Genomic DNA, 56,908 nt, shown 5'->3' with positions numbered 1-56,908 from the left:
CGGATTCGTTGCTGGAGCAGGCAAGAGTCCGAATTGGCCGAAATGTGCAGTTGTTAACAAACCAATGGTTCGGTAGAAACGAGTTGCATCTCCCAAACACGAAAGGAACAACATGCTCGAGCACAATGCGGCGCGCGCAGTTGTCACGATTGCGTTCGGAGCAGCACTAGCCACCGCCTCGGCCGCTCCTGCACTCGCAGCCGGCCCCACTTCGCAGGCTTCGGAGTCTGCCGAATCGGTTCTCCAGACAGCGAAGGTCGGGCCCAGCGATCTGCTTGTCAGCGCCACCGGGTACACCCTCACCGCCGACGGGTTGGGCGGAGCAACTGCGACCAACACCTCCACTGGCGTAACCGAGACCCTCCCGTCAACGGCCACGGCGTCCGACGGTAAGCCCGTCACACTGCAGTACTCGGTCGACGGTTCAGCGCTTCGCGTCCGCGCGGTCGCGCAACCCGGAACCGCCGACCCACTCGCACAGTCCGCGTTCTCCTTCGGGTGCGTCGCGGGAACTGTCGGCGGAGGACTCATCGGCGGCTTGACCGGAGCGGGTGAGGGAGGGACTGTCGGATCAGTCTTTCCTGGTATCGGAACCGCCGCAGGAACTATCGGCGGTGGAATCATCGGAGCGGTTGGCGGCGCACTCGGTGGGGGAGCGGCAACATGCTGAAATGGGGCGCGAAGCCGATCGAAATCCGTGGGTGGGTTCCAGTGGTGATGGTCGTGGCGACAGTGCTGAATTTCGCACTCTACTTGTCGCTGGGTCGGAGCCTTGCGCAGGTGCTCATATCACCGCTGACTTGGCTCTGTTTCGCCAGCATCTTCACGACATTCGCCGCGTGGCAGCGCAACCGCCAACGCAATACCGGTGGCACCGCGAGCTGAGTCAGACCCAACTCGAGAGGAGCGACCGTGGACACGCACACCAACTCGGACGACAGTTCAGCGCTTCGCGTCCGCGCGGTCGCGCAAGCCGGAACCGCGGACCCACTCTCACAGTCGACCTTCACCAGCGGGTGCGTCGCGGGAACCGTCGGTGGCGCAGTCGGAGTGGGAGCGGCGACATGCTGAAGTGGTGGCAGAAGCCAGTCGAGATCCGGGGCTGGATGCCGATCGTATTGGCTGTGAACACCCTGTTCTGCGTCGCGCTTCTCCTCGCGCTCGGCCAGGGTGTGGCTCAGACGCTGGTCTCCCCGCTAACGCTGTTGAGTCTGACGGGCACGTTCGGCCTCTTCGCCGTATGGCAGCGCAACCGCCAACGCAATACCGGTGGCACCGCGAGCTGAATCAGAGGGAATTCACCCGCGCAGCCGCTCACCCGATTCGGCGTCGAAGAAGTACACCTCGCTCAGATCGGGGGTGAGCGATAGCTTCTCCCCCGCCTGCACCGGATGCCGACGGTCCACGCGTACAACCAGTTTCTCTGTGCGCGTGGACCAGTCGGCCTCACCGGCCGCAAGCGCGTAGACGAACGACTCCGATCCCAACTCCTCCACCAGATCGGCGGTCACCTTGAGAGCACCGTCGGTGCCGTCGGAGACCACCACCCAGGACTCCGGCCGCACACCCACCGTCACCCGGGGACCCGCCACCACGCCGCGGGGAAGGGGCACCGACACCGCGCCGATCACGGCGTGCCCGTCGCGCACCGGGGCGTCGACGAGATTCATGGCGGGTGAGCCGATGAACGACGCGACGAAGGCGTTGTTCGGGTCGTCGTAGAGTTCGCGCGGCGCGGCGACCTGCTGCAACGTCCCGTCCAGCATCACCGCAACGCGGTCGCCCATCGTCATCGCCTCCACCTGGTCGTGGGTGACGTACACGGTGGTGGTGCCCAGACGACGCTGCAATCCGGCGATCTGGGACCGCGTACTCACGCGCAGTTTGGCGTCGAGGTTGCTCAGCGGCTCGTCCATGCAGAACACCTTGGGCCGCCGAACGATGGCGCGGCCCATGGCAACTCGCTGGCGCTGCCCACCGGAGAGCTTCGCGGGCTTGCGATCGAGCAGCGCCTCGAGCTCGAGGATCTTCGCCGCCTCGAGCACCCGCTCGCGCGTCGCGGCCTTGTCGACACCGGCGTTGCGCAGCGCGAAGCCCATGTTGTCCGCGACGGTCATGTTCGGGTACAGCGCGTAGTTCTGGAACACCATCGCCACGTCGCGTGCTTTAGGCGCAACCGCGGTCACGTCCGTCCCGTCGATCTCGATGCGTCCGGTCTCCACGGCCTCGAGTCCGGCCAACATGCGTAGCGACGTGGACTTACCGCAGCCCGAGGGACCGACCAGGACCAGGAACTCGCCGTCGGCGATCTCGAGGTCGAGCCCGGTCACCGAGGTCGTGGGCGCGCCCGGGTAGCGATGCGTGGCCCCGACGAAGGTCACTGCCGCCATTACTTTGGCAACTTCGGGGTGATCTGGCGATCGATGATCTGCTGGAGCTGACTGTCGATGCTGGCGAACGTCGACGTGACGTCGGCATTCTGCAGGGCAATCTGCTCGAGACCCGTGCCGATGATCTTGTCACCACCGGGTACGAACACGCGGGCGTAGTCCTGCGAGCGGGTGCGGGGTAGCTGGTCGACGGCGGTGCGCGAGTTCGGGTTCTGCGCCAGGAAGGCCACCTGCGAGGGATCGGTGAGTGCCGACTTGCGCACCGGCATGTAGCCGACCTTCTGGGAGAAGTACGCGGTGTTGGCAGCGTTGGTATAGAAGTCGATGAACTTGAGGGCATTGAGCTTGCGCTCGTCGGAGATGTTGGCCGGAATGGCAAGGCCCGCGCCGCCGGTGGGGCATCCGGGCACACCGTCGACGGCGGGGAGGAACGCGGTTCCGATCTCGAACTTGGCGTTCTTGGTGATCCCGGAGAGATCGCCGGTGGAGGCGATGGTGGAACCGAGGATGCCGGCGGAGAAGTCGTTGGCAATGTCGTTGGACACGGCGGCGTACTTCTTGGTGTGGATCATCTCGCGCAGAAAGTTGCCCGCTGTGATGGTTCGCGGATCGGAGAAGGTGGGTGTGAACTGGTTCGAGTACGAACCACCGAACGTCCAGACCGGTCCCTCGAACGTCCACCCGAGATAGTCGGTGGCGTTGCCCCAACCGTGGGCGAGCTTGCCGTCGCCGACCACCTTCTGCAGCTCCGGTCCCCACTGGTCGAACTCGGCCCAGGTGGCGGGCCCGCGATCGGGAAGACCGGCGGCCGACCACACCGCCTTGTTGTAGTAGAACAGCGGCGTCGAGCGGGCGTACGGCAGTGCCCATGTCTTGTCGTTCCACTTGTAGTCGCCGATCAGGGTGTCCACGTAGTCGGTCGCCACGACACCGGCCTGCGAGAACAGCTCGCTCACCGGCGTGATGGCGCCGAGCAGCGCGAAGTTGAACCACCACACGTCCGAGAGCACCACCACGTCGGGGAGCGATCCGCCGGAGAGCGCGGCGTTGAACTTCTGGGCGATCTCCTCGTAGTTCTTGCCACCGTCCACGAGGTTGATCTTCTTGCCGGGATTCGCCTTCTCGAATCGGGAGATCAGTTCCTTCTCCACGTCGATGGACGATCCCGGGTGGCTCGACCAGAAGGTCAGCGTGTTCGGGTCGCCCGACGCCCCTCCACCCGACGACGAGCCGGTTCCGGCGCACGCCGCGAGAGTGGCTGCGGCAACGCCGGTTCCGGCGATGGTGAGAAAACTACGGCGATTCAGGGGGGACATGATTCTCCTGGGGCGATGGCGGGTGGGTACGTGGTCAGCCTTTGACCGCACCGGAGGTGAGGCCCTTGATCATTTGCTTCTGCAGGACGAGGAACACCACGAGGATCGGGAGCATGGCCAGGATCGTCCCCGCCATCACCGGTCCCCAGTTGGTGACACCGTCGTTGTTCTGCAGTTGGGTCAGTCCGACGGGAAGTGTTGCAACGGTGGAGTCGTCGGCCATCAGGAACGGCCACAGGTACTCGTTCCACTCGTTCACCACGGTGATGGTCGCGAACGCCACCATCGTCGGCCCCGAGACAGGCAGCACCACGCGGGTGAGCAGACGCCAGTGGCCGGCACCGTCCATCCGTGCCGCCTCGATGATCTCGCTCGGAATCGACAGGAAGTGATTGCGCATGAGGAACGTGCCGAAAGCGACGCCCGCGAGCGGGATGATGATGCCCTGGAACGTGTTCCGCCATCCGAGTTCCGCCACGAGCGCATAGTTGGAGATCACGGTGATCTGATTGGGCACCATCAGCGCCGAGATGATCACCACGAACACCAGGTTCTTGAACGGGAAGCGCAGGAACACCAGTCCGTAGGCACTGAGCACACCCAGCGCGAACTTCACCACGGCGAGAACACTGGTGACGATGATCGAGTTGGTCAGGAACGTCCCGAACGGAACCGAGGACGTGGCGTCACCGTAGTTCTGCGGGCGGAAGCGTGCGGGGAACCAGTCCGCGGGTTGAACGTAGATGTCGCCGCGCTCCTTGAGCGAGGTGAGCACGATCCAGATCAAGGGCAGGCCGATCAGCACCACCACCACCGCCATCGCGAGGTAGCCGAACACCGTTCTGCGCGTCGAGATCATCGGCTCTGGTCCCGGTCCATGATGCGCACCTGCACCACCGTCACGATCAGAAGAACCAGGAACATGATGGTGGCCACCGTCGCGCCGTATCCGGCGCGGAAGTTGCGGAAGCTCTCTTCGTACACCTGGTACACCATGGTGGTGGTCCCGTTCCCCAGCGGCCCGCCGCGGGTCATGACGTTGATGATGTCGAACACCTGGAGCGAGTTCAGCAGCACCGTGATGGAGAGGAAGAACGTGGTGGGTCGCAGCTGCGGAAGCACCACACGGGAGAAGGTGGTCCACCGACTCGCGCCGTCGATCTGCGCGGCTTCGGACAGGTCGGCCCGAAGGCCCTGCAGTGCAGCGAGATAGATCACGAAGGCGTAGCCGAGGTTCTTCCAGATGTAGGTGACCGTCACCATGAACAGCGCCCAGCGAGGCTGCTGATAGAAATCCGGCACCGTCAGCCCGACACGGCTCGCCAGGTCGCGGATCAGCCCGAAGTTGGGATCGAACACGAACTGGAATGCGACGCCGACAGCGGCGCCGGAGATCACGAACGGTGCGAACACTGCCGAGCGAACCAGGTTGCGGCCCTTGAGTTTGCTGTCGAGGAGCAAAGCCAGCGCCAAACCCAGGGCCATGCTGCCGACCACCGCGAACACCGTGAAGATCACGGTGTTCGACACGATCTGCCACGTGTCGCTGCGGCCCCACCATTCGCGGTAGTTCGCAGTGCCGATGAAGGTCGCGACGGGCGAGGAGATGTTCCAGTCGAAGAAGGACAGCCGCACATTGTCGATCAGCGGCCGGTAGGTGAAGACCGCCAGCAGCGCGAGGTTGGGTCCGACCAGCGCGAGGAACAGCGCGTAATCACGCCACGGTCGCGACAGAAATGTGCGCCGCTCCGGCGGCAGCTCCGGGAGCGTCCGCTGGGGGCTCGGTCTCACGAGCGTGAGGGTGCAGAGCCCGCACCAACGATCGGTGAACACCGGGTTCCGTCGACCTGAACACTGAGGGGAACCTCGGCGTCGAAGTACCGAAGGTAACCCTGGCGTCGATCGGGGTCACGGGCCCGACCGCGCGCACTACGATCGTGACCATGCCGCACAGTCTCCCGCCCGGTCGCCTTGCGCTCGGTACCGCCTCAGCCTCCTTCCAGATCGAGGGTTCCAGCACCGCCGACGGCAAGGGCGAGTCGATCTGGGACACCTTCTGCCGCGTCCCCGGAGCAATCCGCGACGGCAGCGACGGGACCCGCGCGTGCGAGTCCTACCAGCGGCTCGACGAGGACCTCGAGCTGGTCGCCGGGCTCGGCGTGCAGTGGTACCGGTTCTCGATCGCGTGGCCGCGCGTGCAGCCCACCGGCACCGGTCCGGCGCTCACCGCAGGCCTGGACTACTACGAGCGCCTCGTCGACGGCCTCCTCGCCCGCGGGATCAATCCGGCTGCGACGCTGTATCACTGGGATCTGCCGCAGACCCTCGAGGATCGCGGCGGATGGATGGTGCGCGAGACCGCGGAGGCCTTCGCCGAGTACGGCGCACTCGTCCACGCCCGGCTCGGCGACCGCGTCGCGCTGTGGGCCTCGCACAACGAGCCGTGGGTCGCGGCGTACCTGGGGTACGCCGCGGGTGTTCACGCGCCGGGTCGACGCGAAGGTGGCGACGCTCATCGCACCGCCCACCACCTGAACCTCGGTCACGGACTGCTCCGCCAGGCCCTCGGTGACATCGACGGGTTGGGCATGGTGTGCAACCTCGTCCCCGTCCGACCCGAGGGCCCGAATGCGGGAGAATTGGCCGACCGTGTCGACGCCGTGCGCAATCGGATATGGCTCGGTCCGTTGACCGACGGCGCCTACGACGACGTCCTACTCGACATCGCGCCTGTTCTCGCCGATCCGTCGGTGGTCCGTGACGGTGATCTGGACCTGATTCGCGGTTCCGCCGACTGGCTGGGCGTGAACTACTACACCCCTGTCCGCCCGGCCCTGCCCGCCGGCCACACCCGGCACACCGAGGCCGACGCATACCCGGGTGTCGGCGACCTCGATCTCGTTGTGCGCGAACCGCGCACGGACATCGGGTGGGAGATCGACGCGACCGGCCTCGAGGACCTTCTCGTGGACACCCATCGCCGCACGGGTCTGCCGCTCGTGGTCACCGAGAACGGCGCCGCCTGTGCCGACGCGGTGGTCGGAGACGACGGGACCATCGACGACACGGATCGGATCGAGTACATACGCGATCATCTCGCCGCGACGCACCGGGCCATCGAGGCGGGCGCCGACGTGCGCGGCTACTTCGTCTGGACGCTCATGGACAACTTCGAGTGGGCCGAGGGCTACACCAAGAAGTTCGGTCTGGTGGCCGTCGACCGCTCGCACCCGGACCTGCCGCGCACTCCCAAGGCGTCCTACCACTGGGTGGCCGCGCGGGCACGCGAGGCCGGGTCGAGCACCCTCTAGCCCTCTACGCCGGACGCCCGGCCCTGGCGCCGACCGCTAACCCTTGACGCTGCCCGCCAGCAGACCGCGGACGAAGAACCGCTGCAAGCTCAGGAACACGATCAACGGCACGATCAGCGACACGAAGGCACCCGCGGACAGCAGGTACCAGTCCTCTCCGCGTTGGCCGGCCAGCGAGCCCAGCCAGTAGGTCAGAGGTGAGACATCGGCGCGACCACCGGCGAACACCAGGGCCACGAGCAGGTCGTTCCACACCCAGAGGAACTGGAAGATGCCGAACGCGGCGATGGCGGGCGTCATGAGCGGGAGCATGATTCGCGTGAAGATCTGCACGTGCCCGGCGCCGTCGACACGCGCCGACTCCACCAGCTCGCCCGGGATCTCCCGCATGAAGTTGTGCAGGAGGAAGATCGCGAGGGGGAGCGCGAAGATGGTGTGCGAGAGCCACACCGTGTAGAAGCCGCCACCGATCGCGTCACGACCGGCGAGCGCCGGCAGCCCGAACGGCGGGTTCACGTACAGCCGCAGCAGCGGGATCATGGTGACCTGAATGGGCACGATCTGCAGTGCGAAGACCGCGATGAACAGAACGTTCCTGCCGCGGAAGTCGATCCACGCGAACGCGTACGCCGCGAGCACCGCGAGGGTGATCGGGATGACCACCGACGGAACGGTGATCACGACGGTGTTGATCAGATACTGCCCGATGTCCGCGTCCGGATCGGTGAAGACCGTGCGGTAGTTCTCGAGCGAGAAGCTCGGGTTGGTGAAGACGTTCCACCACCCGTTCTCCTTGATGTCTGCCTCGGGGCGGAAGCTGGTGATCAGCAGACCCGCCGTCGGAAGGGTCCACAGAACGGCGATGAGAATGGCGGCGAACGACGCCCAGCGTGAGCTGAGCCCGTCCTTGGCAACCTTCGCCGTGGTGGGTCCGGGTGGCTTGCCCGATCCGGCTGCGCCCTCGGGCTCGGGCAGCTCGGCGAGCGGGCTGACGGCGGGGGTGCTGGTGCTCATCGTGCCTCCAGGCGGCGCATCTGGCGAATGTTGTAGATCACGATCGGGCTCACCAACACGAAGATCAGGACGGCCAGCGCGGCGCCGAGTCCAATGTCGTTGGAGCGGAAGGACTGTACGTAGAACTCGAACGCCAGCACACGAGTGCCGAACTGGCCACCGGTGGTACTGCGCACGATGTCGAACACCTTGAGTGTGCTGATGCTGATGGTCGTGAGCACCACGATGAGCGCGGGGCGGATACTCGGCACGGTGATGTAGCGGAACTGCTGCAACCCGTTCACCCCGTCCAGACGTGCCGCCTCCACCACGTCCTCCGGGATGGCCTTGATGGACGCCGACAGGATGGTCATCGCGAAGCCGGCCTGGACCCAGATCATGATCACGATGAGGAACAGGGTGTTCCACGGTTGCTCGAACGTGAACCGATAGGTGTCGATGCCGATGGCCTTGAGCAGGCCGTTCAGGACACCGATCTGCTCCTGGTCCTTGTCGCGGTAGGCGTAGACGAATTTCCAGATGATCGACGCACCCACCAGGGAAATGGCCATCGGGAGGAAGATCAGCGTCTTGGCGAATCGCTCGAATCGCGTGCGGTCCACCAGAACTGCGTAGATCAGGCCGACCGATGTCGCGACCAGTGGCACCAGCACCACCCACAGGAAGGTGTTGCGGAGCATCTCGAGCTGGTCGGGGTTGGTGAAGATGGTGATGTAGTTGTCGAGACCGACGAAGTTCCCACCCGAGCGACCCATGAACGAGAGGTAGATCGTCTTGATGGCCGGGTAGAGCAACCCGATGCCGATCAGGATGAGGCTGGGCGCCAGGAACGCCACCGTTTGCACGCGCTCGCCGGTTCGCGACCGCATCCTCTGCGTGATCAGCAGAATTGCGGCGACGACGCCGAAGAACAGAGCGACGGCGATGCTCATCTGGACGAGTTTGTCGGTGGTGGTCATGAGTTACCTGTCAGCGTCCGTGACGACAGTGGGGGGATGATCGGCGGGCGTGCCAGCCGGGCCACGAGGGCCCGACCGGCACGCAACGCGCGGGTGGAGATGTCGATCAGGAGGGCCAGGACTCGTCGATCTTCTTGAGTGCGTCGGCCGTGGACTCACCGGAGATCCAGTTCGTCATCTCGCTCCAGAACGTACCAGCGCCAACAGCACTGGGCATCTGATCCGAGCCGTCGAAACGGAACACGGCGTTCGGGCTCTGCAGCGTCTCGGCCGAGAGCTTGTCGATGGGGCTCGCCAGGTTGGCCACGTTCAGGCCCTTGTTGGCACTGACCCAGCCGCCGTCCGGAGTGGCCTTGGCTTTCTCGTTGGCCCACACGTCCGAGGACAGGTAGGTCTGGAACGCCGCAACCTCGGGACGGTCGGAGAACGCGGCGACGAACTCGCCACCGCCGAGCACCGGCTGGCCGAACTTGTCGTTGGTGGTGGGCAGGTAGAAGGCGTAGACGTCGCCGTCCGGTCCGACCTTCACCGGTGTGCCGTCGGCCTTCTTGCCCCACTGGGCGGCGTAGAAGGACGCCTGGCGGTGCATCGCGCACTCGTTCTTCAGGATCGGCAGACCGGCTTCCTGGAACGAGGTGGTGGCGATGGACTTGACGTCACCGAGTCCACCGTTGACGTACTTCGAGTCCTTGAGGATCGCGCCGACGCGGTTGAGGGCCTCGGCGATCTGCGGGTCGTCGAACTTGATCGTGTGGGCGACCCACTGGTTGTAGACGTCCGGGCCGGCGTCGCGCAGGACCGTGTCCTCGAGCCAGTCCGTGAGCGGCCAGCCGGTGGACTCACCGGATTCGATTCCCGCGCACCAGGGCTTCTCGCCGGACGCTTCGATGGTGTTGCTCAGGGCGACCATCTCGTCCCAGGTCTTGGGCACGGCCCAACCCTTGGCGGCGAACTCCGACGGGGAGTACCAGACGAAGGACTTGACGTTCGCGCCGAGCGGAGCGGCGTAGAACTTGCCGTCGACGGTGCCGTAGGACTTCCAGTCGGTGCTGAAGAACTTGTCGACGTTCGCGGTGGTCGACGCGGGCGCTTCCTTGACGTACCCACCCTGGACGAGGGTCTTGAGCAGACCGGGCTGCGGGATGTACGCGATGTCGGGGAGGTTGCCGGCCTGGGCACGAACCTGGAGCTGTGCCTCGAACTCCTGGGAGCCCTCGTAGTTGATCTTGGCGCCGGTGCAGTTCTCGAACAGCTTGTACGAGTCCTTCTGCGAGGCGTCCTCGGGGGAGACGATGGAGGTGTAGACGCTGACGGACTTACCGCTGAGGTTGCCGTACTGCGCGAGGGCGGCGCACTCGGCCTTGCCGGCGCCCGGTGCGGGACCGGTGGCAGCAGCGTCGTCGTTGCTACTGGAACAGCCCGCCAGGGTCAGACCCGCTACGGCGACTACCGCAGCGACTCGGCGGGACGTGAGCATGGTCATGCACGATCCTCTCTAAATTTTCTGCCGTACCGCGGTGACGGTACTCGCGGCCGACTCATCGTGGGCCCGGTCACAGGAAAGTCGTTCACAGAGGACTCCGTCAAGTCGGCGAGAGCGCCTCGATGGATTCCGCCGACTTCGGGCGAGCGCCTCGGTCGGGCTCCGGTGAAACCGGTTCAGGTTCCGGGACCGTTGACGAGTTCGCAGCGGCGAGCCTAGGGTTCCCAGTGGAGGGGAATTCAATCATGTGAACCCTCACGAATATCCGTCGATGTGGCTGGACCCAACGGTTCTCGGCGGCTTCCCCTCACTCGTTTCCAGTCCATTCACACACGGATCGTCGGCACGTTCCTGCCGGTGAAGGAGAATCATGGTCAACATTTCGTTCCAGAAGGCTCAGCGGTGGTACCCCGGAGCCGACACCCCCGCCGTCCCCGGTATCGATCTCGAGGTGCACGACGGCGAATTCATGGTCCTGGTCGGGCCGTCGGGCTGCGGTAAGTCGACGACCCTCCGGATGCTCGCCGGTCTCGAGGAGGTCAACAGCGGGCACATCTTCCTCGGCGACCGCGATATCACCACGCTTCCCCCGCGGGATCGCGACATCGCGATGGTGTTCCAGAACTACGCGCTGTACCCGCACATGAGTGTCGCCGAGAACATGGGTTTCGCGCTCAAGATCGCCAAGGTGCCCACGGCCGAACGAACCGAGCGAGTCGGACGCGCCGCCAAGATCCTCGGACTCACCGAGTTCCTCGAACGCAAGCCCAAGGCCCTCTCCGGTGGTCAACGCCAGCGCGTGGCCATGGGCCGTGCGATCGTGCGCGAACCGCAGGTGTTCTGCATGGACGAGCCTCTGAGCAACCTCGACGCCAAGATGCGCGTACAAACTCGCACCGACATCGCCAAGATCCAATCCGATCTCGGCATCACCACCGTCTACGTCACCCACGACCAGGTGGAGGCCATGACCATGGGCGACCGCGTCGCGGTGATGAAGCTCGGCGAACTCCAGCAGGTCGATACGCCACTTCGCCTCTACGACAAGCCCGCCAACGTCTTCGTCGCCGGCTTCATCGGCTCACCGCAGATGAACCTGCTGCAGGCGGAGATCGTCGACGGCCTCCCGCGCGTCGGCGGGTACCACGTGCCGGTCGACCTCGCGCGCACCCGCCCGTCCACCGGGCGCATCACCATCGGTGTGCGCCCGGAGGCCTGGCGTGCGGTCCCGCCCGGCCAGGGACTGCCGATCTCGGTCACTGTCGTCGAGGAACTCGGTGCCGACGGATTCGTCTACGGCACATGCGATGTCGAGGGAACGCCGTCCAACGTGGTGGTGCGGGTCAACACGCGTGACTCGGTACGCAAGGGGGACGTGCTCCACGTGACCACCGATCCCCAGAACGTCCACGTCTTCGACACCGAGACCGGCCTGCGGCTCTCGGACTGACTCGTCCACCCTGCTCGGGCGACCACCTCCGGTCGCCCGAGCGGGGCGAACACAGCCGACCTCGGTGGCGCGAAGCGACTGCACGCACTCGCCTCGAGGATCGCTGATCGACCGGGTACCCGATTCGTCGACGGACATGGAATCTTCACTACTTCCGTGTCATGATCTTTCGGTAAGGACTTCTGTCAAGCACGCGGCGGTCGTCGGTGCATCGCGCAGCACTCATCAGAGGTGTCCTGCGCGCGTGGATCGGGCCTGACGTTCAGCCGATCCTCGACAGGAGGTGTCACGTGAAAGAGTCCCCGGAACACGCAGCTCACGCGTGGCCGGTCCGCCCGAGCGATATCGACGCGTCCACTGCCGACATCTTCGGGCACCACGAGGGCGACGGCCTCGCCGATCTCCTCGGTCCGGACAGCCTGCGCACCACCTTCGCCCGCATCGTCGATCTCGACACCGATGCAGTGGTCGGGTTCGACTCCGTCGTGCGCGGGCCCGAGGGCACGTCCTTCGCCGAGCCGACCGTGCTCGCCTCGGCGGCGCGGTCGATGGACATGACCGCCGATCTCGACTCGGAGCGCTGGCGCGGTGCCCTGGCCGCGGCCGCGGAAGTCGGTCTGCCACGCGAGCTTCCACTGTTCATCACCGTGGATCCGGATTCGATCATCTCCTTGCCCGCTCTCGCCGATCACGACAACCGCGGGGCGGTGTTGCAGTTCGACGAGACGGCGCTGATCCGGCGTCCGGCTCACCTGATGAACGTCGTCGCCGAGGTGCGGCGCCTCGGGTGGGCCATCGCCGTCGATCATGTCGGCGTGCGACCGGAATCCTTGACACTGCTTCCTCTGCTCGAGCCCGACGTCATCAAGCTCGATCGCACCCTGCTCACCCGCCGACCCGGTCGACTCGCCGCCCGCGTGGTCAATGCTGTTGCCGCACAGGTGGAGCGGACAGGGGCGATCGTCATGGCCGAGGGTGTCGACACCGAGGAACTTCGCGCCGTCGCCCGCGGGATGGGCGCGCGCGTCGGTCAGGGCGAGCTGTTCGGATCGATCGATCACCTCGGTGACGAGACCCGGCCGACAGGTTCTCCTCTCGAGTTCCGGGCCTCGCGAGACCGCGGCGTCATCCCGGTCTCGTCGCCCTTCCAACTCGCCTCCGCCGGACGCGACGTGCGCCAGTCACGCAAGCGGCTGCTCATCGAGATCAGCAAGAGCCTCGAGAGCATGGCCACCGACTCCCACCAGACCGCCGTGATGATCGGGACCTTCCAGGACGTTCAGCACTTCACGGCCATGACGGCGCGCCGGTGGGAAATGCTGGCGTCGGGAGCCGCACTGGTCGGTGCGCTCGCCGACGGGATGGGCACCGAGCCGGCGCCCCGTGTGCGCGGGAGCGGTCTCGACCACAGCGATCCGGTGCGCGCCGAGTGGGATGTGGTGGTGCTGTCGCCGCACTTCGCGGCAGTACTCGCCGCACGAGACGTCGGCGACACCGGGCCCGACATGGAGCGACGATTCGACTACGTGCTCTCGCACGATCCCCGGCTGGCCATCGAATGCGCACGGTCGCTGCTCTCGCGTCTGCCCCCCGAGCGAACCGGGGCCTGAACCACTCCCGGTGACCGATCTGCGGCGTCAGTCCTGCAGGTCGGTCACCACCTGGTGGACGAAGCGCATCTTGTCGAGCACGCGATCGTGCAGCACGAACGGATACAGATCCGCGTGGCCCATCGATCGGTTGATCTGGTTGAGGGCCCACGTCAGCGGCAACCACCACCCGATGAGGTGGGTGAAGCCCGCATCACCGGGAAGCACGCTGTCGACGGTGGACCCGGCCGGCGCCATCGAGAACGCCGCGGCCGTGTCCATGGTGTCGCGAATGTGGAGGTAGTGCGCGAACGTCTCCGCCCAGTCCTCGGCCGGGTGCATCGTTGCGTACGACGAGACGAAGGTGCTCTCCCAACCGTCCGGCGCGCCCTGCTGATAGTGCCGGTCCAGGCTGGCCTGGTAATCCTGATCCGGGTCGCCGAACAGTTCCTCGAACTCCGCGCGAAGAGGACCTGTCCCGATGAGCACCATCTGGTAGTAGTGGCCGACCTCGTGACGGAAATGCCCGACCAGCGTCCGATAGGGCTCGCGCATTGCCCGGCGAAGCTGCTCGCGATGAAGATCGTCGCTCTCGGCGAGGTCGAGGGTGATCAGGCCGTTGTCGTGACCGGTCATCACCTGACGCTGCGCACTCGAAAGCAGATCGAACGTCAGCCCCGACACCGAATCCTGCTCACGACTGGTGATCGGCAGCCGCAACTCGTCCAGCTCGAGCACCAACCGGCGCTTGGCCGCCTCGGCCACGGCGTACTCGGCCATCGCGGACGCGTCGGAGTCGGCGGGCCGCACCCTGGTCAGTTCGCACGATCGACACAACCGGTCACCATCGGACGTATTGACCAGCCAATTGCACTGGGCAACATCGAGATTCGCACAGATGGCCCACGTCGAACCGTTGATCTGGACGGTGGACGAGGCATCGAGCACCCTCATCGACCGCGACGGCAGATGGAACCCCAGCGAACTGTTGCACTGCAGACACACCGAGTTCTCGAACGACAACTGCTGCCCGCACTGTCGACACAGGAAGTCCCGCACCGCCACACCACCTCTCCTCCGCCCCAACCCGGGCGCCGAACCCCCGCCCGAATGTACCCAATGTGACATTTGGTCATCCCTGGTGACCAAATGTCACATTGGGTACAGACCGGACGGGGTACAGACCGGACGGGGTACAGACCTGGTCGGCTGGTTCACGACGGCCTGCGGGCGCGGCTGGGCTGGACCCGCGGCGGCTCGCCGGGCATCTTGGGGTAGTTGGGTGGGTAGGGCAGGTCGCCGAGGTTCTGTTCGTCAGCGAGGGCGAGGGCGGGCGTCAGGGAGTAGGCGGTCTCGTCCAGGGAGGCCATGGGATCACCCACTGTCCGCAGACGCTCGGGAACGGTTGCGATGGTGAACTGCTCGGGGGTGACGGAGGGCAGCTCGTCCCAGGTCAACGGGGTGGACACCGTGGCCGACGGGGTCCGTCGCACCGAGTACGCCGACGCGATGGTGCGGTCGAGGGCGTTCTGGTTGTAGTCGATGAACACACGCTCGCCGCGCTCCTCCTTCCACCAGTTGGTAGTCGCCCGGTCGGGGTTGCGCGCGGCGACGTCGCGGGCGATCGCGATGGCGGCCCGACGCACCTGTGTAGCGGTCCACCGCGGCTCGATTCGCACGTAGATGTGCAGCCCACGCCCGCCGGAAGTCTTGGGGTGGCCACGCATTCCGAGGTCGGCCAGCACCGGGACCACGGTGTCGAGGGCCAGGGCGGCTGCGTCGGCGAAATCGGTGCCCGGTTGAGGGTCGAGGTCGATGCGTAGTTCGTCGGGGTTGTCCCCGCTCGCCACGCGTCGGGGCAGCGGATGGAAGGTGATGCAGCCGAGGTTGGCGGCCCAGACGACGTCGGCGGCGCTACGTACGTGCAGCGCGTCGGCCGTACGACCCGACGGGAAGGTGACCGTGGTGGTGGCGACGTGCTCGGGATGCTTTGCAGGAATACGCTTCTGGTAGATCTCCTCGCCCTCGATTCCCTCGGGGAACCGCTGCAGATAGGTGGGGCGGTCGGCGAGTGCGGTCAGCAGTGACCTGCCGAGCGCCACCGTGCGGTAGTACTCCACGAGGTGCGCCTTGGTGCCGCCGTCGACTCCGAGCGCGGGGAAGTAGATCTTGTCCGGACTCGACAGTCGCACCGCGACACCGTCGACGTCGAGCTCCCGTGCGGCGGCCATCAGAGCGTCTCGAGAACGTCGGCCAGATCGTACCGACCGGGGGTGTCCATCTGAGAGTATGTGCAGGACAGAGGTTCCCGATCCGGTCTCCAGCGCAGAAACCTCGCCGCGTGGCGCAGACGGGCCTTCTCCATCTGATCGTAGGCAACCTCGACGACGAGTTCGGGTCGCACGGGGATCCAGGTTCGGTCGATTCCGTTGCGCCACCGACTCTGCTCACCGTCGGCCACGGTGTCCTCGCCCACGCGGTAGGGCTCGAGTCGGGTGAGGTGTTCGAGGCGCTTGGCTGCGGTGAACGCCGACGCGCCTCCGATCATCCGGAGCTGGTCGCCGTCGTACAGCCCCAGCAGCATCGACCCGATTCCACTGCCGGACTTGTGGATTCGATAGCCGATCACCACCGCGTCGGCCGTGCGGGCATGCTTGACCTTGACCATCTCCCGCTTGCCCGGCAGGTACGGCGAATCCAGCCGCTTGGCCATCACCCCGTCCAGACCGGCTCCTTCGAACGTCTCGAACCACTGGGCCGCGACGGCCGCGTCGTCGGTGGTGCGCGTGACGTGACACGAACCGCCGACGTCGGTGATCCCGGTCAACCGGCGTCTACGCTCGGAGAAGGGGTGGGCGGTCAGATCGTCGTCCCCGATCGCCAGCAGATCGAAGCCGACGAACGCGGCCGGAGTCCGCTCGGCGAGCATGCGCACGCGGCTCTCGGCGGGGTGGATGCGCTCTGAGAGCGCGTCCCAGTCCAAGCGCGTGGAACCGTCGCGTTCGATGGCGACGATGGTCTCACCGTCCACCACGCACCGCTCCGGCAGTTCCGAGCGCACTGCCTCGACCAGCTCGGGGAAGTACCGCGCGAGGTCCTTCTGCCCGCGCGAGCCGAGAACGATGCTGTCGCCGTCCCGAAAGATGACGGTGCGAAAGCCGTCCCATTTCGGTTCGTAGGACCACACGGGAGCGCCGTCGTCGGGCTGAGTGGGGATGCCCTTCGAGGCCACAGCGAGCATCGGAGCGAGCGGGGGCCCGACGGGGAGATCCATGGTTCGATACTCGCATGCAGGGTGGACGCCCGGGTGCGAGTGCCGGGTCGCAAAGTCCTCGGAACGCGAAGCAACGACGAACACTTCACACCGACGAGGTTCTTGCCCCATAATTTCCGTGGACAACGACAGCAAAGGGACAACGATGGCGATGGGTTCGCGGGCGTTCAACGGATTCGTCCTGGTTGCTGCAGGCGTGCTGGCTCTGTCGGCCTGCTCGTCCACGGTGGAGGGCACGGCGATCTCGTCCTCCGACGGGACGGTCCCGGCCACGCGGGCTACACCGGCACCCGACCGGACCACCGAGTCGACTCCGAGCACCGAGGCCGCTCCCCCGACCAAGCCGCGCGCCGGCGGGGACGAGGGCGGCAACGTCGACATCTCGGTCGAGATCGGCCAGTGCGTCAAGCTCGGCGGAACGGTCGACGATGCCACCATCGACAACGCGCAGTGCGGGTCGCCGTCCGCGAACTACGTGGTGGTGGGCAAGGAACCCACTCGCGACCAGTGCCCCTCGGACGCCGATCAGACCTACTACGAAACCCTCCGAGGGGTCGAGCAGGGCGCACTGTGCCTGGACATCGACTGGCGAATCAACGACTGTTTCGATCTCGGTGGCGATGATCCGCAGCGCAAGGATTGCGCGGCCACGATGACCAAGGGCGTCAAGGTGCGGGAGATCGTCTCGAACGCCGACAGTGTGGACTCGTGCACCCTCACCACCACCGGGTACGTCTACGACGACCGCCGGTTCGTGGTGTGCGTCGACGACCTGGGCACCGGCGGCTAATCCGCCAGGCATCCGATCGTCGGATCCGCACGGAGGTTGGCCAGCGCGCTGCGAATCCTGGACTTCATCGTCGATACGGGTATCCCCACTCGATTGGCCGCCTCGGCGTAGGTCAGTCCTTCGAAGTAGGTCATGAACAGGCACTCGCGCTGGCGGAGCGGAAGTCCGCTGAGAGCGGTCCTCACGGGGCGCTTGTCGGCGAAGCCGGCTGCGACGTCGGCAGGGGACCCGAGTGCATCCTCGAGCATGGCGTACTTGGACTCGCGGTCGGACCGCGACTGCTCGGATCGCACGCGGTCGATGGCGCGGCGGTGAGCCATGGTGATGAGCCAGGCGGCCGGCGATCCCGACGCTCGCGAGAACGTGGGCGCCTTCTGCCACACCTCGAGGTATACGTCCTGCACGCACTCCTCGCTGAAGCCTCGGTCGCGCAGCACTCGCAGCACAGCGCCGAATACGCGAGACGACGTGGCGTCGTAGAGCGCCGCGAACGCGGCGCGGTCGCCCCGTCCGGTCGCCTCCAGGAGGTCGGCCAGGTCCGGGGTCCGAGTCGAGTTCAGCATTGCAGCCGAATCGGGTTGTGTGATCGAAGATTTCATGTCACGTGCCCTCTGTTGACGTTCGGTACATAACTGCGCCGTGAGGTCAACCGTGCCACTGCGAGTATTCGATCCGGCCTAGCGATGGTAGCGATCAGATCACCAAGACATAACGGAACAATAACAGAACTCGGATCCGTTTGCTCTAGCAACAGTTTATCGGTCCGTAATCATTTCGAGCTTTGATCGTGACGCGGTCGCACGTTGTTCGTGTCGGATCGGGACAACCCTCGGGACAGAGGCCAGGCCGGACGATCGGCCGTGCCCGCTCCATGAGCGTCACTCTCGAAAGGTGTTCACATGTCCATTTCCACGAAGATCATCGGCGGGCTCGGCATTGCCGGAGCAGCCGCTGCCCTGGCAGTAGTCGTTCCCGGCACGGCATCCGCCGAGGGTGCGGTATGTCAGACGCCGTTCGGGGCACCCCCGGTTTCCGTCACCGCGCCGGGATCGACCTGCCAGAGCACCGGCGGGCCCACCGGCGCGGCAGCGGCGTACGGCCTCGGCGGCAACGCGAACGCGACGGCCGGCGTCAACGCCCTCGCTCTGGCGATCGCGCAGATCGGCAGCATCGCCACCTCGAACGGCACCGGTGGAGCCGCCCCGGCCGCCATCGCCCTCGGCCCCGGCGCGAACGCTTCCGCCAGCAGCACCGTCCCCGGCCTGTCCATCGCCATCGCCGCCCCCGGCGCCACGGTGTCGATCGACTCCACCAAGGGCGCGGTGTGCAACGGCATCGGCTTCGCCGGCAACCTCGTTACCGGCGCGTACTGCCTGCGCTTGAGCTGACACGAACCCCGAGCTGACACAAAGACTTCGGGCCCGGCCATCCTCGTCAGGAAGGCCGGGCCCGAAGTCTTTGCCTCGCGTCTGTCACCGAATGGGCGCGAAACCCGCTCCCGGACCCCCACTGCGGTTGATGTCGTCGAAGATCGCACCGATGTTGGTGGTCACCTCCGGCCCGAGGCACGCGAACGGACCCAGGTACGCGTTGACCATGCCCACCAGCGTGGAACCGGCCACCACGGGACCACCCGAGTCCCCCTGAACGACGCAGATCTGCGTATACGTCTTGTTGTTGGGGAAGAACTGACCGTAGGTCACCCCGCACGTGGTGCCGGTGGTTCGGCCGCCCTTGCACATCACTCCGGGGAAGGACAACGGGGCGCCCACTCCCGTGATGGTCAGACCCCCCACGCTGTTGATCGGCACCACGCGGGCCGCGTCGAACACGATCACGGCGTAGTCCAGGTCCGCCTTGGAGGCGACGATGGTGCCCACGACGCCGACGTCCGGGCGGGTCTCCGCGCCGATCAGATCACCCGGCACACCGCAGTGACCTGCGGTGAGACCGACCAGCCGGCCCGCGGAGTCGAAGCCGATGGTGGTGAGGGAGCAGTCGAACTTCGCCTTTCCGGTGGAGTCCGCCACCACGATGCCGGAGCCGCCTCCGAGTGCGGCCGGGGCCGCTGCAGACGCCGTTCCCGCACCCATTCCCAGCAGCGCCGCCACGACGGCCATGGTCACGAAAACAGTTCTCTTCACTGCGTCAGTCCTCCCGAAAGTCGACCAACTGTAACAACGCGATTCAGGTCACTCGGTCCGCCGCTATGAGCTCGAGGCCGGAACAGCCTGAATAAACCCAGGTCAACGCCCTTCCAATTCGGCCAGTTTCTCCCGTGCGCGCTCGAGTTCGGCTGCCAGTTCCTCGATCCGCCGCTGCGCGTCGGCTCGCGCGGACTCGATCACCTCGTCCACCGCGGCGATGGCGGCGTCGTCGCCCAGTTCGCGCATCGCCCGTGCCACCCGATCCGGAGTGGTCTCGACGGACTTGCCCACACGTTTTGATCCCACGCTCACGGTCACCGTCCAACCGCTGCTCTCGCCGCCGCTCACGCTCACCGTCACCGACGGGCTCGCCGACTTCGGTCGTCTCGGGGTCCGCGGCGCCGGGGCCGGTCGGGCGGGCGCGGGCCGGGCAGCAGCGCTCTGAGCTGGCGAAGGTTGGACGGCGGGAGGTTGGGGAGCGGCCGGCCGGGCAGGTGCGGCTCGGGCCGGTGCCGGTGTCGCTTCGGGGGCCGGTCGCGGACGGGTGGCTCGAAGTTCGTCCGCCTCGAAGGGCAATTGGTCGTCGACCCCCTTCGGACGGACCACGAGCGTGGTGCCGTCGATCGAGATCACGCGCGCGGAGACACCGGCGGCAAGACCGAGGGAGGGCATCGGTTCGCGCAGATACACCGTCGCGCGACGACCGTCTGCAAGCGCCGACGCGAGAGCGTCGAGGTCCGCCGAGGTGAGCGCGTCGGTCGTGGAGCGCGAGCGGCGTCTGGGGGTGTCGGTCATGGGTGTTCCTTTCAGCGCCTCGGACGGTCGAGCCGTCGATGACGGCACTACCTTCGCACGAATGTGCGACGGAACTCGGTAGCGCCACCGGCCGTTCGCTCGACAGGACCGCGTGGGTGCGGGTGTCGGGGCTTCGGCCGGACGAACCGCCCACGTGGGGAGGTCCGTCCGCGTAGCGTTCGACGCACATGTCGTGCAGGAAGTGAGTTGCGCCAAATGTCTGAGGTGGATTCGCGTCGAGTCGGGGCCGGACGAGCCGAGAAGGTCTACCTCCTCGATGCCTCGTCGGATCAGGACGCGGCCGTGCTCGACGAGTGGGTGCGGGCCCACGGCGGTCGGGCCGGTCGCCACAGCCTGGCCATCGCGCTGCGCCCCTCGGCGCTCGAGAGCCTCGACGATCACGGCAGCGGCGCGGACCCGCTGATCGTGCCGCTGCGTGTGGCGCGCGAGATGCAACGTAGTCGCGGGGTTCGCAAGAAGGCCGCGCACACCATCGGACGGCTTCGCCGGAGGTCGGCTCCCGCTCGACCCCAGGTGGTGGTCGGCGAACCAGCGACGCTCCGGGATCTGCGTGTGCGTTTCGCAGCGTCGGGAACCCCGTCGTTCGCCCGGTACGTCGCACGTCAGGCCACGCTCACCCTGGACCGCGCCGAGCGCGAGATCATCGGCCAGGAATACAAGATGCCCCGGTTCGTGGTGGAGGAGCTCACCGAGCGTCCGTCCTTCCGATCCGACCTCGAGAAGCTCGCCGAATCCACCGGCAGCACAGCCGACGAGGTCGACCGACGGGTGCGCGCGATCCTCGACGAGATGGTTGCCACCGAGGACCCCCACGCGGTGAATCTGTGGGGTCGACTCGGTGCGTACTTCTCGCGCGCCTACCGGGTCCAGGTGGACACCGAGGCTCTCGCGGGTGTGCGCGCACTCAACAAGTCGTATCCGCTGGTGTTCCTGCCCAACCACCGGTCCTATCTGGATCCGCTGGTGCTACGGCCCGCCCTGCTCGAGCACGGGTTCCCGATGAACCATGTCATGGGCGGGATCAACGTCGGATTCTGGCCGCTCGGTCCCATCGCCAAACGCAGTGGCGTGGTTCTCATCCAGCGCAAGTTCTCCGACGACGTCTACAAGTGGACCCTGCGGCAGTACATGAGTTTCCTGCTCGGCAAGAAGTTCAACCTCGAGTGGTACATCGAGGGCGGGCGCACCCGCACCGGCAAACTGCGGCCGCCGCGCTTCGGGCTGCTGACCTACCTGTTCGACGCCCTCGAGCACAGCAACGCCTCCGACGTGTTCCTGGTGCCCACGTCCATCACGTACGACAGGTTGCACGAGGTCACCTCGATGGCCCGGGAGTCCCACGGTGCCACCAAGGAGGCCGAGGGCATTCGGATGGCCATCGGCTACGTACGCGCGCAGGGCAAACTGCGCGGCAACGTCTACCTCACGTTCGGCACCCCGATGTCGGTGCGTGGCTTCCTCGATCAGCACAGCGACAAACGTGTGGCGGTACAGAAGGCCGCGCTGGCGGTCTCGCATGCGATAAACGAGTCCACCCCCGTCACCCCCGCGGCCCTCGTCGCGATGGCCATGCTCGGTATCGAGGATCGCGCGCTGAACCTGGCGGAAATGTGGTCGATCATCGCCCCGCTCGCCAAGTACGTTCGCACACGCGATCTTCCGGTCGCGGCGGGTGTGGATCTGCACAACGTGGAGACGCTGCGGTCGGCGGTCCGGGCGCAGGTGGCCACGGGTGTGGTCAAGCGATTCGACGACGGCCCCGAACCGGTCTACTACCTCGCGCAGGACAAGCACCTGGTTGCCGCCTTCTTCCGGAACAACGCGGTGCACTTCTTCGTCATGCGGGCGATCGGCGAGTTGGTGGTGCTCTCGAGTCAGGACTGCGAGGAGCGCGGCGACTGCGACATCCTGCCCACCGCCGATGCGGCCGAACGACTCTGGGAGTCGGCGCTTGCGCTGCGGGACCTGCTCAAGTTCGAGTTCTTCTTCGGCGACAAGCGCGAGTTCGCCGAGCGACTCGAGGCCGAGGTCGCACTCATCGACCCGAACTGGCGTGAGGCGATCGCCGATCCCGACTACGCGCTGGCCACGCTCACCGCTCAGCCTCTGCACCTCGCACACCGTGTGCTGCAACCGATCTTCGAGGCCTACCAGGTGGTCGCCGACCAACTGCTGATGCTCCCGCCCGGGGCCGAGTTCGAGAAGCCACGGTTCATCGAGGGATGCCTCGGGGCCGCCCGCGCTCGCCGACTGCGCCAACAGCTCCAGCACAGCGACGCGATATCCAACGAACTGTTCGACACCGCAATACAGTTGGCGGACAACCGCAATCTTCTCGACCCGAAGGCCGAGAACCTCACCGCGCGTCGCCGGGACTTCGCCGCGGAGATCGCCTCGTGGGGCCGCATCTCGCGCAAGATCCGCGTGATGGCCCACGTCGCGCTCAACAACGTGGAAGCCACTGCACACACAGCGAGGGGGATCGAATGAGTTCGTTGCAGCTGCTTCTGCGACGGATCAGAACCGCACCACGAGGTCCCGAGGTCACGGCCTTCTTCGACTTCGACGGCACCATCATCGACGGGTTCTCCGGGGTGTCCATCTTCTTCGATCGCCTGCGGCGCCGCGATCTCGGCACCACCGAATTGGTGGCCGTGGTCGGCGCGGCGGTGGAGATGCAGCTGCGCGGTACGACGGTCGACTCGCTGATGAGCTCCACCATTCGTGGGCTCGCGGGCCGCAGCCACGAGGAGGTGATGGCCGACGGGTACCGAATCTTCCGCTCCGAGATCGCCTCCCGCATTTACCCGCAGATTCGAGAGATCGTTCGGGCGCACCGCGACGCCGGGCACCGGGTGGTCATGGCCACCTCGGCGACCCCCTACCAGGCGCGGCCGGTGTGCGAGGACCTCGACTTCGACGCGCTGCTCGCCACCGTTCCCACCGTGGACGACAACGGTGTCCTGACCGGGGAACTGGACGGCCCGCCTCTGTGGGGTCCGCGCAAAGCCGCGGCCATCGAGGACTACGCAGCCACGGAGGGGCTCGATCTCGACCAGTGCTTCGGCTACTCCAACGGCGGCGAGGACACCCCGATGCTCGACGCGGTGGGCATTCCCACCGCACTCAACCCCGACCGCGAACTCGCAGCGGCCGCTGCCGGTAACGGCTGGCCCATGGTGTATCTGCGCAAGCCCGCGCGAGGCACGGATCCGCTGTCGTTCGTGCGCAGCGCCGCGGCAGTCGGCGCGGTGCTCGCCAGCGCGACGGTCGGTACCGGGGTCTCGCTCCTGACCTCGGATCGCCGAGCCGGGGCGAACCTCACCAGCGCTATGGGATCTCAACTGGCCCTTGCCCTCTCGGGGGTCAAACTCGAGGTGCACGGGCAGGAGAACGTGTGGGCACGGCGGCCCGCGGTGTTCCTTTTCAACCATCAGAGTTCACTCGACGCGATCGTCATCGCCGCGGTGATCCGCGACGACGTGACGGCGGTGGTCAAGAAGGAACTCTCCCGTGATCCGCGTTTCGTGATCCTCGGTCGACTCTTCGACGTCGCGTACGTCGATCGCGCCAACTCGGCTGCGGCTCGGGCCGCACTGCAACCGGCCATCGACAAGCTGCACTCGGGAACCTCGGTGGCCATCGCCCCCGAGGGCACCCGCATGCCGACGCGTCGACTGGGCACGTTCAAGAAGGGGGCGTTCCACCTCGCGATGGAGGCCGGTGTTCCCGTCGTACCCGTGGTGATCCACAACTCCGGTGAGGTGATGTGGAAGTCGTCCTTCACAGCCCACCCCGGCGTGGTGAAGGTGACGGTGGCGCAGCCGATTCCGACATCGGAGTGGAACCGGGACGACCTCGATGCCCACATCGCCGACGTGCGAGCGGTGTTCGACTCGGTCCTCGGCAACGAGAGTAGGGGCGATGCCTGAGACGCCCTTCTCCTTCGAACAGCAGCTGCTCGGCGGACCGGCCAGATACACGCGCGCACAGGTGGCCGAGAAGATGGGTATCGAGGCCGGACGCGGGCTGAAACTGTGGATAGCCATGGGGTTCTCGGCCGACCCCGAGGGCGATGCCGTGATGTTCACCGACGCCGACGTCGAGGCGCTGACCACCATCATCGGCCTCACCGAGGCGGGTGTGATCGACGAGGCCATGGAAGTGGCGATCGCCCGCACGTTGGGACAGACGATGTCGCGTATCGCCGAGTGGCAGGTGGGCGTGGTCAACGGCTACATCGCCGACAAGGTGCACGCGGCCGAGGGCGCCGGGGACCCGGTGGACATCGACGGGATTCGGCAGGACGCCCGAAACCTGGCCGGCGAGATGGTGCCGGTACTGGAGGGACTGCAGAACTACGCCTGGCGTCGACACCTCGCCGCCGTCGCCGGTCGCTCGGTCCCCGTGGAATCCGACAGTGCGCGCGAGGTGGTGATCGGATTCGCCGACATGGTCGGCTACACCACCATCACCCGCAACCTCTCGCTCGCAGAGTTGACCGCGCTCATCGAGGAGTTCGAGGCGATCGCCACCGAGATCATCGCCCAGGGGCACGGATCGGTGGTCAAGACGGTCGGCGACGAGGTGATGTTCGAGGCTCCGTCCGCGATCGAGGGTGCCCGCATCGCACTGGCTCTCCAGGAGGCGTTCTCCGAACACGAGCGGCTACCGGCTCTGCGAATCGGGGTGGCTGTCGGTCCGGCGCTGGCCCGGTTCGGTGATCTGTACGGCTCGGTCGTCAACATTGCGGCGCGCCTGACCACCGCCGCGTTGGCCGACACCGTGCTGGTCGACGACACCATGGCCGACGCGCTGAAGGAATCCGAGGAGTTCCGGCTCAAGTTCATTCGTCCCCTCCGCGTACGCGGCTACAAGCGCCTCAAGGCGTTCGTCCTGCGACGACCCCGAGCCGGCGCGGATGGAACCGGGGAGGCCGACGACGAATAGAGACCGGTCAGTAACGTAGCGAGCCCCAGTAACGACACTCCTGGTGAACCGAGGAGTAGTCATGAGCCTGATGTCGCATCGTTCCGCACCTGTCCGCTCGACCCTGCGTGCAGTGCCCGCTGCCGAGACCACCAGGACCACCGAGTCCACCAGGACCGCCGAGCCCACCAGGACCGCCGAGACCACCGAGATCGACGCACTCGAGAAGAGCATCGACGCCCTCGACGGCGAGATCCTCGACGCCGTTCGTCGCCGCGCCGAACTGTCCGCCCGCATCGGCCGAGCTCGCGAGGCATCCGGCGCACCGCGCTTCACGCACAGCCGCGAAATGGACGTACTGCACCACTTCACCGAACTGGGCTCCGACGGTCACACCCTGGCCATGCTGCTTCTGCGCCTGGGTCGTCACAAGATGGCCGGCTGACCCGAACCCTAGGGAACGGCGCGGCGCTGCTCGGCCAGACGATCGCTGTAGATCCCCATGGCCTCGATCATTGCCCCGAACACCCGGTGCGCCGCTGCGAGATCCGAATCCGGGAGATCGGCCATCGCCTCACGCGTGTGCGCCCCGAGTGGGATGAAGAATCCGCGCGCAACCTCCATCCCGGAATCGGCGTAGCGGAGCATCACCCGTCGGCGGTCGTCGGGATCGGCTTCACGCCGAATATGACCGGCGGCGATCATGCGCTCGACCAGATACGTCATGGCCGCCGACGACAGACCCAGGATCTGTGCCAACTCGCCGGGAGTGGTGGGGCGACCGGCGACGTCGCTGACCATGATGTGAACGAGCGCGCGGAAATCGTTGGGGCCGAGGTCGTGCTGCTGCGCGAACGCCCGCGCGATGCGATCCGACGCCGCGGACAGAGCGCGGACGTCGTTCGACACGTGCGTTTCCAACGTCGCTCGATCTTCCACGCCCCTCAGCCTACCCTGAAGTCTGTTCAGTTGATTAATGATTAAGTATCTGAGATGCTTTACGCATGCCCGAAGCAACCACACTCTTCGACCGCATCTCCGCCCTCGTCACCGGCCGACGATCATGGGTCCCCGCACTCGTCGTCATACTCGCCGCGATCGCGGTCACCGCATTCGTCGGTGGCAACGACTCCGCCGGACAGGCTCCGAACTCGCTGCCCACCTCCGCGGAATCAGCCGAGGTACAGCGTCTGCAGAGCCAATTCCCCGGTTCCGACATCACCGCGGCCATCCTGGTGGTCACCCGAGAGGACGGCGGCAACCTCACCCCGGCCGACCTGACCGCACTCACCGACGCCCGCGAACGCATGCTCGCGGTGGATCGCTCGGTGCCCTCGGCGGCGGACACCGGCGGGGGACCGCCCATCGCGTCCGCACCCGACGGTAAGGCCGCACTCGCCTCGGTCCCGGTCTCCGCCTCGGTCAACGGCGCACCTCTGAGCGACCTGGTCACCGCCCTGCGCGCGGCTGCCGGCAACGGACTCCCCGACGGGCTCACGGCGCAGGTCACCGGTGGTCCGGCGTTCGGCGCCGACATCGCCAACTCGTTCTCCGGCGCCAACTTCACCCTTCTCGCCGTGACGGCGCTCGTCGTCGCCATCCTGCTGATCGTCACCTACCGCTCGCCGGTGCTGTGGTTGGTACCGCTGATCGTGATCGCCGTCGCCGATCGCATCGCCACCACCGTCGGGTCCGGTGTCGCGCAGCTGACCGGGTTGAGCTTCGACGGATCGACCTCGGGGATCACCAGCGTCCTGGTGTTCGGCGCCGGTACCAACTACGCGCTGCTGTTGATCTCGCGGTACCGCGAGGAACTGCGCCTCGAGGCGAACCATCGCATTGCGCTGCGGCGGGCCGTGCGGGCCGCGGGCCCGGCGATCGTCGCCTCCAACGCAACGGTGGTTCTCGCACTGCTCGTGTTGGTTCTCGGACTCCTGCCCAACACCCGCAGCCTCGGCGCGCTGGCGGCATCCGGGCTCGTGGTGGCCGCGATCTTCGTGATCTTCGTCCTGCCGCCTGCTCTGGCACTGTTCGGCCCGAAGTTGTTCTGGCCGTTCGTCCCCCGTGTCGGTGACGCCGAACCCGTCGATCAGGGGGCGTGGTTCCGCGTCGCGTCCGCCGTATCGCATCGTCCGCGCGGTACCGCTGCCGTCGCCGTCGTGGTGCTCGCCGTCTGCGCGACCGGGATTCTCGGGGCCGGCATCGGCCTGTCACAGACACAGCAGTTCCGCGTGCCCGCAGAGTCGGTCGACGGCTTCGACACCCTGGCGAAGCACTTCCCGTCCGGCCAGTCCGATCCCACCGTCGTCATCACCGCCACCCCCGCCGCGGACTCGGTCACCGCTGCGATCAGCCGGACCGACGGAGTGGAGTCCGTCACGCCGACCGGTGTCTCGGACACCGGCCTGACCCGGTTCGCCGTGGTGCTCGACGCCGAGCCGGCATCGAGCCGGTCCGCCGAGATCGTCGCCGCCCTGCGCACCACGCTCGCCGACATTCCCGACGCCCGCGCCCTCGTGGGCGGCAGCGACGCCAAGGCGTACGACACCGACACCGCGGCCGCCAGGGACCGACTGCTCCTGATCCCGCTGGTGCTGGTCGTGGTCCTGCTGGTCCTGCTGGTGCTGCTGCGCGCGGTGGTGGCGTCGCTGGTGCTCGTCGCCGCGACGGTGCTGAGCGCGCTGGCGGCGCTGGGCCTGGGGGCGTGGGTGAGCATCCACGTGTTCGGCTTCCCCGCCCTCGACGACAACGTGCCGCTCTTCGCGTTCCTGTTCCTGGTCGCACTGGGGGTGGACTACACCATCTTCCTCGTCACCCGCGCCCGGGAGGAGACCCCCGGTCACGGGACCCGAGCCGGTATCGTCCGAGCGGTGGGGGCTACGGGCGCGGTGATCACCAGCGCGGGTGTCGTGTTGGCGGCCGTGTTCGCGGTGCTCGGTGTACTCCCGCTGATCACCCTCACCCAACTCGGCATCGTGGTCGGCCTGGGCATCCTGCTGGACACGTTCGTGGTGCGCAGCGTCGTGGTGCCCGCACTCTTCAGTGCCATCGGCAGCCGAGTCTGGTGGCCCAACCCGCTCTCGACTGTTACCGACAGCGAACAGGAAAAATCAGTCGCCGAGTCCCGGTGACACCCGCTACACCCGTTCAATCACCGAAAATGAAGGAGCTCAACCCATGTCCCGTCGCCGCACAGGCCTTCTCGCCCGCGCCGCCGTCACCGGCGCCCTGATCGCCGGAGCGCTTCTCGGCGTGGCCGCTCCCGCCAACGCCACCTTCCCCGGCTACGTCCCGCTGGCCCCGGTGCCCTCCCTCGACGTCGCCCGTTACACCGGCGACTGGTGGCAGCTCGCCGCCGTGCCGCAGCCGTTCAACCTCCAGTGCGCCAAGGACACCGTGGCCACGTACGGGCAGATCGATCCGCTCAACATCAGCGTCAAGAACCGGTGCACCGACTACTTCGGCAACCGCACCGGCGTGGACGGCAACGCGCGCGTCAACGACACCGTCACTCGGGCCCAGCTGCACGTCTCGTTCCCGAGCGTGCCGTTCCAGGGCGACCCCAACGGGCCCACCAACTACGTGGTCACCTACATCGCTCCCGACTACTCGTGGGCACTGGTCGGCGATCCGAACCGCTTCTCCGGATTCGTTCTCTCCCGCACGCCGTCGGTGAGCCTCGAGCAGTTCAAGGCGATCCGCGCCGTCATCGAGTCGCGCGGGTACAACTCGTGCCTGTTCCTGACCTCGCCCACCACCGCGGGTCTGAAGAACGTCCAGCCCGTCTGCACCCTCTGATCCGACCCCCGCGGATCCAGCCACTGGATCCACCCGATGCTGCCTGCGCCTCGCGCCCACCGATGGGCGCGGGGCGCAGGCCTGCATCAGAGCTTCGGATGCCCGGTGACAACCTTGTCGTAGAACTCGATGTGTGCCGCCGCGGCGGAATCCCAGCTGTGCGAGAACGCCAGCTCGCGTCCCGCGCTCGCCCGCTCATTCGGCTGGGTGAGCGCTGATTCCAGAGCAGCGCAGGCACTCTCGGGGTCCGAAGCGTAGCTCACACTACGACCGAACACTTCTCGCAGGACCGGCAGGTCACGCGCCACCACCGCGGTCCCGGCGGCGAGAGCTTCCATCGCGGCGAGCCCGAAACCCTCCTTCGTCGACAGGAACGCGAGCGCGCCCGCTCCGGCCACCAGGCTCGGTAGGTGGTCGTGCTCCACCGGGCCCAGTACTTCCGGCACGCCGGACTGCCCGCCCAGTTCTGCTGCACGCGCATCGAATCGGGCGCGGTAGTCGCGGTAGTCGAAGAGGGTCTCACCGCCCGCGAACACCAATCGCACGGTCGGATGACGACGGGTCAGCAGCGCGTGGGCCTCGAGCAGGTCGATGCTGCCCTTCCTCGGCTCGATACCCCCGACGGCGAGAACGTAGCTGCCGAATCGATTGCGCCACCGTGCGATCGACTCGTGGTCCTCGGCCGCCGCAGCGAATCGACGCGCATCGACACCGTTGAGGATGACGGTCGGATTCAGTCCCCACCCGTCACGGATCTCCTGCGCAACGGCCCGCGAGACACAGATCCGCGCGTACGGCTCGACGATGGCGCGCTCGTGGCACGCGGCGAGCTCCGGGGTGGTGAACTGTTCGAGGTGATGGATGGTGCGAATGCAGCGGCCGACGGCATTGGCGCTGATGCAGTCCTGCGCGTGAACCACGTCCGCATCGCCGGGCTCGAACGCCTCGCGCAGAGTCTCGATCGAGCGCAGAATCCGTGCGCCCACGCCCTCGCCGTCGCGAGTTGCGAAGGGCACCAGGGACACCGCCACAGCCGGATCGACAGGGCGATAGAACCCGGTGTCGCCCCCGCGGGCCAGCGACCACAACGTCACCTCCACCCCCGCGCGGGCGAGGGCCTCGGCCAACTCGACGGTGTGTACGACGCCGCCGCGCGGCTTGGTCGAGTAGGTCAGCAGCGCCACTCTCATTCGCGGCTGGCCAAGCTGCCGCCGCCGACGTAACTGTCGACACGACGCTCGGCGAGGTGGTGCAGAACACGGCGCGCGCGATCCACCTCGGCATCGATGTCGATGTCGCACACCGCGAGTCCACCCTTCTCCCGGGTCTTCACCAGCACCTCGCCACCGGGCCCGACCACCTTGGCCTGGCCGAGGAATCGCAGCGAGCCCATGACACCGGTCTGATTCGACGACACCAGTACAACCTGGTTCTCGGCGGCCCGGGCGGCATCGTACAGATCGAACAGGCGCGACTGCCGATCGTTGACCAATCGGGCGGCGCGATCGGTGACGCTGGCCGGCCAGGCGGACAGCGCACAGATCACCCGCGCCCCGTCGAGGGCGAGCGACCGCGCGGCCTCGGGGAAGGTCTTGTCGTAGTCGATGAGCATTCCCATCCGACCTATCGGGGTGTCGAACGCCTCGAATCGGTCACCGGCCGCATAGGCCATCGACTCACCTGCCGGCTGGTGGACCTTACGGTGCCGACCGAGGATCCCGTCCCCGCTGACGCACGCGGCTGCGTTGTAATGCAAACCGTCGTCGCCGATCTCGGTGTAGCCCACGCACACCGTCATCGCCCGTGCGGCAGCGATGATCGCACCCAGCTCCGGCCCGCGCGGGTGCAGAGCCGGGGGAAGTTCGTCGAGCTTGGGAGCTCGCAGGTCGCCGATGTACCCGCCGAGTGTCGCGTCGGGAAGAACGAGCAGGTCGACGCCGTCGCGCGCCGCGGACTCGATGATGCCCACCACCTTGGCCACTGCACGATCGACGTCGCGGCCGAAGTGCCCGGCGAGCGCGGCAACTCGAGTGATCGCCACGGTCAGGACCCGAGCAGTTCGCGGCCGGTCATCGACACCACCGTCACCGCCGACACCCCCTGCGCGGCGGCAGCAGCCTCGATGGCGGCCAGCGATGCCGCTGCCCGCGAGCACGGGAAGCCGAAGCGGGCGCGCACACGATCGCCCGCCTCGGTGAGAGCGGCGCGGGCAAGGTCGACGAAGGTGGGCACCGGATACCGCCCACCCTCGGTGAGGTACTCGTGGACGACCAGCGACGGTGAATAACACCGCTGCTCCGTACCATCGGGCCACCGAACGGTGAAGGTCATCTCGGGCACACGGCCGCCTCTCCGGACGCGGAGCCCAGACCGGTCACCGACGAGCGCACGGCCACGGTCAGCTCGCCGTCGGGCCATCTCAGTCGAACTCCGGGCTCGGCCGTGAGGGAGCCGCACTCGCGGGAGACCGCCGGTCCGGCGGCCGGAACGGGTGCCCCCGCGACGTCGGCGCTGATCATGGCGAAGCCCGGGAAGCACGTGAACCAGTCACCGGTGGTCGCAGCAGAAGGGGTCGGAACCGACACGACATCGATCACCGCTCCGGTGCCCGACGCCTCGGCGAGCATGCCGGTGGTGCCCACCAGTCCGGCCATGCTGACGTCCTTGGCGGCCTTCGGGCGGGCCCGGGCCACGAACGAGCCCATCGCCCGCAGGTCCGCCGTGGTGCGGGTGGACGTCGAGTCCCATTGCGCACCTGCATACCCGGGACGCCACCGACCGTCGACGTCGACGGTGAGCCGGAGTCGGTCACCGACGGACCCACCGCCTGCAGGGACAGGCCGGTGGGTACGACCGAGGGCGGTCACCGACAGGGCTGCGGGCACCCCCGACTGCGTGTGGCCGCCGAGTACGGGGACCTCCCACACCTGCGACGCCCGAGCGAGGCCGCGCACCACACGCGTGAGCAGTGAGACCGTCGGAGCGCCGACCGCATCGAGTATGCCCAGGGGAGCGGCACCCATCGCGGACAGGTCGTTGAGATTGACCAGCACCGCGCACCACCCGGCCCACTCGGGATCACGCTCGACCATCGACGGCACAATGGCGTCGCAGGCGGCGATGATGTCGCTACCCGGCACCGGTACGCCGTCGTCACCGACGAATCCGTGCGACCCCGCAGACTCCGTGCCCAGTGCAGCACCGAGCCCGTGCGGGACCGAACGCAGCGGCTCGAGCACGGACGCGAGCATGGACTTGGTGGCGCTGGCGAGCCGCTCGATGCGGTCGACGGGCCACCGCATGTCCACGTGCGGCCGCCCGCGCAGCGTCCGCTCACGCACGCGCACCCAACCGAGGCCGAGGAACAGCAACTCGTACCGAGTCTGGACGACGGCGTCGAAACGCAGGACCCCTGCTCGCTCGGCATGCGCGCAGGCGGCACGAACCAGCGCGGCGCCGACAACCGACCTGCCCGCCCCGGATCCACCGGCGCGCACCACCAGGCGACTACCGGCCCACCAGCCGATATCCGGGGACATGCACGGCGCCAATCGAACTCCACCGACCACCGTGCCGTCCCCGGCAACGGCCACCAGCACCACGGTGCGCGGATCGTCGTCGATGTCGTCATGATCGGAGCCGTCGAACAAACCCTGTTCGACAACGAAGGCGTCGTGGCGCAGACCGCGATACTGATCCAGGTGCGACGCGTCGTCGGTGCGCTGGATCAGGAACGTGGGTGCACCGGGTCGAACACCGGTGAGGATCGCGAGGTCGCGCACGTCATCCTCCTGCGCTCTGCAGCGCGCTGCACGCGCCGCACGCCGCGCATCCGGCCTTCTGATCGGAACCGGTCATCCCGGCTCGCTGGAGTTCCTTGGCCACGCGGCGGGTGACGTCCTCGAGCACGTCGGCTCGTGGGCCCTGTGCACCGTCGACGTCCACGGCCAGGGTTCCGGCGTGCGGGCGGAACGGGACCACGAACGGATAGACGCCCATCTCGATGAGATCGGTTGCACCCCGGACCAGTTCGTCCGGATCCTCCCCGAGGCCGACGAGCAGGTAGGTCGAGACCTGGTTGCGTCCGAACACGCGAACCGCCTCGGCCCACGCCGCGCGGTACTCGTCCACGCTCACCGTCGACTTACCCGGCATCCAGCGGCGCCGGACATCGTCGTCGAGAGACTCGATGTGGATGCCGATCGACTCCGCTCCCGCCTCGAACAGTTCGGTGATGGTCGCCAGGTCACCCGGCGGCTCGCACTGCACCTGGATCGGAAGAGTCGGCACCGCCGCCTTGACCGCCCGCACGCATCGCGCGAGATGCGTCGCGCCGCGGTCGCGCCCCGCCGAGGTCCCGGTGGTCATCACCATCTGGGTGATGCCGTCGAGTTCCACCGCGGCGCGCGCGACCGCGGCGAGATCGGACGGTCGCTTCACCGCCACCGTCGCACCGGCTTCCAGGGACTGCTCGATCGAGCAGAACCGGCAGCGTTGCGACTGCTCGTACCGCACGCAGGTCTGCACCACGGTGGTCGCCAACACGCTCGCCCCGTGCAGCTTGGCGATCTTCTCGTAGGCCACTCCGTCCTCGGTGGTGAGGTCGTAGAACGCCGGACGCGGTGCCGCGGTGATGTCGAAACCGGTGTCCTCACCGTCGAACAGCACCCGATCCCCGTCGAAAACGTACGGGCTCAGCGGGTTACGTGGAATTGCCGCGCCCTGGCCGTCGATCAGGAAATGCCCGTCGTCACTGGGGCCGGCCCCGGCAGTTCGGGCCACCGGGGGCGTCCCACGGATCCCCAGCAGAGCCAGGTCCACACGCGTGGTGACGGACATCGCCCAGCCCTCCCTAGACCATGTAGGTGGAGTTGATGATGGCGCCCTTGCGCGCGTAGTGGATCAGCGCGTCCTGGACGTCGAGCGGGTGCGCAGGGATCACACCTTCGATCAGGTCCTCCTCGCGGCCACCGTGCAACGCCAGGCCGAAGCGGCAGCAGAACACCGTGCCACCCTCACCGATGAACGTGGCAAGAGCGTCGTTGATGTTCTGCTCGCCCGGGAAACCCGAGTCGCCGGTGGTCGGAAATCCCCGAGTGGCAAGGCAATTGATCGCGCCGGGGCCGTAGAAATACATCGCCGACTCGTAACCCTTGCGCAGTGCCCGCGTCGCCTGCAGGACGGCGACGAAGCTCACCGACGACTCGTGCGCGATGCCGTGGACGAGGGTGAAGTAGGACTCACCGTTCTCGGCCTTGTAGTCGGGGAAGATCTTCGTCCCGCCGTAGATGTTGGAGCCCTTGGGCAACGACGGGTGCGGAATCTCGGCGAGCGAGGCCTTGATGTTCTCGGCAATGGTCGGATCGAAATCGGGCACGTGGACCTCCGGGTTCGGGTGCTGCGGCTGGTTACGCTCGAGGACGCCGGTTGCGATCGACCGACGCACACCAGTACAGGCGCACACGGTTACGCGCTGGTCACCGCCGGAACAATCCCGAGTTTCGTCACCCTCACGATCGGTAATGCGGGTGAAACACACGTCCGCGGGAGTCGCTCCGTACGAGGGATACCCTGGAGAAGACCGCCCCGGCCCGTCCCGGTTTCCCACCCAAGTGCGAAGGACGCGATGTTCACCCCCATCACCATCTCGCTCTACGTGCTCACCCTGGCGATCACGCTCTGGGCTCTGGTGAAGCTGATCGCCGACAAGCCGCTGCTGCTGAAGACGACCTCGGACCAGTGGCTGTTCCGGCTCGTGGTGACCACCGAGGTGGTGGTCGTCGCGCAGGCCGTCGTGGGGTTGGTGGCGATGTTCACCGTGGATCGAGACATCCACCGACTCACGTTCGCCGCCTACCTCCTGGGTCTGACGCTTCTTCTGCCCCTCGGCACCTGGTGGGCGCTGGGCGATCGCAGTCGCGGCGGGACCGGCGTGCTGATCGTGGCTGCGCTCACCCTCGCCGCCATGGTGCTGCGGCTGGACACACTCTGGAGGGGATATGCCTGACACCTCGTCCGACCGACCCGCTACGCCCGGGACCGATCGCCGCACGATCACCCGCTCGGGCCCGGGGCGCATCCTCATCGCCGTCTACGCCATCTTCTCGGTGGCGGCGGTGAGCCGGTCGCTCGTGCAGATCACCACCCAGTTCGAGGTGGCGCCCACCGCCTACGTGCTCTCCGCCGTCGCCGCCGTGTTCTACATCGTGGGCACGTACTGCCTGGCGCACGCCTCGACGGTCTCCCTGCGGCTGGCCAGGATCTCCGCCATCATCGAGCTGGCCGGCGTGCTGATCGTCGGCGCCATCAGCTACGCGATACCGGGGGAGTTCCCCGACGCGACGGTGTGGTCGCACTTCGGTTCCGGGTATCTGTTCATCCCGGTGGTTCTGCCCATCGCGGCGCTGTGGTGGCTCAATAGGAGCGAGAAGCTCGCCCGCACAGCGTGACTCGCGTGGATGTGCCAGTCAGCGGGTGGCCGCGAGGTTGCGAACCGACCTCTTGACATCGGAGTGGAGCACGTAGGCCACGGCCGGTCCCACGATGCCGGAGAGCACCCCGCCGCCCAGGTGCGCCTTGCAGGTCATCGCCGACCCCGCACGCGCGGGAGCGACACTCAGGGTCAATGCGATGCGCACGCCGCCCACACCCTCCCCCTCGAGACGGATCGACCTCGGCGCGTCGTAGTCGGTGATGGTCCAGCGAACCACGTTGCGAAAGCTGAGCACCTTGATCATCGAGTCCACCTGAACGCCCGGGGCGAGCGTCGCCGGTAGCGGGCTGCGCCAGCCGTCGAAGATGGTCATCCACTCACCGAAGCGCGACAGATCCGATGCCTTGGCCCACGCCTGTTCGGGGGTCATCGACGAGTCGACCGTCACGTTCACCTCAGCCATCCCACCGACTGTATAGGCGGGCGAACGATTGCGGGGTCCGTTGGCCGGGCCCGCCCCTAGGCTGGTTGCATGGTCACCCGGGAGGTAGCAGGTAGAGCCGTCGCCGTGACCAATCTCGACAAGGTGCTCTACCCCGCGACGGGGACCACCAAGGGCGAGATCATCGACTACTACGCCGCAATCGCCGACGCGTTGCTCCCACACGTCGCCGATCGGCCGGTCACCCGCAAGAGGTGGCCGAACGGAGTCGACCAACCAGCGTTCTTCGAAAAGAACCTGCCCACCTCGACCCCCGACTGGATCGATCGCCGCCGCCTCGCCCACACCGGACGCGACGTGATCTACCCACTGCTGCGCAGCCCCGCCGATCTGGTGTGGACCGCGCAGCAGGCAGCTCTGGAGCTGCACGTACCCCAGTGGCGTTTCGCGGCCGACACCGCCGACGACCGGGGGCCGTCCACGCGACTGGTGTTCGACCTCGATCCGGGCGAGGGGGTGGACCTCGACGCCTGCGCGGTGATCGCCCGCGCGGTGCGGGAGATGATCACCGAGATCGGGTTGGTGGCCTACCCGCTCACCAGCGGCAGCAAGGGAATTCACATCTACGTCCCGTTGGCCACACCCGTGGGCGCTGCGGGCGCGACCGCGGTGGCGAAGGAGGTGGCGACCCTGCTCGAGAAGCGCTTCCCGGACACCGTCACCGCCACGATGAGTCGCGCGGCCCGGCCGGGGAAGATCTTCCTCGACTGGTCGCAGAACAACGGCAACAAGACCACGGTGGCGCCGTACTCGCTGCGCGGACGCGACCATCCCACCGTCGCCGCTCCGCGCACCTGGGACGAGATCGACGGCGGCGCTCTCGAACACCTCACCTTCACGGAAGTCCTGGAACGATACCGCCGCGACGGCGACCTACTCGCCGGCCTGGACCCCGCCACGGACACCACGCGCCCGCCCGATCCACTCGGGGTCTATCGCGGCAAGCGCAACTCCGCGCGCACACCCGAGCCGATGCCGACCGCCCCACCCGACACCGCCCGAAGCGGGCCGCCGATCTTCGTGGTCCAGGAACACCATGCACGCCGCCTGCACTACGACGTGCGGCTCGAGCACGAGGGGGTGCTCGTCTCGTGGGCGGTCCCGAAGAACCTGCCCGCCACCAGTTCCGAGAACCGGCTGGCCGTCCGCACCGAGGACCACCCACTCGAGTACGCCGAGTTCGAGGGCACCATTCCCGCCGGGGAGTACGGCGCCGGAGAGATGACCATCCACGACCGCGGGACCTACGACCTCGAGAAGTGGCGCGCGGACGAGGTGATCGTGACCCTGCACGGCGAGCGGGTGCGCGGTCGATACGCCTTCGTGCGCACCGAGGGGAACCAGTGGTTGGTGCGTCGCACCGCCCATCAGGGCACCGCGAGAAGTACTGCCCCCGTGCGAGTTCGACCAATGCTGGCAACCGCGGGTACTGCCGTGTCGGACGGCGAGTGGGCCTTCGAGGGCAAGTGGGACGGCATCCGTGTCGTTCTCTCTCGGATCGGCGGGCGAACCACCCTCGCCAGTCGCGCCGGCGGGGATCTCACCGGCCGGTTCCCCACCATCGCCGCCCTCGGCGACGAACTGGGCGAGCACGACGTGGTTCTCGACGGTGAGGCCGTGGTGCCCACCGACACCGGCGACGCCGGATTCGCCGCCCTGGGCGATGCCCCGCCCTCGCAGGTTCGCCTGTTCGCCTTCGACGTTCTCCACCTCGACGGGGTCGACCTGACCGGGAAGAAGTACCTCGATCGGCGGCGCATCCTCGAGCTGCTCGGCGCGGCGACGCCGTCGTTGATCGTGCCACCCACCGTCGAGGGCCCTCTGGGCGCCGCGGTCGAGCACTCGCGTCGGCAAGGATGGGAAGGGTTGATGGCCAAGCGAACCGACAGCGTCTACGAAATGGGACGACGCTCGACGTCGTGGATCAAGCTCAAGAACTGGCGCACGCAGGATGTGGTGATCGGCGGATGGCGACTCGGCAAGGGAGCGCGCGCATCGACCATCGGATCGCTGCTGGTGGGCGTGCACGACAACGGGGTGCTGCGCTACGCCGGAAGGGTGGGGACGGGCTTCACCGACACCGAACTCGAGCGGCTCACCGCAGGACTGACCCCGATGGTGACACCCACGTGCCCGTTCGGCGACACCGTTCCCACCGCCGACCGCGGTGACGCGGTGTGGGTGAGTCCGACCCTGGTGGGATCGGTTCGGTTCTACGAGTGGACCACCGGAGGCGTTCTGCGACATCCGAGTTGGCTCGGTCTCCGCACCGACGTCACCGCGACCGACGTCGTGCGGGACTGATCTCCGGAGGGTTCGCCGGTCGATCACTCGGTGTCGACGCGCTCGTCGAACTGCGTGCGGTAGAGCTCGTGGTAGCGGCCGCCACGGTCGAGGAGTTCGATGTGTGTGCCCCGTTCGACCACCCGTCCGCCTTCCATCACCAGAATCTGATCTGCCGCACGGATCGTCGAGAGGCGGTGGGCGATCACCAGCGACGTCCGACCGGCGAGCGCCTCCGAGAGAGCCTCCTGCACAGCCAGTTCCGAGGTCGAATCCAGTGAGGCCGTGGCCTCGTCGAGCACCACGATGCGCGGACGCGCCAGCAGCAGCCGGGCGATGGTGACACGCTGACGTTCGCCCCCGGAGAAGCGGTACCCACGCTCGCCGACCACGGTCTCGAGGCCGTCGGGCAGGTCACGGACCAGCTTCTCCAGTCGAGCGCCGCGCAGCGCGTCCCAGATCTCGTCGTCGGTTGCGTCGGGCGCGCCCAGCGTCAGATTCGAGCGCAGACTCTCGTGGAACAGATGCCCGTCCTGGGTCACCATCCCGACCGTGCGGCGAATGCTCTCCGCCGTCAGGTTCCGCACGTCGACACCGCCCAGCCGAACCGACCCCGAGTCGACGTCGTAGAGTCGCGAGAGCAACTGCGCCACAGTCGACTTGCCCGCACCGGATGTTCCCACCAGTGCCACCATCTCACCGGGACGAGCGACGAAGGAGACACCGTGCAGCACCTCCTCGCCGCCGCGGGAATCGAGCACCGCGACATCCTCGAGCGATGCCAGTGACACCGTGTCCGCGGCCGGATAGGAGAAGCGCACCTCGTCGAACTCCACACCCACGGGGCCGTCAGGCACCCTGCGGGCGTCGGGCTTGTCTCGGATGAGAGGTTCGAGGTCGAGGATCTCGAAGACACGCTCGAAACTGACCACGGCGCTCATCACGTCCACGCGGGCGCTCGCAAGGGCGGTCAGCGGTGCGTACAGGCGTACCAGCAGCAGCGACAACGTCACCACCGAGCCCGCCGCCAGGTCCCCTCGCAGCGCCGAGTATCCGCCCACGCCGTACACCAGAGCCAGTGCCAGTGCCGAGACCAGCGTCAACGAGGTCACGAACACCGTCTGCACCATCGCCGACCGCACGCCCACATCGCGAACCTTGCCCGCCCGATCGGCGAACTCGGCGGACTCGTGCTCGGGACGCCCGAACAACTTGACCAGGGTGGCCCCCGGTGCGGAGAACCGTTCCGTCATCTGCGTCGACATCGCGGCGTTGTACCCGGCGGCGATGCGTTGGAGGTCGGCGAGTCGACTGCCCATCCGACGCGCCGGCACCACGAACACCGGCAGCAGGATCAGTGCCAGAACGGTGATGCGCCAGGAGATCCCGAGCATCACCGCCAGTGTGAGCACCAGGGTCACCAGATTGCCCACCACCTGGGACAGGGTGCCGCTGAACGCGCGCTGCGCGCCGATCACGTCGTTGTTGAGGCGGCTGACCAGCGCCCCCGTCCGAGTGCGGGTGAAGAACGCGATCGGCATGGTCTGCACGTGATCGAACACGCGCGTGCGCAGGGCCAGGATCAGCGATTCGCCGATGCGCGAGGACAGCCACCTGTTGGCGATCGAGGTGGCCGCGTCGAGAAGGGCCAGCGCCGCGATCACCACCGCGAGGGTGGCCACCACCGAGTACGGTCGCGCGGCGACGATGGCGTCGATCACCCGTCCCGCGAGGATGGGCGTCAGGACGGCGAGCACGGCCGAGAACACGCTCAGGATCACGAACCCGATCAGCATGCCCCGCAGAGGCCTCGCGAAATCGAGGATCCGCCGGACGGTGACCCTCGAAACCGATCGCGGCGCCTCCGGCGAGCGCATAGACCCGAACATCTGCTGGTAGGCGACCGATTCCATACTCACGTGCGGGGCTCCTTCTTCGCGGTCCATCACTGTAGTGGCCGAAGCGGGCACGGCATCGCGCAACGATTGTGTTCCGAAAACCCCCGCGGGCAGAAACGATCACTAGGCTCCCGCGCAGACCACCACGGAGGGACACTCGATGACCGGCCCCACACAACCGCCGTTCGACAAGCCGGGCGGCTACCCGCCGCCCGGCCAGGGGTATCCGCCCCCCGGACAGAACTACGGCCAGGGCTATCCGTCGCCGGGCCAGAACTACGGGCAGGCCGGCTACGGGCAGGGTTACGGGGGTTACCAGGGCGGCGGTGCCCCGACCATGCGCAACGGCTACGGCTTCGCAGCCCTGCTCCTGGGGATCTTCTCCGCGCTGCTGTTCTTCACCTTCGGTTTCGGCATCCTGCTCGGTGTCCTCGGCGTGATCTTCGGCCTGCTCGGTCTCGGTCGCGTTCGTCGGGGCGAGGCGAACAATCGAGGTGTGACGATCACCGGCATCGTCTTCAGCTCGATCGGTATCGCTCTCGGGATCGCCTTCTTCTTCCTCCTCGGCTGGCTGATCAATTACTTCGGGTTCGGCGACCTCGCCTCGTGCCTCGATCGCGCCGGGAGCAACCAGGCCGCCATCGAACGCTGCCAGACCGAGTACACCGACAACTTCCAGAACCGCTTCGGCATCACCCTCACCCCGGCGCCCTTCCCGACGAGATAGCAGAGCACCGAGACCGTGGAGATCATCGAGCCTCGCGAGGTCGTTCTCAGTGATCGGAACGCACTGACCGGGCAACGCACGCTACCTGTGCGCGGACGGTCCCTCGTCGGTGCGTGGTGCTTCGTCGACCACATCACGCCCACCGGGCGCGAGACGGCCGAGATGCACGTTCTGCCCCATCCGCATACGGGGTTGCAGACCGTGACATGGCTCTTTCTCGGCACCGTCGAGCACATCGACTCCGTGGGATCCCGCCAGCGAGTCGGGCCCGGTTCTCTGTCGTTGATGACCGCGGGCTCGGGCATCGCGCACGCCGAGATATCCGAGAGGAACGAGTTCGGGCTCGAGGGCGTGCAACTGTGGGTGGCGCTCCCGGACTCGCACCGTCACACCGCGCCGTCGTACCTGTTCCTGGTGCCCACTCCGGTGTCGATACCGGGCGCGCGGATAGTGGTGTTCATCGGCGAACTTGCCGGGTCACGGTCTCCGGCGCCGACCTTCACCCCGCTCCTGGGCGCGGAGATCGTGCTGGACGCCGGCGCGGACGTGGTCTTCGATGTCGACCCCACCTTCGAGCACGCGGTACTGGTCGACCGCGGACCGGTGCTGGTGGGCCCGGACGCCGATAGCGTCCAGCGCAGCCGACTCGGCTACCTACCGGTGGGTGCGTCGAACCTCCGCCTGACCAACCCGGAGGCGACCCCCGCGCGGATCGTGTTGCTCGGCGGCACCCCGTTCGGCGAGTCGGTGATCATGTGGTGGAACTTCATGGGCCGTTCGGGAGAGGAGATCGCGCGGTACCGGGAGCAGTGGAACGCCGAGGTGAGTGGCACGAACGCGACCACCCAATTCGGTGTGGTACCCGGCTTCGACGGATCATGGATCCCGGCGCCGAGGATGCCCTCCACGCCGCTGCTACCCCGGCGATGAGTCTGTTCAGAACAACGTGACCGGCTCCACCGGCTCGAGATCGGGGCTGGGAGGAGCCCCGGCGAGAATGGCCCGTGCGGCGTCACCGGCCAGTCGATCGGCCATCTCGTTGTAGTAGTTGCCCACATGTCCGCGGACCCAACGGAAGCGGACTGGGCCCTCGCGTGCGGTGATGGCGCGGTCGATGGCCTGCACCAGATCGAGGTTGCGGACGGCGGCGCCGGTGGTGGTGCGCCAGCCCTTGCGCTTCCACCCGGTGAGCCAGTCGGACGCGCACTTGATCGCGTACTGCGAATCGGATTCGACCAGGAGCGGCTCGTCACCCTCGTGCGCTCGAATCGCCTCGAGGACCGCCCGCAGCTCGGCGATCTGATTGGTGCCGCACGGGTGCCCGCCCGAGGCGGACGGCCCGCGGTGGTCGACCCACGCCCATCCGATCGCGCCGCCGGGGTTCTTCAGGCACGAGCCGTCGGTGCTGACGATGATCACGCTCGCAGACGTTACGTCCGATCACCGACAAGTCGGGGGTCGGCGCGCCGAGTGTCCTATCGTCACGACTGTGTCCGAAGCCGCATCCACCACCGTCACCTCGACGGTTCCCCTGTCGATCCGGCGGACACTGGCACCGAACCGCCGCGGACCCGGTGACCCCACCTATGCGACACCGGACGACGGTTCGCTGTGGCGGACCTCGGCGATGCCGTCGGGGCCGGTGACCTATCGACTGGTCCAGAGCGGTCGATACGAGGTGCAGTGCGAGGCGTGGGGTCCCGGCGCGGCGGAGTTCCTACCCACCGCCCCCGCGCTGGTGGGTGCTCTGGACGACCCGTCGGGATTCGCCCCCGAGCACCCGATCCTGAAGGAGGCGCACCGGCGCCTGCCCGATCTGCGGATCGGGTCGACCGGTCGGGTGATGGAGGCGCTGTTCCCGGCGATCCTGGAGCAGAAGGTGCACGGCATCGCCGCCTTCGCATCGTTCCGGCGACTGGTTCGGGCGTTCGGCGAACCAGCTCCGGGTCCGGCGCCGGGCGGTATGCGGGTGCCGCCGACCGCGGAGATCCTGCGGCGAGTGCCGTCGTGGGAGTTCCATCGAGCGGGCGTGGACCCCAAGCGGGCGCGGGCGGTGGTGACGGCGGCGGCCGTGGCCTCCCGACTCGAGGAGGCGTCGGGGATGGACCGGGCGGCTGCGCGGTCGCGCCTGGAAGCGGTACCGGGTATCGGAGTGTGGACGTCGGCTGAGGTGGCGCAGCGCGCGTTCGGGGATTCCGACGCCCTGTCGGTGGGCGACTACCACCTGGCGTCGATGCTCGGCTGGACTCTGCGGGGCGCGCCGATGACCGACGACGAGATGGTGGAGTACATGGCTCCACTTCGGCCCCACCGCTACCGCGCCGTGCGACTGATCGAGGCGAGCGGAACGGCCGTCAAACCTCGATTCGGACCCAAGACCGAGTTCACCGACCACCGCGGACGGTGATCGGAATAGTTCTCGGCCGATCACGGTTGTGAGGTAAGTTGTAGCTTCAACTTTATTGGAGGTTCCCATGGCCATCACCCGCCTCAACCACGCAGTGCTCTACGTGCGCGACGCCACCCGCAGCGCAGCGTTCTACACCGAGGTTCTCGGGTTCTCGGTGGTGCACAACCTGGGTGGTCGCGCCATCTTCCTTCAGGCCGCCAATTCGGAGAACGACCACGATCTCGGGCTGTTCAGCATCGGCGAGCAGGCCACTGCGAGCCCGGCCGGACGATCGAGCGTCGGGCTGTATCACCTGGCCTGGCAGGTGGCCACCCTCGCCGACCTGGTCGAGACCGAACGCCGCCTGCGTGAGGCCGGCGCGCTCGTCGGCGCATCCGACCACAGCACGTCCAAGAGCCTGTACGGCCGCGACGTCGACGGTATCGAGTTCGAGATCGCGTGGTTCGTGCCGCTGAACCTGATCGACGACGCGGTCCTGGACAAGCGCACCACCATCGCCCCGCTCGACCTCGACGCGGCAATCGCCCGCTACGGCGCGGACACCGTCAGCGTCTGACAGGAAGACACCGTCAGCGTCTGACAGGAAAGGCACCGTCAGCGTCTGACAGGACGCTCAGGCCCGCAGGTACGCGATGTCGTCGGGGATCCCCTCGGCGGGTGTCTCCAGGATCAGGGGGGCACCGCTGCTGCGGGCCACCTCGGCGAGAACAGCAGCGTCGATGGTGCCGGAGCCGAGGTTGGCGTGGCGGTCACGCGCGGAATCGAACTCATCGCGTGAGTTGTTCAGGTGCACCAGGTCGATGCGGCCGGTGATCGCGGTGATCCGCTCGACCACCCCGATCAGGTCCTCACCGCCTGCCCAGGCATGGCAGGTGTCGAGGCAGAACCCCGCACCGAATTCACCGACGGCGTCCCACAGTCGGGCAATGTCGTCGAAGCGCCGGGCCATGGAGAAGTCGCCGCCCGCGGTGTTCTCGATCCAGATCGGGACGTCGAACCCACCCTCGTCAGCTTGCCGTTCGAACAGCTTGCGCCAGTTGGCAATTCCATCGTCGACGCTCTCACCGGCGCGCACGTGCCCACCGTGCACCACCAGGCCCAGCGCACCGATCTCGGCGGCTGCGGTTGCCTGCTGAGAAAGGGCCTTGCGGGACGGGATGCGAATCCGATTGTTCAGGCTGGCCACGTTGATCACGTACGACGAATGCACCACCACGTCGACGTCGGAGGCGGCGATGGCCTCGAGGCCCTCGTCGATGACGGGTTCGTTCCACTTCTGCGGATCGGTGAGGAACAGCTGAACGAGGTCGACGCCGAACTCGTGTGCATCGGCCAGCGGGGCCTCGGAACTGCGGACGTGTGCACCGATACGCATGAACTACAGCCTAATCGGAGTCCTCACGCTGCCCTTCCTCACGCTCTCCGGACGCACGCTCCCCGAGTTCCTCGACCAGAACACGCTGCACCACGCGCATGGCCGCCAGGGCCGCGGGGGCGCCGCAGTACCCGGCCGCGTGCAACACCGCCTCGACGATCTCCTCGCGCTCGAGGCCGTTGCGCAGGGCGCCCCGCACGTGGCCACCGAGCTCCTCCTCGCCGCGCAGAGCGATCAGCATGCCGATGTTGAGGAGGCTGCGGCTGCGGCGATCGAGTCCGGGGCGTGTCCACAGCGAACCCCAGACGTGCTCGGTGACGTATCGCTGAAGCGGCTCACCGTCGGTGCCACGGTTGCGCTCGAGGGCTCGGTCGACGAACTCGTCGCTCATCACCTCACGGCGCACGGCCAAACCCTCATCGAACAGATCGCCGCCGAACGTATCGCTGCCGACTGCGCTCATCGGATAGTCACCACGACCTTGCCTGCGGCCGAACGGTTCTCGAGCGAGGCGATCGCCTCGGCGGCCCGCTCGAGCGGATACAGCACCGGATCGGGAGCGGAGAGCGCACCGGATGCGTAGAGCTGGTGTAGCTGCTCCCACTGCTCGGCGGGGTATTTCGGTCGCGGCATCAACCAGGCACCCCAACCCACGCCGACAACCTCGATGTTGTTGAGCAGCAGGCGATTGACCTTCACCGTGGGAATCTCACCGCCGGTGAAGCCGATCACCAGCAGCCGCCCATCAGGGCCGAGCGAACGCAGGCTGTCGGTGAACCGATCCCCACCGACGGGATCGACCACGATGTCCACCCCGGCACCGCCGGTCAGCTCCGTGACCTTCTCCCGCCACCCGTCGAGCATCACCACGTCGGTTGCTCCCGCTGCGCGAGCGGTGTCGGCCTTCTCCGGCGAACTCACCACGGCGATCGTCCGTCCGGCTCCGAGCGCGGGCGCCAGCCGCAGGGCCGACGTGCCGATGCCACCGGCGGCGCCGTGCACCAGCACCGTCTCGCCGCGAGCGAGGCGACCGCGCTGGGCGAGCGCGAAGTGCACGGTGAGGTCGTTGAACAGCAGGCCGGCGCCGGCGGCGAAGGACACCGTGTCCGGCAGCGCGAACACCAGGTCCTCGGTGAGGACCGCCGTCTCGGCCATGCCGCCGCCGTACCCGGTCAACCCCATCACGCGATCGCCGGCCGACACGCGCGAACCCGCGGGGGCCACGCGAACCACACCGGCGACCTCGCTGCCCGGCACGAACGGAAGGGGCGGCTTGTACTGGTAGAGGCCTCGACTGAGGAGGGCATCGGGGAACGCGACGCCCGCTGCATGAACGTCGACCACGATGCCCGACTCGGGGATCTGCGGCTCGGGAACGTCGGTGACGGTGATGGACTGCGGACCATCGAGGGTGCTGACCAGGGCTGCGCGCATGACATCGACCTCTCGGAGCTGACCTCTCGGAAACGACTTCGTGCGGTGCGGGCTCTCACCGCGCCGCAGATGACCCTAGACCTGCCGGCGCCCCGCCGAACCGCGGCTCGCGGCGCGCCGATGAACTCATCGCAACAGCGCCGATCAACTCGTCGCAATAGCGCCGATCAGCGGCAGCACGTCCGCAGCAGGTACGGGGGCACCGATGAAATAGCCCTGGGCACTGTCGCATCCGAGCGCCCGCAACGCAGCGAGGGTCTCGGCGTCCTCCACGCCTTCGGCCACCACGGTCAGGCCCAGGCTGCGGGCCAGATCCACGGTGGACGAGACGATCGCAGCGCTCACCGGATTGCGTGTCATCCCCGTCACGAAGGCCCGGTCGATCTTGAGTTGCTGGACGGGGAGCACGTCGAGGTACGCCAGGGAGGTGTAGCCGGCGCCGTAGTCGTCGATCGCCAGCGAGACCCCGATTGCTCGCAACTGCCGCAGTGCCACGATGGAGCTGGCGGGATCGAGCATGGCGGAGGTCTCGGTGACCTCGAGCACCAGGCCCGACGGTGGTACCCGGTGCCGGGTGAGAGCGTCTCGAACCTGTTGCGGCAGAGTCGGATCGACCAGATTGCGGGCGGAGAGGTTCACCGCCACCACGGCCTCGAGTCCGATACGCCGCCACTGTCGGCACTGAGCGAGCGCGGCGTCGATCACCCACGCGGTGATGGCCGGCATCAGCGAGGTCTGCTCGGCACTGGGCAGGAACGCATCCGGGTTGAGCAGTCCCACCTGGGGGTGCTGCCACCGCAGCAGGCATTCGAGCTTCGCCGCCTCGCCGGTGCGCAGGTCCAGGAACGGCTGGAAGTGCAACACCAGCTGATCCGAGCGCACCGCGAGAGACAGATCGCTCATCAGGCGCAGCTGATCGCGACGGTCGACGTCCATCTCGCGGTCGTAGACAGCCAGTCGAGGCTGGCGCAGCTTGGCCTCGGTCGCAGCCAGATGGGCGTGCTGAAGCAGCACGTCCGCCGCAGGTGACCCGCTCTCCGGGAAGTCGCCCAGGAAGGCGATACCGACGGTCACGTCCAGCGTGAGATCGATGTCGTCCAGCTCGATCGGCACACCCATCGAGCTCTGCACCGTCCGCGCGAGGCCGACCACCGCGGCCGCCGTCGTGCATCGGTCGAGAATGACGGCGAACTCGTCACCGCCGAGGCGCGCCACGAGCAGCACATCACCCACGGGCGGGGACATTCCCGGTCGACCCGGAGCTGCGTGGGCGGTGGTGGCGGCGATCCGATCACCGACGCTCACGAGGATGCGGTCGCCGACGGTGTAGCCGAAGGTGTCGTTGATGTCGGAGAAGCGGTCGATGTCGAAGACCATCAGCGCCGCGATGCCCCCGTACTCCCGCGCGGCCAGCGTGCCGAGGATCTCGTCGAGGCGACGGCGATTGCCCAGCCCGGTCAACGCGTCGGTCAGCGACGACTGCTGCAGTTCTCTCGCCGCCCCGCGCAGGCGAGCGAGCATGAGGAACCCTCGCGCCGAGGACAGGCCGGAGAGCACGATCGAGGCGACGACGATCACCGTGCCCCAGTCCCGGAGCGGCGTTCCGCGCACCAGTTCGATGGCCATCACCACGGGCGCCACGAAGAGGGCCGCGCTCAGCAGGACCACGCGCGCCGAGCTGAGGCTGATGCGCGACGGCGGCGTCACCGCAGGACGCGCTGCCGGCGAGCGTGGAGGTTCGAGAGTGGCGACCGCCATCATCGCGTACCCGGTCGTTCCGAGGATGGAGAACACCACCGTGTTCTCCAGCGGTTCGCTGAACCCGATCGCGTTGAACAGGTAGTACGAGAGCAGAACGAGGAACAACCCACCCATGAGCACGGTGGTGGCCGGGGAGACCTCGCGGATCTGGCGGTAGAGGAACGCGGCGAGCACCATGCAGAACAAGTCGACATGTGCGAACAGCACCAACGGGGCCGCGCCGAACTCGTAGCGCCAGACGTTGTCGATGGGCACCACGTAGATCCACGTCAGCAGCCCCAGTCCGACGGAGATGACACCCGCCTCGAGCAACTCCGCAACGCCGGTGCGACGTCGGCTCCCCACCGCGAGGATCGATCCGACCACAGCCGCGTACCCCAACGCCAGGATCGAGTAGCTCAGCCACGCCAGCCTCGAGTCGGGCTTGTTGGTACCCCACACGGTGAAGAGCCACCCACCGGTCACCCAGAGCGTCCCAGCGGTGGAGAGCAGCCGTCCGGCGCGGGCATCGGAGGTCCAATTCCTCCGAGTGCCGAACCACATCACGCCCACGGCGATGGTGTCCACCAGCACGAACACGATTCGGGTCTCGGTCACGACGAAAATCAGATAGGTCCCCAGGCCGATGACGGCAGGCACCCAGAATCGCCAACCGGTCATCATGACAGTGCCCGTGTGCCTCTCGCCCGACCCTCTACCGTCCTCGCCAATCGCTCCTGGTGGCAGCGATCCGACCGGTGGTATCGATCCGACCGGTAGTCACGATTCGACACTGGCGACGTGAGCAGATGGTAACTGTCACACACCGACCGTGCGCGCGGGCCGCTGACACCGAGGACTTCTCACCACAGGCCGCATCCGACTCACCGCCCTCGCACTCTGCGCAGCCGCAGGACTGGCGCACAATATGCGGATGGACGTCGCACCCAGCACGCAGTACCCGGAGTCGGGAACCGCACCGCTGCGTGGGACCCTGCGTGCGCACCGCAAGGCAGAACGGCGCGCGCAACTGCTGCGCGCAGCGGCCACGTTGGTGGCCGAACGCGGATTCCACGGCGTGCGCCTCGAGGATCTCGGCGCGGCGGTCGGGGTCAGCGGACCGGCGGTGTACCGACACTTCCACAGCAAGGAAGCCGTGCTGGTGGAGCTTCTGGTCGGAATCTCGCGCACCCTGCACGACGGCGGCCACCACGTTGTCGCCACGAACCCCGACCCGGCCGACGCGGTGAGCGCCCTCGTCGACTTCCACCTGCAGTTCGCTCTGTCGTCTCCGGACCTGATCGGCGTTCAGGGTCGAGAGTTCGCCTCCCTGCCTCCCGACGCGCAGTCCACCGTGCGGCGTCTGCAGCGCGAATACGTGGAGATGTGGGTCGAGCAGCTGTGCGCCCTCGATTCGCATCGCTCCGCCGAGCAGGCGCGCGTGTGCGCTCACGCCACGTTCGGGCTGTTGAACTCGACCCCCTATTCCATGGGCCGAGCCGACGACGGCACGATGGAGGCCACACTGCGGGCGATGGCCCTGTCCGCGCTGGGTCTGCCCAGTTCCTGAACACGAGAAGAGGATCCACATGAGCACCACGTCGGTCATCGTCGCCGGAGCCCGTACCCCGATCGGACGGCTCATGGGGTCACTGGCGAGCCTGTCCGGCGCCGAGCTCGGTGGCATTGCCATCGCGGGAGCGCTCGAGAAGGCCGGCATCTCCGGTGACGCAGTGGACTACGTGATCATGGGCCAGGTCCTCACCGCCGGAGCCGGTCAGATGCCCGCGCGTCAGGCCGCCGTCAAGGGTGGGATCCCGATGTCGGTGCCGGCGCTGACCATCAACAAGGTCTGTCTCTCCGGTCTCGACGCCATCGCGCTCGCGGACCAACTCGTTCGCGCCGGCGAGTTCGAGGTGGTGGTCGCGGGCGGGCAGGAGTCGATGACGCGGGCACCGCACATGCTCGAGAAGTCGCGCGCCGGCTTCAAGTACGGCGACGTGACGATGCGCGATCATCTCGCGTACGACGGCCTCTTCGACATCTTCACCGAGCAGGCCATGGGGGCTCTCACCGACACCTCGAACAGCCCCGAGCTGAGCAGGCAGGAGCAGGACGAGTTCGCCGCGGCCTCGCACCAGCGCGCTGCGGCGGCGTGGAAGAACGGTGTGTTCGCCGACGAGGTGGTCCCGGTGTCGATTCCTCAGCGCAAGGGCGATCCGGTGGTAGTGACCGAGGACGAGGGCATACGCGCGGACACCACTGCCGAGACACTGGCCCGTCTGCGTCCGGCGTTCTCCAAGGACGGCACGATCACCGCCGGCAACGCCTCGACGATCAACGACGGCGCTGCGGCCGTGGTGGTGATGAGTAAGGAGAAGGCGCAGTCGCTGGGCCTGTCCTGGATCGCCGAGATCGGTGCGCACGGGGTGGTGGCCGGTCCCGACTCGACGTTGCAGCAGCAACCTGCCAACGCGATCGCCGCCGCGTGCGCCAAGGAGGGCATCGAGCCGTCGACCCTGACGCTGGTGGAGATCAACGAGGCGTTCGCCGCGGTGGGAATCGAATCCACCCGAGCACTCGGACTGGACCCGGCCGTGGTCAACGTCAACGGAGGTGCGATCTCGCTCGGCCATCCGCTGGGGATGTCAGGTGCCCGCATCGTGCTGCACCTCGCGCTGGAGCTGTCGCGACGCGGCGGGGGTGTGGGCGCGGCGGCGCTGTGCGGCGGCGGCGGGCAGGGTGACGCTCTGATCCTGCGGGTGTAGCTCCGCTCGCGCCGGTGCCGGATGTTCGTGTTCTCGTCACGTGGAAAGCCCTTGCCGCGCCACATGTGTGCCCGGTAGCGTTCCTGGTGTGTTGCTCCAGGTGCTCGTAGTACGCCGCCGCAGCGGGGTCTGATTCGGACCGACCCCTTGCTGCGGGTCGTCTGCGTGCTCGTCGGTCCTCCCTCCGCTCCCGGAAGTCGATCCACGATGTCCACTACCCTGCATCCCGCCGCCCTCCACCCCAACGCCCTTCCCGGTTCGACGCCGTTGCCGCCCGGCCTACGCGAGGAGGCTCGGTCGCTGTCGATGGCCGAGTTCGCCGACGTCTACTCCGCCGCGCCCGGTCCCGTGAGACTCGGGAACATCACGGCGGTCGGTGTCGGCGGCGGTCGACAGAGGGTCTGCGCAACCCTGACCATTCGCGATCGGGTTCATCGAGCCACGACCATTGCGTACGGGCCTGTCGAGGCGGTCACCGACATGCTCTACCGGGCCGGTGTCCACGTCGAGATCCTCTCGTTCCATCAGCTGCGTACCGAGTCCGGCGTCGCCACGTTCCTGCGCGCCCGTACCGGCGCTCGGACGGCCTGGGCGTACGGCCACGGCGCCGACGGCGTCGAGTCCTCCGCCCGGGCGATCGTGGCCGGCGCCAACCGGACCGCGCCCGGCGCCACCGGGTAACAGCCACCTCGTCGACGGTCCGGCCCTGATCGCACGATCGGGGCTGGACCGCATCGTCGTGTCGGGTTATCGTTACTTGCATTAATCAATAATTCGGAGGCGGTGCCGTGCTGACGAACAGCAATCCTCGTTATTCGGTGGACCACCCGCGCTACAAGTGGGTGGCACTGTCGAACACCACGCTCGGCGTGCTGATGGCCACCATCAACAGCTCGATAGTTCTGATCTCGTTACCGGCGATCTTCCGGGGTATCGGACTCGACCCCCTCGCCCCGGCCAACGTGAGCTACCTGCTGTGGCTGCTGATGGGATATCTCCTCGTCACCGCAGTGTTCGTGGTCCCGTTCGGCCGCCTCGGCGACATTCACGGCCGGGTCAGCATCTACAACCTCGGGTTCCTCGTGTTCACCGCAGCGAGCGTCGCCCTGTGCCTCGAACTGTTCGACGGTGGGGCCGGGGCCCTGTGGATGATCGCGTGGCGCGTGGTGCAAGGCGTCGGCGGAGCCATGCTCATGGCCAACTCGTCTGCCATCCTCACCGATGCCTTCCCCGCCGATCAGCGCGGCATGGCGCTGGGTATCAACGGCGTCGCCGCAGTTGCGGGCTCGTTCCTGGGCCTGCTGATGGGTGGTGTTCTGTCCGAGTGGAACTGGCGGGCAGTGTTCTGGGTGAGTGTCCCGATCGGGATCATCGGCACCGTGTGGGCCTACCGGTCGCTGCACGACACCGGAGGCACCGGCCGGGGCGGACTCGACCCGTGGGGCCTGCTGACGTTCTCCATCGGATCCATCTCACTGCTCACCGGCATCACCTACGGAATTCAGCCCTACGGCGACTCGCCGACCGGGTGGACCAACCCGATGGTGCTGCTCGCCGTATTCGGGGGCCTGGCGACACTCGCGCTGTTCTGCTGGGTGGAAACGCAGGTACGGGAGCCGATGTTCGAAATGGAGTTGTTCCGCAACCGGGCCTTCGGACTGGGCAACCTTGCAAGCCTGATGGCGTCCATCGGTCGCGGTGGGCTGCAGTTCATGCTCATCATCTGGCTGCAGGGCATCTGGCTTCCCCTGCACGGATACGACTTCGAATCGACCCCCCTCTGGGCCGGCATCTACCTGCTCCCCCTCACGGTGGGTTTCCTCGTCGCCGGTCCGATCTCCGGTCACCTTTCCGATCGGTACGGCGCTCGACCCTTCGCCGTCGGCGGGTTGGCACTGGTCGCGGTCACCTTCGTGATGCTGCTGCTGATCCCGGTGGACTTCGACTACTGGATCTTCGCCATCCTGATCTTCCTCAACGGCGTCGGTTCCGGTCTGTTCTCCTCGCCGAACGCAGCGGCGATCATGTCGAGCGTTCCGGCTCATCAGCGAGGGTCGGCATCGGGTATGCGGGCCACCTTCTTCAACGCCGGTTCGGCTCTGTCCATCGGAATCTTCTTCTCCCTGATGGTGGCCGGGCTCGCACGTTCGCTCCCCGACGCACTGCGCACCGGGTTGACCGGACAGGGTGTGCCCGGTGACATCGCCGAGCGCGTCGCCGACCTGCCGCCCGTGGGCTCGCTGTTCGCCGCGTTCCTCGGGTTCAACCCGGTCGAGCGTTTGCTCGAGCCCAGCGGAACCCTCGGCCGACCTGGTGTGAACGCCGATGAACTCACCGGACAGCAGTTCTTCCCGAGCCTGCTCTCGGGTCCGTTCCACGCCGGCCTGACGGTGGTGTTCCTGGTCGCGGCCGCACTGATGGTGATCGGAGCAGTGGCCTCGGCCCTCGCCGGCGGACGGTACGTACACGGACAGGCGGCCGACCCCACAGGACCTGCCCGTGACACCGACGCGGGGCGGTCGGGTGAACTTCAGACAGTGGGCTCAGGACAGCAGGCGCGCGAGCGCGTCGTCCCATAGCCGATCGCGAACGGCGTCGTATCTGCGACGCGCGAGCCACATGATCGTTGCCGCAGCACCCGCTGCGACGATCATCGTCGTTGCGAACGCGGCGAACATCAGCACCACCACGTCCGACCGAGTCGCCGGTGGCCGAGTGAGCGCGCCGGCATCGTCGACGCTGATCATCGTCGTGCTCCCAGCGGGCGAGCCGGTGGGCACGAGTATGCGACCGGAGTGCTGCACGCCCTGGTAGCTCCACGTGGCGGTCACCGTGGGCGAGGAGACCGTGTCCGATCCGGATGCGGGGAAGCCGGGGGCGTCGGCGGTGGTGGTCGCGGTCACCGAATGCACCGATCGGGCGATCTCGACGGCCGCCGCCTGCTGATCGGATTCGATGACCAGCGACAACCACAGTGCGAACGGCACCGCAGTCAGCACCGCCAGGATCAGCACGCGGCGCAGCCGGGCCTCGGCACGATCGACCGGCCGCTCGAGGGAGGTGGCCGCCGGGATACCGAGAACGTCGTCGGCGGACCGTGGGAACTCCCACCACTGCCCGTCGTTGCCGTGTGCGCCGCTGCCGCCGATCGCCATGCCGAACCACCTCTCGCGAAACCTCAGGGTGGGGGCGCGACCAGCAAGATCACAACGGAAGTTGGGCGGCGTCACACGTGTTTGCGGTCACCCTGCGCGAGCGGTCAGAGGCCTTCGACGTACAGCCAGGCCCCGTCCGTGCGGGTGAACAGGCTGTTCTCCTGCACGGAGAACTCCCGCCCCGCGCGCCCGCCGGCGTCGCGGAAGAACGCTTCGAACTCGACGGTCCCCCGAGTGTGCATGAACCCGCCGCCGGTGGTGGAGAGCACCTTCAGCCGCGTCCATCGTTGGCGCGGGTCCAGGTCGAGCCGGCGCGGACGCGTCGTCGGATGCCAGGTGCGCAGCAGGTGGCCGGTGTCGCCGATCGCGTATGCGGTGAACCTAGAGCGCATCAGCCGCTCCGCCGTGGGAGCGACGAGGGTGCCGTCGAGAATCGGCCCACAGCACTCGTGGTGATGAACCCCTGAGCAGCAGGGGCAGCCGACCGGTGTGATGGACACCGCAGAATCCTAGCGATAGTCGAGAATTGGACTTCTCGGTTAACGACCATTAGCCTAGTTTCAGTTATCCATCATTAACGGGAGGGTTCCGTGAGCGCCGCCGTGACTGCAACGACCCGCCGTGAGCAGCACACCGCGCTCGTGGACGAGTTGCGCAGCAAGCTCGCCGCCGCCGCCCGCGGTGGCAGCGAATCCGCGCGCCGACGGCACCTGGACCGCGGCAAACTCCTCCCACGCGATCGCGTCGACACCCTCCTCGATCCCGGCTCTCCGTTCCTCGACCTCGCACCGCTGGCTGCGGACGGGATGTACGACGGCCAGTGCCCTGGCGCCGGACTGATCGCCGGGATCGGCCGGGTGGCCGGACGCGAATGCGTGATCGCCGCCAACGACGCCACGGTCAAGGGCGGCACCTACTACCCGATGACCGTCAAGAAGCACCTGCGTGCGCAGGAGATCGCCCTGCAGAACCACCTGCCGTGCATCTACCTCGTCGACTCCGGCGGAGCGTTCCTGCCCCGCCAGGACGAGGTGTTCGCCGATCGGGAACATTTCGGGCGCATCTTCTTCAACCAGGCCACGCTCAGCGCACGCGGGATCCCCCAGATCGCGGCAGTACTCGGCTCGTGCACCGCGGGAGGTGCGTACGTCCCCGCGATGTGCGACGAGTCGATCATCGTGCGCAACCAGGGCACGATCTTCCTCGGGGGGCCGCCGCTGGTGCGCGCCGCGACCGGCGAGGAGGTCACGGCCGAGGAACTCGGCGGCGGCGATCTGCACTCGCGCACATCGGGAGTGGTCGATCACCTCGCCGACGACGACTCGCATGCACTCGAGATCGTGCGCTCGATCGTCGCGACACTGGCTCCCCCGGTCTCCTACAGCGCCCCCGTGGCCGCCCCCGTCCCGCCGCACCGCGAGCCCGACACCGTGTACGACGTGGTTCCCGTCGATCTGCGCACCCCGTACGACGTGCACGAGGTGATCGCCACGATCGTCGACGCCGGCAGCATCGAGGAGTTCAAGGCCCGTTACGGCACCACCCTGGTCACCGCCTTCGCCCGCATCGACGGCCGACGGGTGGGGATCGTGGCCAACAATGGTGTGCTGTTCGGCGAATCCGCGCTCAAGGGAGCGCATTTCGTGCAGCTGTGCGACAAACGCGAGATTCCGCTGGTGTTCCTGCAGAACATCACCGGATTCATGGTGGGGCGCGAGTACGAGGCCGCGGGTATCGCCAAGCACGGCGCGAAAATGGTGACCGCGGTGGCGTGCGCGCGCGTACCGAAATTGACCGTGGTGATCGGCGGCTCCTACGGCGCGGGCAACTACTCGATGTGCGGTCGGGCGTACTCACCGCGGTTCCTGTGGATGTGGCCGAACGCTCGCATCTCGGTGATGGGCGGCGAGCAGGCCGCCGCGGTGCTCACCACGGTGGCCGCCGACGCCGAACACATTCGCGAGCAGTACGAGCGCCAGGGCAACCCGTACTACTCGACAGCAAGGCTGTGGGACGACGGTGTGATCGCACCTGCCGACACCAGAGATGTTCTCTCACTGGCTCTCTCGGTGTGCGCGAACGCACCGCTCGACCCGGTGTCCAACGGCGTCTTCCGAATGTGAGCGGGTGAGATGGCACCGATGTTCGACACCGTACTGGTGGCCAACCGCGGCGAGATCGCGGTGCGGATCACCGCGACCCTGCGGCGCCTGGGCATCGGCTCGGTCGCGGTGTACTCCGACGCCGACGCCGACGCCCGCCACGTGCGCGAAGCCGACGCCGCCGTCCGACTCGGGCCCGCACCCGCCCGCCTCAGTTACCTCGACATCGACGCGGTGATCGCTGCGGCCGTGCGCACCGGCGCCGCCGCGATCCATCCGGGATACGGATTCCTCTCCGAGAATCCCGCGTTCGCTCGCGCGTGCGCCGCGGCGGGCATCGTCCTGATCGGTCCCTCGGTGCACGCTCTCGAGATCATGGGCGACAAGATCGCCGCCAAGACCGCCGTCGCAGCCGCCGGGGTTCCCGTCGTTGCGGGCGTCGCACGCCCCGGTCTGAGCGATTCCGACCTGATCGCTGCCGCGGTCGACATCGGCTTCCCCGTGCTGGTCAAGCCGTCGGCGGGTGGCGGCGGCAAAGGGATGCGCCGGGTGAGCGCACCCGACGAGTTGCCCGCCGCGCTGGTCGGCGCCCGGCGCGAGGCGGCGGCGTCGTTCGGCGACGACACCCTGTTCCTCGAACGCTGGGTCGACACGCCGCGCCACATCGAGGTGCAGGTGATGGCGGACGCGCACGGTTCGGTGATCCACCTCGCCGAACGCGAGTGCAGCCTCCAGCGTCGGCACCAGAAGGTGATCGAGGAGGCGCCCTCCCCGCTCCTGGACGCGCACACACGCGAGGTGATCGGCGCGGCCGC

The 56,908-nt window shown here is 67.4% G+C and carries 55 protein-coding genes (1 of these 55 only partly in view); 26 read left to right on the top strand and 29 right to left on the bottom strand.

The features are described from left to right. Positions 1-663: 663 nt before the first annotated feature. Complete coding sequence (locus ACY48E_RS06035; protein ID WP_462871198.1) at positions 664-885, top strand: hypothetical protein; 222 nt, start codon at positions 664-666, stop codon at positions 883-885. Positions 886-1,064: 179 nt separating this feature from the next. Next, complete coding sequence (locus tag ACY48E_RS06030; protein WP_462871197.1) at positions 1,065-1,286, top strand: hypothetical protein; 222 nt, start codon at positions 1,065-1,067, stop codon at positions 1,284-1,286. A 12-nt stretch (positions 1,287-1,298) separates the two neighbouring features. Here ACY48E_RS06030 and ACY48E_RS06025 read toward each other — a convergent pair whose 3' ends face one another. From ACY48E_RS06025 to ACY48E_RS06010, 4 genes are read right to left on the bottom strand one after another with little or no spacing between them, the layout of a single operon-like run. Then, positions 1,299-2,390 carry an ABC transporter ATP-binding protein gene (locus ACY48E_RS06025; protein WP_462871196.1) on the bottom strand — a complete coding sequence of 364 codons (1,092 nt, stop codon included), beginning with the start codon at positions 2,388-2,390 and terminating at the stop codon, positions 1,299-1,301. Then, the gene (locus ACY48E_RS06020; RefSeq protein WP_462871195.1) at positions 2,390-3,706 is read right to left on the bottom strand and encodes an ABC transporter substrate-binding protein; all 1,317 of its coding nucleotides are present in this window, start codon (positions 3,704-3,706) and stop codon (positions 2,390-2,392) included. Before ACY48E_RS06020 ends, ACY48E_RS06025 begins: the two co-directional genes overlap by 1 nt. 34 nt (positions 3,707-3,740) lie before the next feature. Then, positions 3,741-4,565 (bottom strand): carbohydrate ABC transporter permease, encoded by an 825-nt coding sequence (locus tag ACY48E_RS06015; protein WP_462871194.1) that lies wholly within the window; start codon positions 4,563-4,565, stop codon positions 3,741-3,743. Further along, complete coding sequence (locus ACY48E_RS06010; protein WP_462871193.1) at positions 4,562-5,497, bottom strand: carbohydrate ABC transporter permease; 936 nt, start codon at positions 5,495-5,497, stop codon at positions 4,562-4,564. Before ACY48E_RS06010 ends, ACY48E_RS06015 begins: the two co-directional genes overlap by 4 nt. 152 nt (positions 5,498-5,649) lie before the next feature. Here ACY48E_RS06010 and ACY48E_RS06005 point away from each other — a divergent pair, with 152 nt between their 5' ends. Further along, on the top strand, positions 5,650-7,017 hold the full coding sequence (locus tag ACY48E_RS06005; RefSeq protein WP_462871192.1) for a GH1 family beta-glucosidase: 1,368 nt from the start codon (positions 5,650-5,652) through the stop codon (positions 7,015-7,017). A 36-nt stretch (positions 7,018-7,053) separates the two neighbouring features. Here ACY48E_RS06005 and ACY48E_RS06000 read toward each other — a convergent pair whose 3' ends face one another. From ACY48E_RS06000 to ACY48E_RS05990, 3 genes are all read right to left on the bottom strand, one after another. Beyond that, complete coding sequence (locus ACY48E_RS06000) at positions 7,054-8,031, bottom strand: carbohydrate ABC transporter permease (RefSeq protein ID WP_462871191.1); 978 nt, start codon at positions 8,029-8,031, stop codon at positions 7,054-7,056. Continuing rightward, entirely contained in the window at positions 8,028-8,990 is a 963-nt protein-coding gene (locus ACY48E_RS05995; RefSeq protein ID WP_462871190.1) for a carbohydrate ABC transporter permease, read from the bottom strand. Before ACY48E_RS05995 ends, ACY48E_RS06000 begins: the two co-directional genes overlap by 4 nt. Positions 8,991-9,096: 106 nt before the next feature. Continuing rightward, a complete protein-coding gene (locus ACY48E_RS05990) occupies positions 9,097-10,473 on the bottom strand; it encodes an ABC transporter substrate-binding protein (protein WP_462871189.1) in 1,377 nt (458 codons plus the stop codon). A gap of 370 nt (positions 10,474-10,843) precedes the next feature. Here ACY48E_RS05990 and ACY48E_RS05985 point away from each other — a divergent pair, with 370 nt between their 5' ends. Both ACY48E_RS05985 and ACY48E_RS05980 read left to right on the top strand, forming a co-directional pair. Next, a complete protein-coding gene (locus ACY48E_RS05985; protein ID WP_462871188.1) occupies positions 10,844-11,923 on the top strand; it encodes an ABC transporter ATP-binding protein in 1,080 nt (359 codons plus the stop codon). A gap of 290 nt (positions 11,924-12,213) precedes the next feature. Next, entirely contained in the window at positions 12,214-13,533 is a 1,320-nt protein-coding gene (locus tag ACY48E_RS05980; RefSeq protein ID WP_462871187.1) for an EAL domain-containing protein, read from the top strand. 27 nt (positions 13,534-13,560) lie between these two features. Here ACY48E_RS05980 and ACY48E_RS05975 read toward each other — a convergent pair whose 3' ends face one another. The 3 genes from ACY48E_RS05975 to ACY48E_RS05965 all read right to left on the bottom strand — a co-directional run bounded on the left by ACY48E_RS05975 (position 13,561) and on the right by ACY48E_RS05965 (position 16,786). Continuing rightward, positions 13,561-14,571 carry a zinc-binding metallopeptidase family protein gene (locus ACY48E_RS05975; protein ID WP_462871242.1) on the bottom strand — a complete coding sequence of 337 codons (1,011 nt, stop codon included), beginning with the start codon at positions 14,569-14,571 and terminating at the stop codon, positions 13,561-13,563. A 155-nt stretch (positions 14,572-14,726) separates the two neighbouring features. Next, a complete protein-coding gene (locus ACY48E_RS05970) occupies positions 14,727-15,746 on the bottom strand; it encodes a DNA polymerase domain-containing protein (RefSeq protein ID WP_462871241.1) in 1,020 nt (339 codons plus the stop codon). After that, a complete protein-coding gene (locus ACY48E_RS05965; RefSeq protein WP_462871186.1) occupies positions 15,743-16,786 on the bottom strand; it encodes an ATP-dependent DNA ligase in 1,044 nt (347 codons plus the stop codon). The genes ACY48E_RS05970 and ACY48E_RS05965 overlap by 4 nt, the downstream gene beginning before the upstream one ends. Before the next feature lie 145 nt (positions 16,787-16,931). Between ACY48E_RS05965 and lppU the strand changes: the two genes are divergently transcribed. After that, entirely contained in the window at positions 16,932-17,576 is a 645-nt protein-coding gene (lppU, locus tag ACY48E_RS05960; RefSeq protein ID WP_462871240.1) for an LppU family putative lipoprotein, read from the top strand. Here the strand turns inward: lppU and ACY48E_RS05955 are convergent. Beyond that, entirely contained in the window at positions 17,573-18,139 is a 567-nt protein-coding gene (locus ACY48E_RS05955) for a sigma-70 family RNA polymerase sigma factor (RefSeq protein WP_462871185.1), read from the bottom strand. The genes lppU and ACY48E_RS05955 overlap by 4 nt on opposite strands. Positions 18,140-18,475: 336 nt before the next feature. Here ACY48E_RS05955 and ACY48E_RS05950 point away from each other — a divergent pair, with 336 nt between their 5' ends. Next, entirely contained in the window at positions 18,476-18,964 is a 489-nt protein-coding gene (locus tag ACY48E_RS05950; RefSeq protein ID WP_462871184.1) for a DUF6764 family protein, read from the top strand. 84 nt (positions 18,965-19,048) lie between these two features. On the opposite strand, the gene ACY48E_RS05945 is transcribed toward ACY48E_RS05950, so the two are convergent. Then, on the bottom strand, positions 19,049-19,696 hold the full coding sequence (locus ACY48E_RS05945; protein WP_462871239.1) for a chymotrypsin family serine protease: 648 nt from the start codon (positions 19,694-19,696) through the stop codon (positions 19,049-19,051). 126 nt (positions 19,697-19,822) lie between these two features. After that, complete coding sequence (locus ACY48E_RS05940) at positions 19,823-20,518, bottom strand: DUF6319 family protein (RefSeq protein ID WP_462871183.1); 696 nt, start codon at positions 20,516-20,518, stop codon at positions 19,823-19,825. Positions 20,519-20,734: 216 nt separating this feature from the next. Between ACY48E_RS05940 and ACY48E_RS05935 the strand changes: the two genes are divergently transcribed. The 4 genes from ACY48E_RS05935 (at position 20,735) to ACY48E_RS05920 (ending at position 25,913) form a co-directional block, all read left to right on the top strand. After that, entirely contained in the window at positions 20,735-23,029 is a 2,295-nt protein-coding gene (locus ACY48E_RS05935) for a glycerol-3-phosphate 1-O-acyltransferase (RefSeq protein WP_462871182.1), read from the top strand. After that, on the top strand, positions 23,026-24,471 hold the full coding sequence (locus ACY48E_RS05930) for an HAD-IB family hydrolase (protein WP_462871181.1): 1,446 nt from the start codon (positions 23,026-23,028) through the stop codon (positions 24,469-24,471). The genes ACY48E_RS05935 and ACY48E_RS05930 overlap by 4 nt, the downstream gene beginning before the upstream one ends. Beyond that, complete coding sequence (locus tag ACY48E_RS05925; protein WP_462871180.1) at positions 24,464-25,489, top strand: adenylate/guanylate cyclase domain-containing protein; 1,026 nt, start codon at positions 24,464-24,466, stop codon at positions 25,487-25,489. Before ACY48E_RS05930 ends, ACY48E_RS05925 begins: the two co-directional genes overlap by 8 nt. A 70-nt stretch (positions 25,490-25,559) precedes the next feature. Beyond that, on the top strand, positions 25,560-25,913 hold the full coding sequence (locus ACY48E_RS05920) for a chorismate mutase (protein ID WP_462871238.1): 354 nt from the start codon (positions 25,560-25,562) through the stop codon (positions 25,911-25,913). An 8-nt stretch (positions 25,914-25,921) separates the two neighbouring features. On the opposite strand, the gene ACY48E_RS05915 is transcribed toward ACY48E_RS05920, so the two are convergent. Then, positions 25,922-26,407, bottom strand: coding sequence for a MarR family winged helix-turn-helix transcriptional regulator (locus ACY48E_RS05915; RefSeq protein WP_462871179.1), 486 nt, complete (start codon positions 26,405-26,407; stop codon positions 25,922-25,924). 65 nt (positions 26,408-26,472) lie between these two features. Between ACY48E_RS05915 and ACY48E_RS05910 the strand changes: the two genes are divergently transcribed. Further along, complete coding sequence (locus ACY48E_RS05910) at positions 26,473-28,599, top strand: MMPL family transporter (protein ID WP_462871178.1); 2,127 nt, start codon at positions 26,473-26,475, stop codon at positions 28,597-28,599. Positions 28,600-28,645: 46 nt separating this feature from the next. Continuing rightward, the gene (locus tag ACY48E_RS05905) at positions 28,646-29,266 is read left to right on the top strand and encodes a lipocalin family protein (RefSeq protein WP_462871177.1); all 621 of its coding nucleotides are present in this window, start codon (positions 28,646-28,648) and stop codon (positions 29,264-29,266) included. Positions 29,267-29,352: 86 nt separating this feature from the next. Here ACY48E_RS05905 and ACY48E_RS05900 read toward each other — a convergent pair whose 3' ends face one another. The 6 genes from ACY48E_RS05900 to ACY48E_RS05875 are packed head-to-tail and all read right to left on the bottom strand — an operon-like array spanning position 29,353 to position 34,643. Next, the gene (locus ACY48E_RS05900) at positions 29,353-30,456 is read right to left on the bottom strand and encodes an MSMEG_0565 family glycosyltransferase (RefSeq protein ID WP_462871176.1); all 1,104 of its coding nucleotides are present in this window, start codon (positions 30,454-30,456) and stop codon (positions 29,353-29,355) included. Beyond that, complete coding sequence (locus ACY48E_RS05895; protein WP_462871175.1) at positions 30,453-31,307, bottom strand: carbon-nitrogen hydrolase family protein; 855 nt, start codon at positions 31,305-31,307, stop codon at positions 30,453-30,455. Before ACY48E_RS05895 ends, ACY48E_RS05900 begins: the two co-directional genes overlap by 4 nt. Positions 31,308-31,309: 2 nt before the next feature. Then, complete coding sequence (locus ACY48E_RS05890) at positions 31,310-31,597, bottom strand: MSMEG_0570 family nitrogen starvation response protein (protein ID WP_462871174.1); 288 nt, start codon at positions 31,595-31,597, stop codon at positions 31,310-31,312. Then, positions 31,594-33,048, bottom strand: a complete 1,455-nt coding sequence (locus ACY48E_RS05885; RefSeq protein ID WP_462871173.1) for an MSMEG_0567/sll0787 family protein — start codon at positions 33,046-33,048, stop codon at positions 31,594-31,596. The genes ACY48E_RS05890 and ACY48E_RS05885 overlap by 4 nt, the downstream gene beginning before the upstream one ends. A 1-nt stretch (position 33,049) precedes the next feature. After that, complete coding sequence (locus tag ACY48E_RS05880) at positions 33,050-34,105, bottom strand: MSMEG_0568 family radical SAM protein (protein ID WP_462871172.1); 1,056 nt, start codon at positions 34,103-34,105, stop codon at positions 33,050-33,052. A gap of 13 nt (positions 34,106-34,118) precedes the next feature. Beyond that, positions 34,119-34,643, bottom strand: coding sequence for an MSMEG_0572/Sll0783 family nitrogen starvation response protein (locus ACY48E_RS05875; RefSeq protein WP_462871171.1), 525 nt, complete (start codon positions 34,641-34,643; stop codon positions 34,119-34,121). A gap of 249 nt (positions 34,644-34,892) precedes the next feature. Between ACY48E_RS05875 and ACY48E_RS05870 the strand changes: the two genes are divergently transcribed. Together ACY48E_RS05870 and ACY48E_RS05865 are read left to right on the top strand one after the other, a co-directional pair. Beyond that, positions 34,893-35,273, top strand: coding sequence for a hypothetical protein (locus ACY48E_RS05870; RefSeq protein WP_462871170.1), 381 nt, complete (start codon positions 34,893-34,895; stop codon positions 35,271-35,273). Beyond that, positions 35,266-35,715: a hypothetical protein gene (locus ACY48E_RS05865; protein ID WP_462871169.1), complete on the top strand. Its 450-nt coding sequence runs from the start codon at positions 35,266-35,268 to the stop codon at positions 35,713-35,715. Before ACY48E_RS05870 ends, ACY48E_RS05865 begins: the two co-directional genes overlap by 8 nt. Positions 35,716-35,733: 18 nt before the next feature. Here ACY48E_RS05865 and ACY48E_RS05860 read toward each other — a convergent pair whose 3' ends face one another. Continuing rightward, positions 35,734-36,162 (bottom strand): type II toxin-antitoxin system Rv0910 family toxin, encoded by a 429-nt coding sequence (locus ACY48E_RS05860; protein ID WP_462871168.1) that lies wholly within the window; start codon positions 36,160-36,162, stop codon positions 35,734-35,736. 69 nt (positions 36,163-36,231) lie between these two features. Here ACY48E_RS05860 and ACY48E_RS05855 point away from each other — a divergent pair, with 69 nt between their 5' ends. Continuing rightward, positions 36,232-38,505, top strand: coding sequence for an ATP-dependent DNA ligase (locus ACY48E_RS05855; RefSeq protein ID WP_462871167.1), 2,274 nt, complete (start codon positions 36,232-36,234; stop codon positions 38,503-38,505). Positions 38,506-38,528: 23 nt separating this feature from the next. On the opposite strand, the gene ACY48E_RS05850 is transcribed toward ACY48E_RS05855, so the two are convergent. Further along, a complete protein-coding gene (locus ACY48E_RS05850) occupies positions 38,529-40,403 on the bottom strand; it encodes an ABC transporter ATP-binding protein (RefSeq protein ID WP_462871166.1) in 1,875 nt (624 codons plus the stop codon). A 139-nt stretch (positions 40,404-40,542) separates the two neighbouring features. Here ACY48E_RS05850 and ACY48E_RS05845 point away from each other — a divergent pair, with 139 nt between their 5' ends. Both ACY48E_RS05845 and ACY48E_RS05840 read left to right on the top strand, forming a co-directional pair. Next, positions 40,543-41,109, top strand: a complete 567-nt coding sequence (locus ACY48E_RS05845; protein ID WP_462871165.1) for a DUF4190 domain-containing protein — start codon at positions 40,543-40,545, stop codon at positions 41,107-41,109. 15 nt (positions 41,110-41,124) lie between these two features. Next, positions 41,125-42,039: a pirin family protein gene (locus ACY48E_RS05840; RefSeq protein ID WP_462871164.1), complete on the top strand. Its 915-nt coding sequence runs from the start codon at positions 41,125-41,127 to the stop codon at positions 42,037-42,039. 6 nt (positions 42,040-42,045) lie between these two features. On the opposite strand, the gene ACY48E_RS05835 is transcribed toward ACY48E_RS05840, so the two are convergent. Then, complete coding sequence (locus tag ACY48E_RS05835; protein ID WP_462871163.1) at positions 42,046-42,528, bottom strand: ribonuclease H family protein; 483 nt, start codon at positions 42,526-42,528, stop codon at positions 42,046-42,048. Positions 42,529-42,598: 70 nt separating this feature from the next. On the opposite strand from ACY48E_RS05835, the gene ACY48E_RS05830 reads away from it, so the two are divergent. Continuing rightward, on the top strand, positions 42,599-43,516 hold the full coding sequence (locus ACY48E_RS05830; RefSeq protein WP_462871162.1) for a DNA-3-methyladenine glycosylase family protein: 918 nt from the start codon (positions 42,599-42,601) through the stop codon (positions 43,514-43,516). A 67-nt stretch (positions 43,517-43,583) separates the two neighbouring features. Further along, a complete protein-coding gene (locus ACY48E_RS05825; protein ID WP_462871161.1) occupies positions 43,584-44,075 on the top strand; it encodes a VOC family protein in 492 nt (163 codons plus the stop codon). 57 nt (positions 44,076-44,132) lie between these two features. Here ACY48E_RS05825 and ACY48E_RS05820 read toward each other — a convergent pair whose 3' ends face one another. From ACY48E_RS05820 to ACY48E_RS05805, 4 genes are all read right to left on the bottom strand, one after another. Beyond that, the gene (locus tag ACY48E_RS05820; RefSeq protein ID WP_462871160.1) at positions 44,133-44,894 is read right to left on the bottom strand and encodes a deoxyribonuclease IV; all 762 of its coding nucleotides are present in this window, start codon (positions 44,892-44,894) and stop codon (positions 44,133-44,135) included. 10 nt (positions 44,895-44,904) lie between these two features. Continuing rightward, positions 44,905-45,357 carry a carboxymuconolactone decarboxylase family protein gene (locus ACY48E_RS05815; RefSeq protein ID WP_462871159.1) on the bottom strand — a complete coding sequence of 151 codons (453 nt, stop codon included), beginning with the start codon at positions 45,355-45,357 and terminating at the stop codon, positions 44,905-44,907. Beyond that, on the bottom strand, positions 45,354-46,328 hold the full coding sequence (locus ACY48E_RS05810; RefSeq protein ID WP_462871158.1) for an NADPH:quinone oxidoreductase family protein: 975 nt from the start codon (positions 46,326-46,328) through the stop codon (positions 45,354-45,356). Before ACY48E_RS05810 ends, ACY48E_RS05815 begins: the two co-directional genes overlap by 4 nt. A gap of 144 nt (positions 46,329-46,472) precedes the next feature. Next, complete coding sequence (locus ACY48E_RS05805; RefSeq protein WP_462871157.1) at positions 46,473-48,686, bottom strand: putative bifunctional diguanylate cyclase/phosphodiesterase; 2,214 nt, start codon at positions 48,684-48,686, stop codon at positions 46,473-46,475. 316 nt (positions 48,687-49,002) lie between these two features. On the opposite strand from ACY48E_RS05805, the gene ACY48E_RS05800 reads away from it, so the two are divergent. The 4 genes from ACY48E_RS05800 to ACY48E_RS05785 all read left to right on the top strand — a co-directional run bounded on the left by ACY48E_RS05800 (position 49,003) and on the right by ACY48E_RS05785 (position 53,415). Next, positions 49,003-49,638, top strand: coding sequence for a TetR/AcrR family transcriptional regulator (locus ACY48E_RS05800; protein ID WP_462871156.1), 636 nt, complete (start codon positions 49,003-49,005; stop codon positions 49,636-49,638). A 19-nt stretch (positions 49,639-49,657) separates the two neighbouring features. Further along, positions 49,658-50,836 (top strand): acetyl-CoA C-acetyltransferase, encoded by a 1,179-nt coding sequence (locus ACY48E_RS05795; RefSeq protein ID WP_462871155.1) that lies wholly within the window; start codon positions 49,658-49,660, stop codon positions 50,834-50,836. Between the two features lie 207 nt (positions 50,837-51,043). Next, a complete protein-coding gene (locus ACY48E_RS05790) occupies positions 51,044-51,517 on the top strand; it encodes an alpha-isopropylmalate synthase regulatory domain-containing protein (RefSeq protein ID WP_462871154.1) in 474 nt (157 codons plus the stop codon). 107 nt (positions 51,518-51,624) lie between these two features. Beyond that, positions 51,625-53,415 carry an MFS transporter gene (locus ACY48E_RS05785; RefSeq protein ID WP_462871153.1) on the top strand — a complete coding sequence of 597 codons (1,791 nt, stop codon included), beginning with the start codon at positions 51,625-51,627 and terminating at the stop codon, positions 53,413-53,415. Here the strand turns inward: ACY48E_RS05785 and ACY48E_RS05780 are convergent. Continuing rightward, on the bottom strand, positions 53,380-53,991 hold the full coding sequence (locus tag ACY48E_RS05780) for an Rv1733c family protein (protein WP_462871152.1): 612 nt from the start codon (positions 53,989-53,991) through the stop codon (positions 53,380-53,382). The two genes, ACY48E_RS05785 and ACY48E_RS05780, sit on opposite strands and share 36 nt — an antisense overlap. Positions 53,992-54,095: 104 nt before the next feature. Next, positions 54,096-54,485, bottom strand: coding sequence for a YchJ family protein (locus ACY48E_RS05775; RefSeq protein ID WP_462871237.1), 390 nt, complete (start codon positions 54,483-54,485; stop codon positions 54,096-54,098). 108 nt (positions 54,486-54,593) lie between these two features. Between ACY48E_RS05775 and ACY48E_RS05770 the strand changes: the two genes are divergently transcribed. Both ACY48E_RS05770 and ACY48E_RS05765 read left to right on the top strand, forming a co-directional pair. After that, entirely contained in the window at positions 54,594-56,114 is a 1,521-nt protein-coding gene (locus ACY48E_RS05770; protein WP_462871236.1) for a carboxyl transferase domain-containing protein, read from the top strand. A gap of 18 nt (positions 56,115-56,132) precedes the next feature. Then, positions 56,133-56,908, top strand: partial view of an acetyl/propionyl/methylcrotonyl-CoA carboxylase subunit alpha gene (locus tag ACY48E_RS05765; RefSeq protein ID WP_462871151.1) — the beginning only. It continues 1,228 nt past the right edge of the window; 776 of the gene's 2,004 nt are visible here — the first part of the coding sequence; it begins with the start codon at positions 56,133-56,135; its stop codon lies beyond the right edge, outside the window.

It is taken from the genome of Rhodococcus sp. AZ1, assembly GCF_054979605.1.
This window is presented reverse-complemented; position numbering and strand designations above follow the sequence as displayed.

Bases quoted from the DNA above. Each gene is read 5' to 3' on its own strand.
- ACY48E_RS06035 (WP_462871198.1), top strand. From the start codon at position 664: ATGCTGAAATGGGGCGCGAAGCCGATCGAAATCCGTGGGTGGGTTCCA.
- ACY48E_RS06030 (WP_462871197.1), top strand. From the start codon at position 1,065: ATGCTGAAGTGGTGGCAGAAGCCAGTCGAGATCCGGGGCTGGATGCCG.
- ACY48E_RS06025 (WP_462871196.1), bottom strand. From the start codon at position 2,390: ATGGCGGCAGTGACCTTCGTCGGGGCCACGCATCGCTACCCGGGCGCG.
- ACY48E_RS06020 (WP_462871195.1), bottom strand. From the start codon at position 3,706: ATGTCCCCCCTGAATCGCCGTAGTTTTCTCACCATCGCCGGAACCGGC.
- ACY48E_RS06015 (WP_462871194.1), bottom strand. From the start codon at position 4,565: ATGATCTCGACGCGCAGAACGGTGTTCGGCTACCTCGCGATGGCGGTG.
- ACY48E_RS06005 (WP_462871192.1), top strand. From the start codon at position 5,650: ATGCCGCACAGTCTCCCGCCCGGTCGCCTTGCGCTCGGTACCGCCTCA.
- ACY48E_RS06000 (WP_462871191.1), bottom strand. From the start codon at position 8,031: ATGAGCACCAGCACCCCCGCCGTCAGCCCGCTCGCCGAGCTGCCCGAG.
- ACY48E_RS05995 (WP_462871190.1), bottom strand. From the start codon at position 8,990: ATGACCACCACCGACAAACTCGTCCAGATGAGCATCGCCGTCGCTCTG.
- ACY48E_RS05990 (WP_462871189.1), bottom strand. From the start codon at position 10,473: ATGACCATGCTCACGTCCCGCCGAGTCGCTGCGGTAGTCGCCGTAGCG.
- ACY48E_RS05985 (WP_462871188.1), top strand. From the start codon at position 10,844: ATGGTCAACATTTCGTTCCAGAAGGCTCAGCGGTGGTACCCCGGAGCC.
- ACY48E_RS05965 (WP_462871186.1), bottom strand. From the start codon at position 16,786: ATGGATCTCCCCGTCGGGCCCCCGCTCGCTCCGATGCTCGCTGTGGCC.
- lppU (WP_462871240.1), top strand. From the start codon at position 16,932: ATGGCGATGGGTTCGCGGGCGTTCAACGGATTCGTCCTGGTTGCTGCA.
- ACY48E_RS05955 (WP_462871185.1), bottom strand. From the start codon at position 18,139: ATGCTGAACTCGACTCGGACCCCGGACCTGGCCGACCTCCTGGAGGCG.
- ACY48E_RS05950 (WP_462871184.1), top strand. From the start codon at position 18,476: ATGTCCATTTCCACGAAGATCATCGGCGGGCTCGGCATTGCCGGAGCA.
- ACY48E_RS05945 (WP_462871239.1), bottom strand. From the start codon at position 19,696: ATGGCCGTCGTGGCGGCGCTGCTGGGAATGGGTGCGGGAACGGCGTCT.
- ACY48E_RS05940 (WP_462871183.1), bottom strand. From the start codon at position 20,518: ATGACCGACACCCCCAGACGCCGCTCGCGCTCCACGACCGACGCGCTC.
- ACY48E_RS05935 (WP_462871182.1), top strand. From the start codon at position 20,735: ATGTCTGAGGTGGATTCGCGTCGAGTCGGGGCCGGACGAGCCGAGAAG.
- ACY48E_RS05930 (WP_462871181.1), top strand. From the start codon at position 23,026: ATGAGTTCGTTGCAGCTGCTTCTGCGACGGATCAGAACCGCACCACGA.
- ACY48E_RS05925 (WP_462871180.1), top strand. From the start codon at position 24,464: ATGCCTGAGACGCCCTTCTCCTTCGAACAGCAGCTGCTCGGCGGACCG.
- ACY48E_RS05920 (WP_462871238.1), top strand. From the start codon at position 25,560: ATGTCGCATCGTTCCGCACCTGTCCGCTCGACCCTGCGTGCAGTGCCC.
- ACY48E_RS05910 (WP_462871178.1), top strand. From the start codon at position 26,473: ATGCCCGAAGCAACCACACTCTTCGACCGCATCTCCGCCCTCGTCACC.
- ACY48E_RS05905 (WP_462871177.1), top strand. From the start codon at position 28,646: ATGTCCCGTCGCCGCACAGGCCTTCTCGCCCGCGCCGCCGTCACCGGC.
- ACY48E_RS05900 (WP_462871176.1), bottom strand. From the start codon at position 30,456: ATGAGAGTGGCGCTGCTGACCTACTCGACCAAGCCGCGCGGCGGCGTC.
- ACY48E_RS05890 (WP_462871174.1), bottom strand. From the start codon at position 31,597: ATGACCTTCACCGTTCGGTGGCCCGATGGTACGGAGCAGCGGTGTTAT.
- ACY48E_RS05880 (WP_462871172.1), bottom strand. From the start codon at position 34,105: ATGTCCGTCACCACGCGTGTGGACCTGGCTCTGCTGGGGATCCGTGGG.
- ACY48E_RS05870 (WP_462871170.1), top strand. From the start codon at position 34,893: ATGTTCACCCCCATCACCATCTCGCTCTACGTGCTCACCCTGGCGATC.
- ACY48E_RS05865 (WP_462871169.1), top strand. From the start codon at position 35,266: ATGCCTGACACCTCGTCCGACCGACCCGCTACGCCCGGGACCGATCGC.
- ACY48E_RS05860 (WP_462871168.1), bottom strand. From the start codon at position 36,162: ATGGCTGAGGTGAACGTGACGGTCGACTCGTCGATGACCCCCGAACAG.
- ACY48E_RS05855 (WP_462871167.1), top strand. From the start codon at position 36,232: ATGGTCACCCGGGAGGTAGCAGGTAGAGCCGTCGCCGTGACCAATCTC.
- ACY48E_RS05845 (WP_462871165.1), top strand. From the start codon at position 40,543: ATGACCGGCCCCACACAACCGCCGTTCGACAAGCCGGGCGGCTACCCG.
- ACY48E_RS05825 (WP_462871161.1), top strand. From the start codon at position 43,584: ATGGCCATCACCCGCCTCAACCACGCAGTGCTCTACGTGCGCGACGCC.
- ACY48E_RS05820 (WP_462871160.1), bottom strand. From the start codon at position 44,894: ATGCGTATCGGTGCACACGTCCGCAGTTCCGAGGCCCCGCTGGCCGAT.
- ACY48E_RS05815 (WP_462871159.1), bottom strand. From the start codon at position 45,357: ATGAGCGCAGTCGGCAGCGATACGTTCGGCGGCGATCTGTTCGATGAG.
- ACY48E_RS05810 (WP_462871158.1), bottom strand. From the start codon at position 46,328: ATGCGCGCAGCCCTGGTCAGCACCCTCGATGGTCCGCAGTCCATCACC.
- ACY48E_RS05800 (WP_462871156.1), top strand. From the start codon at position 49,003: ATGGACGTCGCACCCAGCACGCAGTACCCGGAGTCGGGAACCGCACCG.
- ACY48E_RS05795 (WP_462871155.1), top strand. From the start codon at position 49,658: ATGAGCACCACGTCGGTCATCGTCGCCGGAGCCCGTACCCCGATCGGA.
- ACY48E_RS05790 (WP_462871154.1), top strand. From the start codon at position 51,044: ATGTCCACTACCCTGCATCCCGCCGCCCTCCACCCCAACGCCCTTCCC.
- ACY48E_RS05780 (WP_462871152.1), bottom strand. From the start codon at position 53,991: ATGGCGATCGGCGGCAGCGGCGCACACGGCAACGACGGGCAGTGGTGG.